At 62.2% G+C, this 55,478-nt stretch carries 56 protein-coding genes, 2 tRNA genes and 1 pseudogene (2 of these 59 only partly in view); 21 read left to right on the forward strand and 38 right to left on the reverse strand.

The features are described from left to right. The 4 genes from AC1Q7Q_RS33495 to AC1Q7Q_RS33510 all read left to right on the forward strand — a co-directional run. Positions 1-497: the 3' portion of a cyclase family protein gene (locus tag AC1Q7Q_RS33495; protein WP_492372320.1), read on the forward strand. It extends 307 nt beyond the left edge of the window; only the last 497 of its 804 coding nucleotides appear in the window; the start codon falls outside the window, past its left edge; its stop codon occupies positions 495-497. A 7-nt stretch (positions 498-504) separates the two neighbouring features. Next, a complete protein-coding gene (fahA, locus tag AC1Q7Q_RS33500) occupies positions 505-1,818 on the forward strand; it encodes a fumarylacetoacetase (protein ID WP_492372321.1) in 1,314 nt (437 codons plus the stop codon). Positions 1,819-2,127: 309 nt separating this feature from the next. Beyond that, positions 2,128-3,117, forward strand: a complete 990-nt coding sequence (locus AC1Q7Q_RS33505; RefSeq protein WP_492372322.1) for a porin — start codon at positions 2,128-2,130, stop codon at positions 3,115-3,117. A gap of 33 nt (positions 3,118-3,150) precedes the next feature. Continuing rightward, complete coding sequence (locus AC1Q7Q_RS33510) at positions 3,151-4,863, forward strand: CocE/NonD family hydrolase (RefSeq protein WP_492372323.1); 1,713 nt, start codon at positions 3,151-3,153, stop codon at positions 4,861-4,863. Positions 4,864-5,784: 921 nt separating this feature from the next. Here AC1Q7Q_RS33510 and AC1Q7Q_RS33515 read toward each other — a convergent pair. The 10 genes from AC1Q7Q_RS33515 to AC1Q7Q_RS33560 all read right to left on the reverse strand — a co-directional run bounded on the left by AC1Q7Q_RS33515 (position 5,785) and on the right by AC1Q7Q_RS33560 (position 11,065). Beyond that, positions 5,785-6,024: a protein L gene (locus tag AC1Q7Q_RS33515; protein ID WP_492372324.1), complete on the reverse strand. Its 240-nt coding sequence runs from the start codon at positions 6,022-6,024 to the stop codon at positions 5,785-5,787. 57 nt (positions 6,025-6,081) lie between these two features. Further along, complete coding sequence (locus AC1Q7Q_RS33520; RefSeq protein WP_492372325.1) at positions 6,082-6,261, reverse strand: hypothetical protein; 180 nt, start codon at positions 6,259-6,261, stop codon at positions 6,082-6,084. A gap of 178 nt (positions 6,262-6,439) precedes the next feature. After that, positions 6,440-6,850 (reverse strand): type II toxin-antitoxin system VapC family toxin, encoded by a 411-nt coding sequence (locus tag AC1Q7Q_RS33525; RefSeq protein WP_492372326.1) that lies wholly within the window; start codon positions 6,848-6,850, stop codon positions 6,440-6,442. Positions 6,851-6,859: 9 nt separating this feature from the next. Then, a complete protein-coding gene (locus tag AC1Q7Q_RS33530) occupies positions 6,860-7,117 on the reverse strand; it encodes a type II toxin-antitoxin system Phd/YefM family antitoxin (RefSeq protein WP_492372327.1) in 258 nt (85 codons plus the stop codon). A gap of 300 nt (positions 7,118-7,417) precedes the next feature. Beyond that, positions 7,418-7,582 carry a hypothetical protein gene (locus AC1Q7Q_RS33535; protein WP_492372328.1) on the reverse strand — a complete coding sequence of 55 codons (165 nt, stop codon included), beginning with the start codon at positions 7,580-7,582 and terminating at the stop codon, positions 7,418-7,420. 140 nt (positions 7,583-7,722) lie between these two features. After that, positions 7,723-7,890: a hypothetical protein gene (locus tag AC1Q7Q_RS33540; protein WP_492372329.1), complete on the reverse strand. Its 168-nt coding sequence runs from the start codon at positions 7,888-7,890 to the stop codon at positions 7,723-7,725. An 81-nt stretch (positions 7,891-7,971) separates the two neighbouring features. Further along, positions 7,972-8,211 (reverse strand): hypothetical protein, encoded by a 240-nt coding sequence (locus AC1Q7Q_RS33545; RefSeq protein ID WP_492372330.1) that lies wholly within the window; start codon positions 8,209-8,211, stop codon positions 7,972-7,974. A gap of 548 nt (positions 8,212-8,759) precedes the next feature. After that, positions 8,760-9,215 (reverse strand): PRC-barrel domain-containing protein, encoded by a 456-nt coding sequence (locus AC1Q7Q_RS33550; protein WP_492372331.1) that lies wholly within the window; start codon positions 9,213-9,215, stop codon positions 8,760-8,762. A gap of 129 nt (positions 9,216-9,344) precedes the next feature. Further along, a complete protein-coding gene (locus AC1Q7Q_RS33555; protein WP_492372332.1) occupies positions 9,345-9,668 on the reverse strand; it encodes a hypothetical protein in 324 nt (107 codons plus the stop codon). Positions 9,669-10,285: 617 nt separating this feature from the next. Then, positions 10,286-11,065: a DUF4397 domain-containing protein gene (locus AC1Q7Q_RS33560; protein WP_492372333.1), complete on the reverse strand. Its 780-nt coding sequence runs from the start codon at positions 11,063-11,065 to the stop codon at positions 10,286-10,288. A gap of 690 nt (positions 11,066-11,755) precedes the next feature. Between AC1Q7Q_RS33560 and AC1Q7Q_RS33565 the strand changes: the two genes are divergently transcribed. Next, the gene (locus tag AC1Q7Q_RS33565) at positions 11,756-12,640 is read left to right on the forward strand and encodes a MipA/OmpV family protein (RefSeq protein WP_492372334.1); all 885 of its coding nucleotides are present in this window, start codon (positions 11,756-11,758) and stop codon (positions 12,638-12,640) included. 32 nt (positions 12,641-12,672) lie between these two features. Here AC1Q7Q_RS33565 and AC1Q7Q_RS33570 read toward each other — a convergent pair whose 3' ends face one another. The 3 genes from AC1Q7Q_RS33570 to ku form a co-directional block, all read right to left on the reverse strand. Continuing rightward, positions 12,673-12,876, reverse strand: a complete 204-nt coding sequence (locus AC1Q7Q_RS33570) for a hypothetical protein (RefSeq protein WP_492372335.1) — start codon at positions 12,874-12,876, stop codon at positions 12,673-12,675. Between the two features lie 465 nt (positions 12,877-13,341). Then, on the reverse strand, positions 13,342-14,154 hold the full coding sequence (locus AC1Q7Q_RS33575; protein ID WP_492372336.1) for a tetratricopeptide repeat protein: 813 nt from the start codon (positions 14,152-14,154) through the stop codon (positions 13,342-13,344). A gap of 7 nt (positions 14,155-14,161) precedes the next feature. Further along, on the reverse strand, positions 14,162-15,070 hold the full coding sequence (gene ku / locus AC1Q7Q_RS33580) for a non-homologous end joining protein Ku (RefSeq protein WP_492372337.1): 909 nt from the start codon (positions 15,068-15,070) through the stop codon (positions 14,162-14,164). Between the two features lie 240 nt (positions 15,071-15,310). Here ku and AC1Q7Q_RS33585 point away from each other — a divergent pair, with 240 nt between their 5' ends. From AC1Q7Q_RS33585 to AC1Q7Q_RS33595, 3 genes are read left to right on the forward strand one after another with little or no spacing between them, the layout of a single operon-like run. Further along, positions 15,311-15,535 (forward strand): DUF2188 domain-containing protein, encoded by a 225-nt coding sequence (locus AC1Q7Q_RS33585; protein WP_492372338.1) that lies wholly within the window; start codon positions 15,311-15,313, stop codon positions 15,533-15,535. A gap of 32 nt (positions 15,536-15,567) precedes the next feature. Further along, positions 15,568-18,105 (forward strand): DNA ligase D, encoded by a 2,538-nt coding sequence (ligD, locus tag AC1Q7Q_RS33590; RefSeq protein WP_492372339.1) that lies wholly within the window; start codon positions 15,568-15,570, stop codon positions 18,103-18,105. Positions 18,106-18,123: 18 nt separating this feature from the next. Continuing rightward, positions 18,124-18,369 (forward strand): hypothetical protein, encoded by a 246-nt coding sequence (locus AC1Q7Q_RS33595; RefSeq protein WP_492372340.1) that lies wholly within the window; start codon positions 18,124-18,126, stop codon positions 18,367-18,369. Positions 18,370-18,559: 190 nt separating this feature from the next. Here the strand turns inward: AC1Q7Q_RS33595 and AC1Q7Q_RS33600 are convergent, their stop codons facing one another. The 4 genes from AC1Q7Q_RS33600 to AC1Q7Q_RS33615 form a co-directional block, all read right to left on the reverse strand. After that, on the reverse strand, positions 18,560-19,096 hold the full coding sequence (locus AC1Q7Q_RS33600) for a dihydrofolate reductase family protein (protein ID WP_492372341.1): 537 nt from the start codon (positions 19,094-19,096) through the stop codon (positions 18,560-18,562). 465 nt (positions 19,097-19,561) lie between these two features. Then, entirely contained in the window at positions 19,562-19,873 is a 312-nt protein-coding gene (locus AC1Q7Q_RS33605) for an H-NS family nucleoid-associated regulatory protein (protein WP_492372342.1), read from the reverse strand. Between the two features lie 238 nt (positions 19,874-20,111). Further along, on the reverse strand, positions 20,112-20,903 hold the full coding sequence (locus tag AC1Q7Q_RS33610; protein ID WP_492372343.1) for an AraC family transcriptional regulator: 792 nt from the start codon (positions 20,901-20,903) through the stop codon (positions 20,112-20,114). A 99-nt stretch (positions 20,904-21,002) separates the two neighbouring features. Continuing rightward, on the reverse strand, positions 21,003-22,175 hold the full coding sequence (locus AC1Q7Q_RS33615) for an MFS transporter (protein ID WP_492372344.1): 1,173 nt from the start codon (positions 22,173-22,175) through the stop codon (positions 21,003-21,005). A 680-nt stretch (positions 22,176-22,855) separates the two neighbouring features. Here AC1Q7Q_RS33615 and AC1Q7Q_RS33620 point away from each other — a divergent pair. From AC1Q7Q_RS33620 to AC1Q7Q_RS33630, 3 genes are read left to right on the forward strand one after another with little or no spacing between them, the layout of a single operon-like run. Further along, complete coding sequence (locus AC1Q7Q_RS33620) at positions 22,856-23,284, forward strand: conjugal transfer nickase/helicase domain-containing protein (protein ID WP_492372345.1); 429 nt, start codon at positions 22,856-22,858, stop codon at positions 23,282-23,284. Between the two features lie 30 nt (positions 23,285-23,314). After that, positions 23,315-25,069, forward strand: a complete 1,755-nt coding sequence (gene traD, locus AC1Q7Q_RS33625; RefSeq protein WP_492372346.1) for a conjugative transfer system coupling protein TraD — start codon at positions 23,315-23,317, stop codon at positions 25,067-25,069. Beyond that, on the forward strand, positions 25,063-25,287 hold the full coding sequence (locus AC1Q7Q_RS33630) for a hypothetical protein (protein WP_492372347.1): 225 nt from the start codon (positions 25,063-25,065) through the stop codon (positions 25,285-25,287). Before traD ends, AC1Q7Q_RS33630 begins: the two co-directional genes overlap by 7 nt. A gap of 169 nt (positions 25,288-25,456) precedes the next feature. Here AC1Q7Q_RS33630 and AC1Q7Q_RS33635 read toward each other — a convergent pair whose 3' ends face one another. Both AC1Q7Q_RS33635 and AC1Q7Q_RS33640 read right to left on the reverse strand, forming a co-directional pair. Continuing rightward, the gene (locus tag AC1Q7Q_RS33635) at positions 25,457-25,924 is read right to left on the reverse strand and encodes a cupin domain-containing protein (RefSeq protein ID WP_492372348.1); all 468 of its coding nucleotides are present in this window, start codon (positions 25,922-25,924) and stop codon (positions 25,457-25,459) included. 617 nt (positions 25,925-26,541) lie between these two features. After that, on the reverse strand, positions 26,542-26,868 hold the full coding sequence (locus tag AC1Q7Q_RS33640) for a hypothetical protein (protein ID WP_492372349.1): 327 nt from the start codon (positions 26,866-26,868) through the stop codon (positions 26,542-26,544). A gap of 47 nt (positions 26,869-26,915) precedes the next feature. Between AC1Q7Q_RS33640 and AC1Q7Q_RS33645 the strand changes: the two genes are divergently transcribed. The 5 genes from AC1Q7Q_RS33645 to AC1Q7Q_RS33665 all read left to right on the forward strand — a co-directional run bounded on the left by AC1Q7Q_RS33645 (position 26,916) and on the right by AC1Q7Q_RS33665 (position 32,686). After that, positions 26,916-27,533 (forward strand): TetR/AcrR family transcriptional regulator, encoded by a 618-nt coding sequence (locus tag AC1Q7Q_RS33645; protein WP_492372350.1) that lies wholly within the window; start codon positions 26,916-26,918, stop codon positions 27,531-27,533. Between the two features lie 395 nt (positions 27,534-27,928). Continuing rightward, a complete protein-coding gene (locus AC1Q7Q_RS33650) occupies positions 27,929-29,173 on the forward strand; it encodes an alpha/beta hydrolase family protein (RefSeq protein ID WP_492372351.1) in 1,245 nt (414 codons plus the stop codon). Positions 29,174-29,510: 337 nt separating this feature from the next. After that, positions 29,511-30,461, forward strand: coding sequence for a Bug family tripartite tricarboxylate transporter substrate binding protein (locus AC1Q7Q_RS33655; protein WP_492372352.1), 951 nt, complete (start codon positions 29,511-29,513; stop codon positions 30,459-30,461). Positions 30,462-30,526: 65 nt separating this feature from the next. Then, a complete protein-coding gene (locus tag AC1Q7Q_RS33660) occupies positions 30,527-30,952 on the forward strand; it encodes a YciI family protein (RefSeq protein WP_492372353.1) in 426 nt (141 codons plus the stop codon). A gap of 63 nt (positions 30,953-31,015) precedes the next feature. After that, positions 31,016-32,686 (forward strand): GMC family oxidoreductase, encoded by a 1,671-nt coding sequence (locus tag AC1Q7Q_RS33665; protein WP_492372354.1) that lies wholly within the window; start codon positions 31,016-31,018, stop codon positions 32,684-32,686. A 64-nt stretch (positions 32,687-32,750) separates the two neighbouring features. Here AC1Q7Q_RS33665 and AC1Q7Q_RS33670 read toward each other — a convergent pair whose 3' ends face one another. After that, positions 32,751-33,809, reverse strand: a complete 1,059-nt coding sequence (locus AC1Q7Q_RS33670; RefSeq protein WP_492372388.1) for a porin — start codon at positions 33,807-33,809, stop codon at positions 32,751-32,753. Positions 33,810-34,217: 408 nt separating this feature from the next. Between AC1Q7Q_RS33670 and AC1Q7Q_RS33675 the strand changes: the two are divergent. Both AC1Q7Q_RS33675 and AC1Q7Q_RS33680 read left to right on the forward strand, forming a co-directional pair. Next, a pseudogene (locus AC1Q7Q_RS33675) lies at positions 34,218-35,180 on the forward strand (alpha/beta hydrolase); the annotation flags it as partial. 40 nt (positions 35,181-35,220) lie between these two features. Next, positions 35,221-36,378 carry an alpha/beta hydrolase family protein gene (locus tag AC1Q7Q_RS33680; RefSeq protein WP_492372355.1) on the forward strand — a complete coding sequence of 386 codons (1,158 nt, stop codon included), beginning with the start codon at positions 35,221-35,223 and terminating at the stop codon, positions 36,376-36,378. Between the two features lie 133 nt (positions 36,379-36,511). On the opposite strand, the gene AC1Q7Q_RS33685 is transcribed toward AC1Q7Q_RS33680, so the two are convergent. Further along, complete coding sequence (locus tag AC1Q7Q_RS33685; protein WP_492372356.1) at positions 36,512-37,234, reverse strand: TetR/AcrR family transcriptional regulator; 723 nt, start codon at positions 37,232-37,234, stop codon at positions 36,512-36,514. 368 nt (positions 37,235-37,602) lie between these two features. Between AC1Q7Q_RS33685 and AC1Q7Q_RS33690 the strand changes: the two genes are divergently transcribed. Together AC1Q7Q_RS33690 and AC1Q7Q_RS33695 are read left to right on the forward strand one after the other, a co-directional pair. Then, a complete protein-coding gene (locus AC1Q7Q_RS33690; RefSeq protein WP_492372357.1) occupies positions 37,603-38,478 on the forward strand; it encodes a tyrosine-type recombinase/integrase in 876 nt (291 codons plus the stop codon). A gap of 23 nt (positions 38,479-38,501) precedes the next feature. Further along, a complete protein-coding gene (locus AC1Q7Q_RS33695) occupies positions 38,502-39,671 on the forward strand; it encodes an IS91 family transposase (RefSeq protein WP_492372358.1) in 1,170 nt (389 codons plus the stop codon). 435 nt (positions 39,672-40,106) lie between these two features. Here the strand turns inward: AC1Q7Q_RS33695 and AC1Q7Q_RS33700 are convergent, their stop codons facing one another. The 11 genes from AC1Q7Q_RS33700 to paaA form a co-directional block, all read right to left on the reverse strand. Then, positions 40,107-40,559 carry a helix-turn-helix transcriptional regulator gene (locus tag AC1Q7Q_RS33700; protein WP_492372359.1) on the reverse strand — a complete coding sequence of 151 codons (453 nt, stop codon included), beginning with the start codon at positions 40,557-40,559 and terminating at the stop codon, positions 40,107-40,109. Positions 40,560-40,672: 113 nt separating this feature from the next. Further along, positions 40,673-41,380: a hypothetical protein gene (locus AC1Q7Q_RS33705; protein ID WP_492372360.1), complete on the reverse strand. Its 708-nt coding sequence runs from the start codon at positions 41,378-41,380 to the stop codon at positions 40,673-40,675. A 299-nt stretch (positions 41,381-41,679) separates the two neighbouring features. Further along, positions 41,680-41,755 (reverse strand) — tRNA-Gly (locus tag AC1Q7Q_RS33710). Positions 41,756-41,759: 4 nt separating this feature from the next. Next, a tRNA-Asn gene (locus AC1Q7Q_RS33715) sits at positions 41,760-41,835 on the reverse strand. 140 nt (positions 41,836-41,975) lie between these two features. After that, entirely contained in the window at positions 41,976-43,301 is a 1,326-nt protein-coding gene (gene paaK, locus AC1Q7Q_RS33720) for a phenylacetate--CoA ligase PaaK (RefSeq protein ID WP_492372361.1), read from the reverse strand. A 191-nt stretch (positions 43,302-43,492) separates the two neighbouring features. Next, positions 43,493-45,175 carry a phenylacetic acid degradation protein PaaN gene (paaN, locus tag AC1Q7Q_RS33725; protein WP_492372362.1) on the reverse strand — a complete coding sequence of 561 codons (1,683 nt, stop codon included), beginning with the start codon at positions 45,173-45,175 and terminating at the stop codon, positions 43,493-43,495. A gap of 66 nt (positions 45,176-45,241) precedes the next feature. Further along, positions 45,242-46,330, reverse strand: coding sequence for a 1,2-phenylacetyl-CoA epoxidase subunit PaaE (gene paaE / locus AC1Q7Q_RS33730; protein WP_459375270.1), 1,089 nt, complete (start codon positions 46,328-46,330; stop codon positions 45,242-45,244). A gap of 27 nt (positions 46,331-46,357) precedes the next feature. Beyond that, positions 46,358-46,915, reverse strand: coding sequence for a 1,2-phenylacetyl-CoA epoxidase subunit PaaD (paaD, locus tag AC1Q7Q_RS33735; RefSeq protein WP_492372363.1), 558 nt, complete (start codon positions 46,913-46,915; stop codon positions 46,358-46,360). 6 nt (positions 46,916-46,921) lie between these two features. Next, a complete protein-coding gene (gene paaC / locus AC1Q7Q_RS33740) occupies positions 46,922-47,722 on the reverse strand; it encodes a 1,2-phenylacetyl-CoA epoxidase subunit PaaC (protein WP_492372364.1) in 801 nt (266 codons plus the stop codon). 15 nt (positions 47,723-47,737) lie between these two features. Then, the gene (gene paaB, locus AC1Q7Q_RS33745; RefSeq protein ID WP_006156041.1) at positions 47,738-48,022 is read right to left on the reverse strand and encodes a 1,2-phenylacetyl-CoA epoxidase subunit PaaB; all 285 of its coding nucleotides are present in this window, start codon (positions 48,020-48,022) and stop codon (positions 47,738-47,740) included. A 13-nt stretch (positions 48,023-48,035) separates the two neighbouring features. Continuing rightward, positions 48,036-49,052, reverse strand: a complete 1,017-nt coding sequence (gene paaA / locus AC1Q7Q_RS33750; RefSeq protein WP_183033350.1) for a 1,2-phenylacetyl-CoA epoxidase subunit PaaA — start codon at positions 49,050-49,052, stop codon at positions 48,036-48,038. Positions 49,053-49,344: 292 nt separating this feature from the next. Between paaA and AC1Q7Q_RS33755 the strand changes: the two genes are divergently transcribed. Next, positions 49,345-50,217: a hypothetical protein gene (locus AC1Q7Q_RS33755; RefSeq protein WP_492372365.1), complete on the forward strand. Its 873-nt coding sequence runs from the start codon at positions 49,345-49,347 to the stop codon at positions 50,215-50,217. Positions 50,218-50,332: 115 nt separating this feature from the next. Here the strand turns inward: AC1Q7Q_RS33755 and AC1Q7Q_RS33760 are convergent, their stop codons facing one another. The 6 genes from AC1Q7Q_RS33760 to badH form a co-directional block, all read right to left on the reverse strand. Then, entirely contained in the window at positions 50,333-50,647 is a 315-nt protein-coding gene (locus AC1Q7Q_RS33760; protein ID WP_492372366.1) for an amino acid ABC transporter permease, read from the reverse strand. A 219-nt stretch (positions 50,648-50,866) separates the two neighbouring features. Beyond that, positions 50,867-51,670 carry an enoyl-CoA hydratase gene (locus AC1Q7Q_RS33765; protein WP_492372367.1) on the reverse strand — a complete coding sequence of 268 codons (804 nt, stop codon included), beginning with the start codon at positions 51,668-51,670 and terminating at the stop codon, positions 50,867-50,869. Next, positions 51,657-53,309: a cyclohexanecarboxylate-CoA ligase gene (gene aliA / locus AC1Q7Q_RS33770; protein ID WP_492372368.1), complete on the reverse strand. Its 1,653-nt coding sequence runs from the start codon at positions 53,307-53,309 to the stop codon at positions 51,657-51,659. The genes AC1Q7Q_RS33765 and aliA overlap by 14 nt, the downstream gene beginning before the upstream one ends. A gap of 51 nt (positions 53,310-53,360) precedes the next feature. Further along, the gene (gene aliB, locus AC1Q7Q_RS33775; RefSeq protein WP_492372369.1) at positions 53,361-54,512 is read right to left on the reverse strand and encodes a cyclohexanecarboxyl-CoA dehydrogenase; all 1,152 of its coding nucleotides are present in this window, start codon (positions 54,510-54,512) and stop codon (positions 53,361-53,363) included. A 99-nt stretch (positions 54,513-54,611) separates the two neighbouring features. Further along, a complete protein-coding gene (gene badI, locus AC1Q7Q_RS33780) occupies positions 54,612-55,394 on the reverse strand; it encodes a 2-ketocyclohexanecarboxyl-CoA hydrolase (RefSeq protein ID WP_492372370.1) in 783 nt (260 codons plus the stop codon). 59 nt (positions 55,395-55,453) lie between these two features. Next, positions 55,454-55,478 carry the final stretch of a 2-hydroxycyclohexanecarboxyl-CoA dehydrogenase gene (gene badH / locus AC1Q7Q_RS33785; protein WP_492372371.1) on the reverse strand. Its footprint extends 743 nt past the window's final position, so only the last 25 of its 768 coding nucleotides appear in the window; the start codon falls outside the window, past its right edge; it ends in the stop codon at positions 55,454-55,456.

Consider the following 55,478-nt stretch of genomic DNA (forward strand, 5'->3'; position numbering starts at 1 on the left):
GCTTCCAGCCGGGCGTGAAGCTAGACTTCACCGGCCTGGATGACGGCTATGTGGTCACCGCCGGCGACGTCGAGGCGGAACTCGCCCGTATCGGGCACGCGCTCAAGCCGCTGGAGATCGTGGTGGTCAACACGCGAGCGGGCAAGCGCTACGGCCAGCCTGACTACGTCGCCTGCGGCTGCGGCATGGGACTCGACGCCACCATGTACTTGCTTGAGCGTGGCGTACGCCTGACCGGCACCGACGCGTGGAGCTGGGATGCGCCGTTCGTGCATACGGCCAGAAAGTATGCAGAGACACACGATGCCTCATTGATCTGGGAAGGCCACAAGGCGGGCCGCAACATCGGCTATTGCCACCTGGAGAAGCTGCACAACCTCGAGGCCCTGCCGCCGGATGGCTTCTACATCTCTTGCTTCCCGCACAAGATCCGAGGTGCCTCCGCTGGCTGGACGCGTGCTGTGGCCATCTTCGACGACGCGCTCAACGCCGCGTGACAACGCCATGGAACTGAACCACACACATGATGCCGCTCGCCGCAGTTGGCTGACACAGGCCAATGCGCCCGGTTCCGACTTCCCGTTGCAGAACCTCCCGCTCTGCATATTCCGTCGGCAAGGCAGCGCCGAGGCCTGGCGTGGCGGCGTAGCAATCGGCGACCAGATCGTCGACCTGGCCGCGTTGCATGGCAGGGCCTGCCTGCCAGACCCGGCCGCCGAGGCCATGCAGGCCGCCGTAGCGCCGACGCTAAATGCGCTGCTGGAATTGGGTCCGAGCGCCTGGCGCGCATTGCGCCACGGAATCTTTGCGCTGCTGGAGGCTGGCAGTGCGCATGAGAGCCGAGTACGGGAAACGCTGGTGCCGCAGGCGGCGGCCGAGTTTGCGATACCGGTACGCATCGGCGACTACACGGATTTCTATACTTCGCTCGATCACGCAGTGAACTGCTGTCGCCAGTTCGGGCTGGAGGTGAACCCCAACTTTGACTGGCTGCCGATCGCGTATCACGGCCGGGTGTCTTCCATCGGCGTCAGTGGCCAACAGGTCTACCGGCCGATGGGGCAGTACCGCGCCGATCCGGGCAGCGCACCTGTGTATGGACCTTGCCAGCGTCTGGACTACGAACTGGAAGTGGGCGCGGTGATTGGCATCGGAAATGCACGTGGTACGCCCATCCCTCTGGCAAAGGCGCAGCAGCACATCTTCGGCCTGTGCCTGCTCAACGATTGGTCCGCGCGCGACATTCAGACTTGGGAGATGCAACCGTTAGGGCCTTTTCTGGCCAAGAACTTCGCCACCACATTGTCGCCCTGGATCGTCACGCTGGAAGCCCTGCTGCCTTACCGCACAGGCTGGACGCGCGCCCCAGGGCGCCCGCAACCGCTCGACTACCTTCGCTCGGCGGACAATGCCGCGGCCGGCGCCTTCGACATCCAACTGGAGGTCTCGATACTCAGCGCGCACCAGCTAACACAGGGCCGGCAACCGCGCACGCTGACCCATACCAGCTTCCGACACCAGTACTGGACGCTGAGCCAGATGATTGCGCACCACACCATGGGCGGTTGCAACCTACAGAGCGGCGACCTGCTGGGCAGCGGCACGATCTCGGGCCCCGCCCCAGGCGAAGCGGGTGCGCTGATCGAACTCACAGTATCCGGGACGCAACCGGTAGATATCGGAGACGGCGAACAACGCGGCTTCCTTGAGGATGGCGATACCGTCGTGTTTCGTGGCTGGTGCGAGCGCGACGACTATGCGCGGATCGGTTTCGGCGTCAACTATGGGACCGTGCTGCCAGCCCCTGCGTCCGCCTGACCGTCTCCAACCCACTACTGCCGCGCGCGCCACTCCCCGCCGATTATGGGCTGCGATGCTGTGGTGAGTGGGGCCTCGCGCTCAGCTCCCTCGGGCGAATATCGGCATTCGCAATGCCGCAGAAAAAGACGACCGCCCCCGTCAGTGAGGCTGTTCATGCGCCAAGACCACGCTGTTCTTTTGAGGTGATCGAAGTCAATAAAACGGAGGAGATCAATTTTGTACAAGGAACGACAAGCAAGCTGTGCCGTCTATGGTAAGGCTGGTAGCGAGCCGGGTGGCTCACGGAGGGCGCAACCGATAGTAAGGTTGTATGCGCTGGCACTCTTTGCGCTGCCTTGCGCGTCCTACGCGACCAACGCACAGCTATATGGACTCGCGGACGCATATGTCGGCGTTACCCATCTCAGTGGACAACGTTCTGCAACTGGCGTGGAAAGTGGAGGTCTGCAGACGTCCTTCTGGGGCATGACAGGAAGCGAAGATTTGGGAGCCGGTCTTAAGGCGAACTACCGCCTCGAGGGATTCTTCCAAATGGACACGGGTGCCAATGGGCGTGCTCCCACGGATGGCCTCTTTTCCCGAAATGCCTACGTTGGCCTGGAGGGCGGTTTTGGCGAAGTGCGTCTCGGGCGACTAGCAAATCCGACGTTTCTGGCGACCGCGCTCTTCGATGCGTTTTCCGGCTCGACGAAGTTTTCGCCGCTCCAGAACGTCCTGTGGACGCCCCAGCAGGGCCGATACATTGCCGGCGATACCGCGTGGAATAACGCGATTGGCTACTACTCACCGGAATTCGCGGGAATTTCGTTCCGGGGCTTGTATAGCCTTGGCGAGCAGCCGGGCACGAGTTCGCAGAACAATGCTGTCGGTATGCTGCTCTATGATCGCGGGCCATTATCGGCGAGTTTTGCCATCCAGAGAACCCGGCTTGGTCCCGGACTTCCTGCGGGAAGCTGGGCGCAGACAGCGATGGCCGGGGGATTGTCCTATGACTTCAAGGTCATCAAGCTGCTGACCGAGTATGTCCACACAAGTACCAGCGGTGCATCAACGACGACCGACGCGCTGCAGGTGGGTGCCCAGATTCCGGTCGGCAGCGGGAAGATCCTGGCCTCTGCAGTGTCTTCACGCGTACGTAGCGATGTCATGGCGGACTATCGGCGTCACGGACTTGCCGGTGGTTATGACTATGCTCTGTCGAAACGCACGGACGTATACGCTGTGACGATGTTCGACAAGGTTACCGAAAAAGGCAGTGGCACCAGCTTTGCGCTGGGCATGCGCCACAAGTTTTAGCCGCTTACAAGATAAACCGATCAGGAGCCAGACATGCAAATCGATTGGGACGTTGAAATCCCCATGGACGATGGTTTGGTGGTTCGGGCCGACGTCTTTCGCCCGAAAGAGGAAGGACGCTACCCCGTGTTGATGTCCTACGGACCATACGCCAAAGGCCTGCCATTCCAGGTGGGATTCCCCGCACAATGGCAATCGCTCACTACTAAGCACCCGGAAATTCTGAAGGGCAGCAGCGGCAAGTACGCGAACTGGGAAACCGCGGATCCGGAAAGATGGGTGCCGTTGGGTTACATCTGCATTCGCGTGGACTCGCGCGGCGCTGGCCGATCGCCGGGCGTCATCGATTGCTTCTCCCCGCGCGAGGCGCAGGACTTCTACGATTGCATTGAATGGGCAGCGAAACAACCGTGGAGCAACGGGAAGATCGGCCTGGCCGGCGTTTCCTACTACGGCGCCACCCAATGGCTGGCGGCGGCGAAACGTCCTCCGCATCTGGCCGCGATCTGCCCGTTCGAAGGGTTCTCCGACTACTATCGCGACGCCTGCCGGCACGGCGGCATCCTCAACACGTTCATGGTGGCCTGGTATCCGAAGCAGGTGGAAAACGTGCAGCACGGCCTGGGGCGGCGCGGGCGTGTGAACCCTAACAACGGGTTGCCGATCTCCGGGCCGGCAGAACTCAGCGACGGAGAACTGCTCGCCAATCGCGTCGACATCAACGCGACGCAGTTGAGCGCCGAGCTTATCACTGATAGCTACTTTGACGGCCGCCGTGCGGACCTGGGTGCGATCGAGGTACCGGTGCTTTCCTGCGGCAACTGGGGTGGCCATGGCCTGCACCTGCGCGGCAATGTCCAAGGCTACTTGGGTGCCGGCTCGAAGCATAAGTGGCTCGAATTGCACGGGCTCGAGCATTGGACGGAGTTCTATACGGACTACGGCGTGGCGCTCCAGAAGCGGTTTTTTGACTGCTTCCTCAAGGGCGAGGACAACGGCTGGGATCGGCAGCCGCCGATCAAGATGCAGGTGCGCCACGTGGATCGTTTTGTGGAGCGCGACGAGCATGAATGGCCCTTGGCGCGCACCGCATGGACGCCCATGTATCTGGACGCCGGCGCACCGAGCCTGCGATCGGAGCCGAGCGTGACAGCTTCGCGCGTCTCGTTTGACGGCATGGCAGGCAAGGTAAGCTTCAGCACTGCACCCTTCGAGCGCGAAACCGAGGTGACCGGCCCGCTGTCTGCCACGCTCTGGATCTCCACGACGGCCCGCGATGCGGATCTGTTCCTGACGCTGCGGGCTTTCGCTCCGGACGGCAAGGAGCACCTGATCTTGGGGGCAGTCGAACCCAATGCCCCCCTCGCGCAAGGCTGGCTTAGAGCGTCGCACCGAAAGCTGGATCCTCAAGCCTCCAGGCCGTATCAGCCCGTGCACACGCACCAGGAGATCCAACTTCTCGAACCGAACGAGATCTACGAGCTGCAGGTCGAGATCTGGCCCATGTGCTTCGTCTTCCCGAAGGGCTACCGGCTGGTGCTGACTGTGGGCAGCTCGGACTTCGAGCACGACCTGCCCGGACCCTATCCGCAGATTTATGGCAAGTCGATGCGCGGCTCGTCGGTGCTGCTGCACGATCACCCCGACGACCGCAGGTCTGACCGCTTCGCCGGTCAGACCACCGTTCACACGGGCGAGAAGTACGCGTCGTTCCTGCTTCTCCCCGTCATTCCCGCAACATGCTGAACGGAGGCGCCATGAGCACGACGGGTCGGAAATTCCTCGCGCGCACCGCTGGTGCATTTGCGGCCGCCGGCCTCCTGCTGCGGCACGCCGCCAACGCACAACAGGCATGGCCGGCCAGAGCGGAGATTCCACCAAGATGACACTGAAAGAGCGGCTTGCCCCGCCGCTGCGTTTCAGGCCTGATATGGCGTCGCTCAACAGGGCTCGATGAACTTCTCGATCCATCCAGAGGCCCGGGCGATGCTTCTTCGGGCGGGAATTTGCAGCAGCTTGCGTTGCATGCCCCCCATTCGGACGGGCGCGTCTCACAGGGAAAGGGACGCGCTGACGATAGCAGCTCTACGCGTTGACCGTAGTTCGGCCCGAAGCGGCCATCTGTCGGCGTGATTGCGAATGGCAGAGAAGGGTCGATTAGAGCCATCTGGCTTGACAGCGATCTCGCCTGCTAAATGCCCACGTGGCCGCTGCAGATCCCACGCAGCATCCCCGGTATTCGGTACCGAGTCAAGTAAGACCGACCGATGAGCACATCGTCCTCCATCTTTCCAACCGGTGGGACAGGGTTTCGGAGCTATGAGCCGCGCCCGATAGGGGATTCCGATCTATCTATCGTTCCGAACCTCTCCGTATCGGAACCTTGGCCATCTTCCCGCATCACGCCGTGCAACGACTCTCCGAACTTTCTGCTGGCCCGTTAAGAGGCGATCAGGCAGTACCGGCAATGACCACGCAACCCGGCTGGCGGCGCTACGCTACGGCTGGCCAACCGAACCTAGCCTTAACGCAAGCCGTTTATTTCGCTGGAATTCGGTCTGACCCGATCCTGAACCGCCCAGTTTTTCTCTCGGATTCCTCATGCTGGTAAGAATGGTTATCGGCATGATGGCGAATGACAAAAAAGCCGCCCGGAGGCGGCTATCCTTACTCGGTTTCTGCATAGACACGCAGCTTCCAGCAGATCTCGCCTTGGTTCGTACTGTGCTGCTTGTGGTTCTGCGTCGTGAACGGGTCGCCCGCATTCAATGCGCGCTCTTGGCCGCATCCCGTGCAGACATGGATGCCCGAATGCGACACTGTCTTTCCGGGCGCGTGCTCCGTTTCAAAAACTTGGTTCGGCTTGGCTTTTTTCACTGCCTTTTCATCAAGGTACAACGCCATCATTTTCTCCTCTAGCCCTCCATGGGCCTGCCGGCGCACTTGAGGGCAGACATATGTGATTCAAGAGGCGTTTTCCCACTCATCCTCGGACGGCCGGATCGCGTCGACCAAGGCTTGAAGCCGCGCCGCGTCGCCGGGGGCCTGGTCGCTATACGTCAGCCGGCCCCACACCACGACGGCGCCGTGCGCGAACTGCTGGAACTGCCCTTTCGCAGTGAAATCGGTCTCTCTGTCGGCCATTTCCTTCCAGAGCCCAATCGACGCCCCGACCACGGCTGTCAAGTCAGCGTAGGAATAGCGCGGCTCGCGCCGGGCCGCGTCGGCGCGCTCGGCGTCGATTTCGCCTGCGCGCGCATGGCGCTGCGCACTTCGCGACGAAAACCACTCATGCGTTCTCCCTTGCCCCCGCGGGCGTTCCCTACCGATGCGGCTCGAACGGATTCAACAGGTCGACCCCAAAGTCCGCGAAATCACTGACATTGCGCGTCACGACGGTTAGATGGTGCTGCTTGGCCGTTGCCGCGATCATGGCATCCTCGTACAGCGTCTCGGAACGCCGGTGCATCAACCGCGCCCACAGGCGGAAGGTGCCTGCATCCATAGGCAGCACGTTGTAGACGGCGGAAACCAGATCCACCCATCGCTCGATTTCGCCAGCCTTGGCGACGTCCTGGTCGCGCGTGAGTTCGATGCCGGCCTGAATCTCCCCCAGGGTCACGGCCGACAGGAAGAGCTTGTCGTCGGTCACCGATTGGAGCCACTCAACGACCGCACCATGAGGGCGAGGCCGCCGGAGTTCAGAGATGACGTTGGTGTCGAGCAGGTACATGCGATGCATTCAGTGAGCTGGGACGACACGTCGGCGACGTGCGGCGCCACGCGGCGGCACGAGACATTCCGTGCGGGCCGTGTCGGAGAGCAAGAGGTCCTTAAGGGACGGCTTGGCTGCCGCATGCAATCGCCGCCATTCTGCCACCGGCACCAGGACGGCCGCTTCGGTGCCGCGCTTGGTCACCATCTGTGGGCCGCTGGAGAGGCAGGCGTCGAGAAATTCACTGAAACGCGCTTTGGCGTCCTGAACAGGCCATGCTTTCATGATTGCCCCATATAACTAGTTACCTGACTAGTCTATCACTTCCTTTGGCCTCTTGCAGAGGGTTGTCCGCTATTCGCAAATATACGAGAGGATTACGGCCAACCCTTCATCTGCCTTGCTCGCAACTCCAGTGATCGGCAAGGAGACGAGTGACAAAAAAGCCGCCCCGGGGCGGTGCCACTGCGCTCAATCCTCGCTCCATCGGTGACATCTCCAACACCATGCATATCGAAGGCGAGGGAAATCGTCACCCTGGGCAGGGAAGCGATTTCCCCGCTGGGATCAACAGAAAGACGACGCTCAGCAGTCGTCGAGCGTACTCACCAACTTCGCCAGCTTGCGAATGTCATCGGCGGCCAGTTCCACGGTGAACGTGTCGGAGACCATGCCTTGCCAGAACGGTACGTGACCGTTTTGGGTGGGCGGGCGATGGAAGCCGGCGGATAGATTGCGCAAGAATTGCATTTCAAGACTCCTTGAAAATGCGGGTTCCGGCACGACCCCGATCGGGGATGCGGTCCCCGCGGGATGGTTGAAACGATCACACTCCAGATCCCGAAGGATCCACAGCCATTACAGGAGCCAAGCTGTGTTTGATACCTGCTTCAGCAGCGGATCCACAGGCGCACCAGGTTGTCCCCGGAGACACTCGTGTTTCCCTTGCGTTTTGCGGCAAGCCGCAGATAGCGCTCCAGCACTTCCAGTTCATGATCGGAAGCCTGCGAGAGCCAGTCGTTCCAGTGCTGCCAGAACGATTTGCGATTTCCCTCCATATCGATTCTCCTAACAGCGGGAATCGATCCCAGGGGACGGATTCCCCAGGCGGGTGGAAACATCACGGCGTCAGCAACACCTCACTGATCGCCCTCTTCCTCGAGTTCGCCGAACAAATCCCAGACAAAGCGAGCTGGTCGAAACGCAATGCCGTCGACCTTGAACCCTTCCCCGTAATGGCGGAAGTTCGCTTCGATGAATGTCGTGACTTCCAACATCGTCTTGAAATATGTCACGTCGCATTTGCTGTGCTTATGAAACTCCACACAGTATTCGGCGTTGACCCAGATCTTCTTTCCCTCAGCCGGGACGGCTGCCACTGTCACCAGCAGCGGGTCGCGCCGTCGAAGGCATAACCAAGCTCAATGAGCCGGCCTTGTTGCGCGTAGCGCTGGAACCGTGACAGACCTTCTTCCAGCACAACACACAAGCCAGCTTCGAGGCGTTCGTAAAAAATACTGTGCGGGCGCGCTGTCGATCCGATGCAGTGTGAATGCTGGCTTGCTCATCTTCCGCCCCTGGCTGTTGGCTGCTGCCGCCGGCAACGCGCTGCATTCATTCTATGGAGCGCGTTGCCAATGGTTCAGCGGGCGCTGTCCTACAACGCAGGTTGCACTTGCAGAGTGTCCTCTGGAGTACGCGTCTCTACACCGGCCGTACAATCCGCGCGCGGTGCGCCGCGCATGTTGCGCCCCCGCAGGCACCAACCTCAGGGGCGAACCAGCGGCCCCTCAAAAGGGCCCTCCCCGCAATCCGGCGAACACCCTCTCCTTCATGTAGCAGAACCACGAGCGCAAGAAAGTCGGCGGACACTCCACCGACTTTCACCCTCACTCTCCCCTGTTCACTGCTTCTCGCTCCCCGGGTGTCAGCCCCTCGGGTCGTAATGCTCGGATTCCCAGTACGGCGATATGCCGTAGTACTCATGGATGCTGGTGGCCCACCGCGAGTCCGCCATGCTCGGCCAATGGTCCTTGTCAAAGCCAGGTGCGGCCTTTACGCGGTCTTTCTCGACCCCGAGCACGAAGCACTTGCGCCGAGTGTCCAGCGTGAGAGCGGACCACGGCAGCGCGAACAGCTTTTCGCCGATGCCGAGAAAGCCGCTCACGGCCATCACGGCATAGGCTACGCGCCCGGCTGGCACGTCGATCATGATATGGTCGATGGTGCCGATGTTTTCACCAGCGGGGTCCACCACCTTGTTGCCTTCCAGCGTGTCGGCCGCCATCACGAACGGGCCCGGGCCCGGAGAATTCTGGTCAACGCCGCCAACAATGGAGGCGCCTGGCTCGCGGCCAGGACTGCGTGGTTCGACTGACGTCATGGATAACTCCTTGCTTGTAGAAAGTCCTGGACCAGATGGTTGATATGCAGCGATGCTGCTCACGTGCGTCGACTCCGATCGCGATCTGCCCGCTCCACGTCCTCCGTCCTTTCAGGTTAGCGGTGGCGGTCACTTGCGATCGGTGGTGCCCTTACAGTGGCCGGCGGGCTTTGCGCCGACAGGCTGGTGTTCGCTACCGCGCTTGAGCTTCCAGTCCACATTGTCGCGCGCGGTCTGCGTCCTCTTCTCAGCATGCATGGCTGCACTAGGCGAGATCGGATCGCTGGCCGGGAAGCTCATTTCCAGCGCGTCGTCGACGGCGGCCTGGTAGGTCTTCGCGCAATTCTCCTCGCCGGCGGCAGGGCGCGTGGCGGGCGTTGCGTGTGACTTGTCGGCCTGCGCCGGCTTGTGAGCCGCCGGCGCGGCCTTGGATGATTTGCGGGCGTCTTGCATGGCGGGGTCCTCCCGGATGGGCTTGCCACAACCTGTGCAATTGGCGGGCCAGTCCGCATGTGTGAGCCGTGCAGCGGTGCGGACCGCACAATCACGGCTGCGCGGGCGCCGCGACGTCCGCAAAGCTTGCCCGCTGCGCCGGGAGCGGCGCGCACTTCGTACGCGAATCGGTAAAAACTACAGGACGGCGTAACGGAAATGCGGGGGAATGCTGCTGGCGGACACGAACCGGCCGCGACACGCTTATGCCGGGACGGCGTGGCGGGGGAAACCTCACGGAGATGCAGACGATGACTTTGTCGCTCTCGCCGGCAGGGCTTTCGGCGCTGGGGATCGCGCCAAGCAGTTCCAACATGCGGCGCGTCAGCAACAGCGCGGAACTCTGCCGTGACGTCTGCGAACCCTGCCCCGGCACACGCGCCCGAAGAAATCGGACAAGGTGGTCTGCCACGTGGCGCTGCGGTCGCGATCGAGCGGCGGGCTCTCGATAATACGCAGCTTGACGTAATCCGGCTCGTTGCCCAGATGCACCCCCACCGAGCCGCCGGACTGCGCACACCGGATGCAGTGCATTAGGAGATGGCACAGCAGGGGCATCAGGCCAAGAATGAAGCCTCTTACTGAGTCACCAACTCAAGCCCAGCTTGCGACTCGTCATCGCCGCGGGCGACCAGCACCTTGATCTTGTTCGGTATTGTTGCACCGATGCCGTCGACCGGGATTGTGGTGATCAGCCAGTCTGCGTTGTTGGCCAGCGTCAGCGTGCCCGAGTCGAAGATCACTGTCTTCGTGCCGGCCGTGGTGATGCGCAGGCGATAGGTGCCGCCATTCACGTCGATCGAATCGCTGCCCGATGCCGGTACCGCCGACTTGTAGGCGATTGCTGCAAACGTAGGCGTTGCTGCTGCCAGGTCAGCTGCCGGGACGGTCAGGTAAATGTCGACATTCTGTGCATTGAACGATGCGTTCAGGCTGCGGATGCGAGCCTTGTCGGAGAACAGGCCCTTCTCAAATGGGTCGTCGATCTGCAGCACGTCCGCCGCGGTAGCGCCGGGTAGGGCTACCACCGTGTATTTGTGGCCAGTGTGCGTGCTCACTGTGGTCCGCCCGAGTTCAGTTGCCGTGTTGGCAACATTGAACGAGAACGTCTGGTTGCCCTCGTCCACGTTGAAGTACTTCGAAACAAACTTGTAGGGCTCATTCAGCAGGTTGGTCTTGGTGCCGTTCTGCAGCACATCCAGGTTAGGGCCACCGGTAAGAGCATGGATCACCCGGACAGTCGGCTCGCTGACGCCGATGCGGGCGCCGATGCTGTCATCCCCGCCGCCGCACGCCGAGAGGACTGCCGTTGCGGCTAGTGCTAGGCCAAGGATAAGACGGGTCTTGGATCTGAACATGTGTCACCTCCATTCGTTGGAACTTGGGCGCGCTGCCGCGCACGGTGCGGCATGCTAAAGGTCAGAGTGCAAATGTGGCGGCGCATGCTTGCAAGTGCGGTAAATGTGTATCGCCCTGAAGCAACGATAGATAGTGACCACGGGCGCAAGCAGGTCCCCGGCTCCGAATTCAATGTCGGACGATTCCGACAGAACGCACGAGTGGGAAGCAGGTCTACGCGCCGCCACCAGCACCGAGTGGGTGAGCGAGGCGTGAGCGCGAGCCGGTAAGAGTCCGCTCAGAGAGATTGGTCGGATCTTGCCGGATCCACATTCGGGCGCAGTCTCGAAAGCGCCATCCGTGTCAAACCTCAGTCTCCTTATTGAGTACACGCCATAGTCGAGTCCCAATGGCGTTGGTGTGGGCGCACGTGCTGAGCTTCGTATTCATCGCGCGCCCTTTAGGTCGGCCGCCTCGGGGTGGTCGCGTCGCGAAACGCCCGTGGGGCAGACGAGGCAGTCCATTCGCTCCGGCAATCCAGTCAGTGTATTTACCGTCGTTCCGGGCGCACCACCGCAGCGTAGCGGCGCTTTGAAAAAGCCGAAGGGATTTTGTAGTCTTAACACAAGGTAAGCGTGGCATCCTGAAGCAGGAAGACTATCCGAATGCCCTTTTCTCCGGGCACCGAGGCTCGATGGAGCTAGTGACGAATGGCGGATAACAGCAATCCATCTCCAACAGCAGAGCCGACGGGTACTGCGGCTTGGTGGCCGGCCGCCCTGTTGGTAGGCCTGGCGGCTGCCACTTGGAGCGCTCGCGCGCAGACACCGTCGCCGCTAGCCGAGTGGCAATATTCGGCGGGAGTCCCGTTGATGAAACTATACGAGGCCAAGGTGCCCGACTGGCAGGTCCAGGTTGGGGCCGCTGCCAGCCTGCGACCGTATTACGAAGGTACCCAGCGCTATCACGTGCTCGCGGGCCCCAGCTTCGATATCCGCTACCGCGACCTGTTCTTTGTTTCCACCGGTGAGGGCATCGGCGTGAACCTGCTGCGGGCGGACCATTGGCGCGCGGGGGTGGCGATAGGCTACAACCTGGGCCGGCGGATGGCTGACGATCCTGGCCGTCTCAACGGACTCGGCAACATCAATTTCGCGGTGGAAACCAAGCTTTTTGGCGAGTACGTGGTGTCGGCGTCACTCCCCTTGGTGGTGCGCATCGATGTGCGGCGCAGCCTGGGCGGCACCGACGGCTGGATCGGCGATATCGGCGCCTACCTGCCGCTGCCCGGTAGCTCGGAGCGCTTCTTCTGGTTTGCCGGCCCTACCGTCACCTTCGGTGATGCGCGCTACATGAGCCGTTGGTTCGGCGTCACCTCGGCTCAAGCGGCGCGCTCGGGCTATCCGCAGTACAAGGCCGATGCGGGCCTCAAGTCATACGGCGCAGGCATCTCCGCGATCTGGCTCTTTCGCGAGCATTGGTTTGTCACCGGCGACGTTGCGGTTGGCCAACTCGTGGGCTCGGCGGCGCACAGTCCGATCACGCAAAGGGCGACCAATACGGTCGTCGATCTTTCGCTGCACTACCAATACTGAAGTGCCATGGGCACCCTCGCTGCACCACTACACTACCGCGGCGAGCTGCCAGCCAGCATCGTGAGCCACGCCGGCACCGACGCGAGGGAGCGTCCCCAGGCCATCAACCCGACTTCCGGGGCCGCCGGCGCGTTCCGCTGGCCAACAAATTCGCGCACTTCGTCAGGCACCTGCGCCAACGGCTTGCGGATCTTGGCCAGCGCCCGAACATCTTCCACCAGCTCCTCCAGCGTCATCGGCTTGAGCAGGACGCATCGAAGCCTGCCCCCGCGCCCCGCCGGCAGGCTCGCCGGCCTGTGACTGGCCCTTGCAAGCGCGACGTAGCTCGCAGAGTTCTCCGCAATAACAGTGGCTTTATGCCGAGTACCTCACGAAGTTTAGTGCTTTGCGTGGGCGTTCGTTGAGTCTTCTGGCTATGGCGTTGAGCTTGGCTTGCGAGTAGCCCGAGAGATCGTTGCTCCTGGAGGGTGGGGCGCCCAGCAGCAATCAATCTTGCATTGGCCCGATCCCATGGTCTCGCGCATCTGTCGGGCCAAAATCGGTCTGCCGACGGTACTACGGCAGGCCGCAGCGCTTAGCGGCCTGCTCACACCGTTCCCCCGCGCGCTACTGAGGGGCTGAACGGTATAGGTGAGCGACTCCTCGTCCACGCAGGTCTTTGCCTCTATTGAGGCGCGCGGGGTTGTGGCATGAAGGCCGCGCTAACGCTGCAGCTTCCGATACTCATTGAAATGTCGGATCGCCCGCATCCCATTGCCGAGCGTCTCGTAGATACGAGCCGCGTTGAAGTGCGCGTCGGCAAAGTCCGGCGCTAACTGTATGCAGCGCTCATAGCTGGTGAGTGCCTCCCGGGGGCGTTCCTGATCCTCCAACGCTACGGCCAAGTTGAAGTGGAGCAACGGCTCGCTCGGCAGCTGTGAGATGCCAGAGCGGTACAGTTCGGCCGCGTCGCCAAACCGGCGCGCGTCGCACATCATGCAGCCCAGGTTGAGATACGGATCCAGAAACGTTGGTTCTGCCGCCAAGGCTCGCCGGTATGCGGCCTCGGCTTCGATAGGCTTCTCCGTTTCCAGTTCGGAACCGATGAGAAACCAATCCTGCGCATCGGCAGCTGGTGGCCGCGCGTCGTGTAGTGATTGCACAATCGCGGCGCCCAGGTCGCCGGGCTCAAAATCCATCAGCATCTGGCCAGACACGGCCTGCCATCCTTCTCTGCTCTCATCCCTTGTCGCCACCTCGTTGCCCATCGCACGAATCCGCACACCGGTCAGCGGCTGGCCAGTGCCACGAGAGGCCTTCACCCTCGCCAGCGCGCGGATAATCAGCCGCGTTGGGATCTTGGCGCCATGCAGTGAATTGGCTGTCCGGAGAAGCACCATGTCCTGAAACGTGAACAGAAATTGGCGGCGCGGCCCGCGTGTGGGCGTGATGATTCCCTCGGAGACCAACCTAGTGGCCACCGAGCGCGGGATGCCCAGCATCGTTTCGGCGTCCTTCAGGGTGTACGTCGGCATCGGCCTGTCACTTTTTCGCCGATGAGGCTCGCTTGGCCGGAGTTGGCGCCGGTGCCGCAGTGGCACGCTTCCCAGTCTTTTTGCTCTTGCCCTGCGCTGCAGCCGCTGTGGTCGCGGCCTTCGTTCCGCCCTGTTTCCCCCGGGCCATGCTTGCGCGCAGGGCCTCCATCAGGTCGATCACTTCGGCGCCCTCCCGTGGTTCCCGCCGCTCTTCGCTCACGGTGATCTTTTTGCCCGCGATCTTCTTGTCGATCGCTGCCAAGATGCGGTCTTTCTCCTCATCCTTGTAGGCCGTGGGGTCGTACCCGTCCACCGAGTTCTGTTCGATCAGCTGTTTAGCCAAAGCCAGCTCGGCTGGCTGAATCTCGGCTTTCTCCACGTGCAGATCCAGCATCGATCGGACCTCGTCAGCGTAGAGCAGTTGCTGGAGCACCAAGCCCTCGTCGACCGCCCGCACCTGCACCATGTACTGCTTGCCTTTCCAGACCCACTGCGCGAGCGCGCAGGTCCCCGTCTTTCGCATGGCTTCGGCCAGCAAGTTGTATGGCTTACCACCGCGCTTGTCCGGCCCCAGGTAGTAGGCTTTGTCGAAATAGATGGGGTCCACGGCTCCGGCCGGCATGAACGACACGATATCGATCGTGTGCTTCGCCTCGTCTTCTAGCGCCTTCAGTTCGTCCGGCTCAAACACAGCGTAGTGGTCAGCTTCGAACTCATAGCCTTTGACCATCTCGGACCGCTCAACCACCACATCTTCGCGGATGCACACATACTGCTGCTTGAGCCTGGAACCGCATCCCTTGTGCAGCAGATTGAAGCCGACCCCCGAGTTGCTTTCCGTGGCACTGAAGACCTTCACGGGGATCGACACGAGGCCGAAGCTGAGAGAGAGGGAAGCAATGGAACGGGCAGCCATGGCGATCTCCGTGCAGGTCGGGAGTACATCGATCTAGCTTAGATCGTGCCCGCCGAATCGGCGGTGTTCCACTGTCACTTTGCGGATAGGCGAGCACTTCCTGGAAAAACATGTGCATGTAATTTCTGTCGGACCTGCATGGCGACCAGTGCCATACCACGTGTCGGACAGCGGCCTATTGCCGCTTCCATGGGACGGGGAAATACTGCGATTACAGAAGACGAGGAAACGGAGACGATCATGGCGAACAAGAATGTGCACGTCGTTCCACACGGCGATCAATGGCATGTCCTGCGCGGGGGCGCCCACGAGCCCTCTTCTGCGCATGACGACCTAGAGGACGCCATCGCGGCCGGCACGGCGGAGCCAAAGCAGGACAAGGTGGAGTTGCTGGTCCATGGGCGAGATGGGCAGATCCGCATGCGCAACAGCTACGGGGAGGATCCCCGCGGCGTGAAAGCGTAAAGCCCGCGCCGCCCGGTCTGTGAACTCAGTCCATGGCTAAGTCAGCCTCTACCAACGCGCGCAGCCTGGAGCGGTACCGCCAAAAGCGTGACTTCGTAGCGACGACGGAGCCGAGCGGCCAGGTGTCCGCCGCGGGCGCCGCCAGCGGCGCACTGAGCTTTGTCGTGCAGAAGCATGCGGCTCGCCGGCTCCACTACGACTTTCGTCTCGAGCTGGAGGGTACCCTCAAGAGTTGGGCGGTCCCCAAGGGACCCAGCCTGGATCCCGCAGAGAAGCGAATGGCCGTGCACGTCGAGGATCACCCGCTGGATTATGCGAGCTTCGAAGGCGTGATCCCGCCCAAGGAATACGGGGCCGGCACGGTCATCGTTTGGGATCGAGGGACGTGGATGCCGGTCGGTGATCCGGTGGCTGGCTACCAGAGCGGCAAGCTGAAGTTCGAGTTGCAAGGTGAGAAGCTACATGGCCATTGGACCTTGGTCAGGATGCGCGGCCGCGGCGACGAGCGTCAGGATCCGTGGCTCTTGATCAAGGAGCGGGACGCGTTCGCGCGCTCTGCCGCAGAGTACGACGTCACCGAAGCCCTGCCGGACAGCGTACTGGCCCAGGGCAATAGCAAATCGGCTGCCGGCGGTAACGCAAAGACTGCCGTGCCAAAGCAGCGTCGCTCGCGCCCGGGCCAGGGCCGACAGGTACTGCCCGCTGCAGCACGCCCGGCCCCCCTTCCGCTTGCGTTAGCCCCGCAACTGGCAACGCTCGCTTCAACGGTGCCGCGCAACGCCAAACAATGGGCCTATGAGATCAAGTTCGACGGCTATCGGTTGTTGGCAAGGGTCGACGCCGATGACGTCCGTCTCTTCACAAGAAATGGCCATGACTGGACATCGCGCCTCAAATCGCTTGCGGTGGAGATTCGCGCTCTTGGCCTTGGCTCCGCCTGGCTGGATGGGGAGATCGCGATACTCAGCGACAAGGGCACCATGGACGTCCAAGCGCTGCAGAATGCCGTTGATAGATCGAAGGTGGAGGACATCCAGTACTTCGTCTTTGACCTCCCCTTCTTCCAAGGCCACGACCTACGACTGGTTCCGTTGACCGAGCGCAGGGCGCTGCTCAAGGAGGTGATAGCCGTGCCAGCTGCGACACGAGTCAGGTACAGCGAGGCCTTTGAGGGCACGCCTGACGACCTTCTTGCCGCAGCGTGCCAGATGGGCTTGGAAGGTCTGATTGGCAAGCGTGTCGACGCGCCCTATGTCTCCACCCGAGCGCCCAGCTGGATCAAGCTCAGATGCAAACAGCGGCAAGAATTCGTTATCTGCGGATTCACGGCCCCGAAGGGTAGCCGACAAGGCCTCGGCGCGCTCCTGCTTGGCCTACACGATGAAACCGGGAAACTGCACTACGCCGGCAGCGTTGGCAGCGGTCTGGATTCGCGCATGCTGACCAAGTTGCTCGCGATGTTGACCGGACTGGAAGTGCCAGTCTGCCCGTTTGGAAAGCGACCACCGCGCGTAGTCGCCCGATGGGTCAAGCCGAAGCTGGTGGCCGAGATCTCGTTCACCGAGTGGACCAAAGAAGGCCGAATCCGGCATCCCGTCTTCCATGCCTTGCGTGCTGACAAGGCCGCGGCCAACGTGACAAGGGAGCGGCCGGTCGATGTGGAACAGCCCCGGCCTCGGCCAGCGCGCTCGGTCAAGGTATCCAACGCGGAGCGCGTGATTGATCCAGCGACCGGGCTGACGAAAGGCGACCTGGTCGGATTCTACGAAGCCATCGCGCCGCACCTGCTGCCTCATCTCCGCGGGCGCCCTGTGTCCTTGGTGCGCGGGCCAACGGGCATCGACGGCGAGCTATTCTTTCAGAAGCACGCCGAGACTATCAAGATTCCGGGGATCAACGTCCTCGATGCCAGCCTATGGGCCGGGCACCCGTCACTCCTGGAGATCGCCAGCCAGACTGCCATTGTCGCCGCAGCGCAACTGAACGTGATCGAGTTCCACACCTGGAATGCGACCAAGCGTGCCATCGACAAGCCGGATCGCGTCATTTTCGATCTGGACCCCGGTGATGGCGTGCCGTGGCGGCACATGCGTGACGCCGCCATGCTGACGAAGACGTTGCTGGATGAGCTTGGCCTGGTGAGCTTTCTCAAGACCAGTGGCGGCAAAGGCCTGCATGTCGTGGTGCCCATTGCGCCCAAACTGCCGTGGACCACGGTGAAGAAGTTCGCACAAGATGTCGTTCGTCATATCGCCCAGACCATTCCGCAGCGCTTCGTTTCTAAGAGCGGGTCGCGCAATCGCGTGGGTAAGATCTACATCGACTACCTGCGCAACGGCCAAGGTGCGACGACGGTATCCGCATTCTCTGCGCGCGCACGGCCAGGTCTCGGGGTTTCGATGCCGGTATCCTGGCAGGAACTGGAAGAACTGACAGCGGGCGACCATTGGACGGTCCAGACCGCCCTGCAGCGCGTGGAAACTGCCGGCTACGTCGATCCGTGGGCGGAGTACGCCGATACTAGAAAGGTGCAACAAATTGGTGCGGCCATCCGCACGCTGGCTGGCTAGTCGATTGGAGGATTTGTCATGGCAACCCTTGAGACGTTTCCTACCGCGGAGCGCGAAGCTTTTACCAATGCCTGTCGTCGACACGGGTTCATCGCCGCCGACTTTAGCGTCTGCGACATGACCGGGGAACAGGATCGCCTGGTCAGCGTGCTGAGGCCTGAGACAGGCGTATTGATGCATTATGCGGCAGAGTCTCGTGATTCTTGGCCAACCAAATTCGAGCACGACCTGGCCATCCGGGTCTTCGGAGACGCCCCCGAGTAAAACCTTGACGGTGCCCGCTCTATAAGAGGTGTGAGGAACTGGAAAACGTCAGACTGCGTTTTCCGAAAAATCGATGACTTAACAGAGACCTGCTTTAGAATGGGTTGAAGCCACGCACAAGGCCTCGTCTACTGAGATAGTGCCGATTGCGGCGCCAGATGTACAAGCCTCATCATCGCATCTTCACAAATTAGTACAGCACGCGATAGGTCGACTGCACTAGGCCGGACGGAAAGTGCCGGCTTGATTCGAGCGCCAGACTGACGTCGCGCGGCAGGGCGCCGAACAATGGTCTGCCTGCCCCGATCAACACTGGCACGGTGGTGACCACCAAATCAGCGATCAATCCGTCGCGCAGAAACGACTGAACCAACTGACCGCCATCGACGTACACGCGACGCGCGCCTGCAGCTTCCAGTTGCTTCATCGCATCCGTGGGCGTGCTATCCGAGAACCGCACCTTTCCCTGCAGCCTCTCCGGCACGGGCTTGCCAGCCAATTGCCGGGACAGCACCAGAACGGGCTTGTCGTAAGCCCATTCTCCCAGCGTGAGGACTTTTTCGTAGCAGCCTCGGCCCATAATGATCGCGTCCTTGTCGGCGATGAAGGTCGGATAGCCATGGTCTTCTGTCGGCTCATCCCGGTTCAGAAGCCAGTCGATGTCCCCATCGGGTCGGGCGATAAAGCCATCAAGGCTGGTAGCAATAAAGACGTGTCCTGTGATCATTGTCAATCTATTGTTCTGTCGGATCGCGCTCAAGCTTTAGCCGGCGCCTCGGCCCGTGGCGCAGACTCTTCGGTCCCGCCAGACACAATCCATGAGGTTTGCGACGCTCGAATGGCCATTATCGTTGAAGGCAGGCGTTCGCAGTGCATTGCCAGATGGCACCTATTGGGCGCCGAAGGGCGTCTGAGTGAAACTGCGACCGTCTCAGGCCGGCCGACAGCGGTCGTGCCTTGTCCCGGCGCTGAACCCGAACCCTGGAGCAGCCGTACCCCCATCGGGCCGCACGGCAATCAAGCTAATTCCGATTCCCTACAGTGACCCAGTTGTGAACGTGGCGTTCCGCTCCGGTCATGATGATGCCTGTATGGATATACAAGTGTCGCGCGTGAGCACAACCGATACAACTTGCGGTAAGGGCGAGCAGCGGTTCGACAAGTGTGCCCCGCCGGCGCTCACTAGTGCAGGTCAGACACCAACCCGGAAATGCTCCACCGTCTGCCCGGCGTTGACCGCCCGCCGCAGCCAGTCCGGCATGGCGCCCTCCCCGTCCCAGCTCTGCCCATCGGCGCTACGGTAGCGCACCACCGTTGGCGCCGATCGTTCGGTTGCGGCAAAACAGCCGGCCGCCAGCAGCTGCTCGGGGGTCACCCCGTGCCTTGCCATTTGGGTGCGGATCCAGAGGATTGCCTCGGCCCGTTCGCGCAGCGCCGCGGCAGGGCTGGCGCCCGAAAGCAGACGGGAGGCGGCGGACTGGCGGGAAGGAATGGCAGTGGGCATGGACGCAGATGATACCTGCGACCTGCGCCAGCGGCCGCGCGATCCTCCTGCCTGTCCGGGGCACCTTCTATATCGAGGGTGGCACAGCGCCAGCCGGTGATTCGCCACCTCACTAGAACAAAGCAATGCCCTTGTGGGGAGGGCCACTGTCATGTGTGCCGCTGGCTGCCGGATTGTGGCACAGCGAAGGGCCGCCGCCCCGGGTCGTCACTTCCGCCCGGCACACCAGGGCGCCATGTCAGTCCGGTGCTTCGGCCTTGCGGAAGTACGCGCTCGGGCTGACGCCGAAGGTCTTGCGAAAAACCGCCGCGAACGCGCTGGGGCTGTCGTAGCCGTGATCCAGCGCCACCTCCAGGATGGCGTCGCCCTGCGCCAGCCTGGGCAGGCTGAGCAGCAGTCGCGTGTGGCGGCACCAAGCGCCGAAGGTCAATCCGGTCTCGCGCTTGAACAAGCGCGCGAAGGTGCGCTCGTTCATATGCAGCTCCGCCGCCCAGCCAGTCAGGGTGGCCGCCTGGGCGGGGCTCTGGATCAGGCGTGCGCACAGCTGCGCGGCGCGGGCATGCTGCGGCATCGGCAGGTGCAGGGAGAGCACGGGTGCCGCCCGGATTTCGTCCAGGATCAATGCCATGATTCGCTGGTCGCGCCCTTCCGGCGCATAGCTGGCCGGGATTCGTACCGCATGCAGGATGAGCTCGCGCAGCAGCAGGCTGACTTCGATGGCGCGGCAGTCCTGCGGCATGGCCGCGCAGGCGCCGCCGGCCACGAAGACCGTGCGCATGCGCACATCGCCGACGGCGCCGATGCGGTGCCTGAGCTGCGGCGGCACCCACACCGCGCGCCCGATCGGGACCACCCATTCGCCGCGCGCGGTGCGCACAATCATCACACCGGAGATGGCATGGATCAATTGTCCGTGCTGGTGCCAGTGCTCGGCCAGCTCGGAGCCGTCCGGTTGGTCGTTGGCCACCACCACGATCGGCCGGGGCGTCTGCAGCGATTGCTGGAGGGCGGCGTCGGACAGGGTCTTCATGAGGCGGATCTGTGGTTCGGTGAAAGCGTCATCGTGCGCGCCAGTGTAGCCCGCCCGCCGCCCATTGGCTGGCAGCAGGGGACGCCACCCTACCGCAGGCTAGGCGACGGCAAGGCCCTGCTCGTCGATGCGCGGGGCGCGGTCGCGCAGGCGCAGGGCAAGCGCGCTGGCCACGCACAGCACGCCGAGCACGGTGGCCAGCGTGAAGGCAAGGCCGCGCGCGTCGGACAGCAGGCCGAACAGCGGCGATGCCATGCCGCCCACAGACAGCGCCAGGCCCAGCGTGATGCCGCTGGCCATGGCAGGGTTGCGCGGCAGGTAGTCCTGTGCCAGCGTGACCTGTGCCGTGAACGGCAGGAACATGGCAACGCCCAGCAATACCGTGAACACCAGCGCCAGGGGCGCGCTGTGCACGAGCACCAGCCCGGCCAGCATGGGCAGCATCAGTACATAGCCGGCACGGATCGCGGTCATGCGGCCGCGGCGGTCGCCAAGCCAGCCGCCCAGCAGCGTGCCCACCGCGCCGGACGCCGTGAACGCGGTCAGCACCGCGCCGCCGAGAAAGGCGCTGCCGCCGAGATCGCGTGTCATATGGAGCGATAGCATCGACAGCACCGTGACATAGGGAATCGACCAGCAGATGATGGTGGCTACCAGCAGGCCGAAGGCGCGCCATTGATTGGGCACCGGCGCCGCCTGTGAACGTCTGGCCGCGGCTGCGCCGGGCACGGCCGCCGGACGCGCCGACGCGACCAACCACAGCACGGCCATCAGCACGGCCGGGATGCCCAGCAGGTAGCTGCGCGCCAGCGCGCCACCCCCAACCGCGAGCGCGGCCAGCAAAGGCGCGAACGACGCACCGACGGTGCCTCCCACGGAGAACACGCTCATTGCCTTTTGCGAGGTGCCGCCGGCAGCGCGGGCGGCCACCGTGGCCGGCGGATGGTAGGCGGCGATGCCGAGGCCGCTCAGCGCGATGGCCACCCAGGTGGCGAGATAGGTGGACGCCATGCCTGCCAGCACTACGCCGAGCGCGGCCACCAGGAAGCCGGTGGGCACCAGCCAGCCGCGGTGCGCGCGGTCGGCATAGGCGCCGAACAGGGGCTGCACCACGCTGGAAAGGCCGGTGGCTGCCAGCATCAGGCCGCTCACGGCCGCGTAGCTGTAGCCGCGCTCCAGCACCATGAAGGGCAGCAGGGCCGGCACCAGCCCCTGATAGAGATCGTTAACTGCGTGCGTGCCGGTGAGCAGTCCGAGCCGCTTCTTGTTCATGCGGCGTCTCCCGTGCGACAGGCGGGGCGTGGCGAGGGGGCGAATAATGGCATGTCTGGATCCTCCTTGACGTTTGAATGGAAGATCGTAGACAGCAGCCGGAAATTGATCTCGCGCGGAAACCACAAGATTCGTCGCGAAATAGACAAAATGGCTTTGTAGATGCGCTAACGGATGGGCTTCGTTCCGTCGTCACCCGACTCGGCCGCGAGCCAGGTCAGAATGCGCCATTGGCGAGTGTACCCTCGCTCGCCGAGCCCTTCTGGCCGGCGGTTCAGAGTGGAATGACCAAAGTTCAGAGTTTTGCGATTCTCGACAGCCGCGCCCAGGAGCACAGGCCAACTCGGAATGCCGGTGCGGGAGCCGGTTGATGTGTTCGCGCCGGTAAGGCGACAGCGCCTTGAGCACCTCGGCGTCGAGGGGATCGATCGGATATGGCCGGTAACCCTGCTTGATGCGGCAGTAGCGCAGAGGACTTCCTCGATGAGATCGAATCGGCTTCCGCCCTGCAGGCCGAGGTCCGGCAACAGAGAGCGGCAGACACCGGCGGAAGCCGTGCCGCCCCCACGCCAAGAATGCCTCCAGCGGAGATTCTGCCACCCGTGGTTCCCGCCACTCCCGCGCTACCGCCCCTGACGCCACGTGACGAAGCGCTCCCGCCACCATTGGCGCTGCAATTCATGCGGTGGCTGCAGGAGGGCATTGCGCAAGGCAGCCTGCTGGTCAATACCTCCCAGGCACAGGTCCATTCGGTCAAGGAGGGCCTACTGCTGGTGACTCCCCGGATCTTCCGCCAGTTCACGCATGACACCGATCCACGCGCCGAGAGCGGGGAAGCCCTGGAGTACACGGCGGTGCAGAAGGCGGTCTTCAAGGCGCATTGGCACTACATCGCCACCAAGCCGGCCCCGAAGGGCCGCAAGGCTACCCGAATCAATATCCTGCGCTACACCACGTCCGGTGGCGGCCCGGGTGGTGCTACCACCGCCAAGCCGCTCTCCGGCGTCGTCATCCTGCAGCCCGAGCGCTTCGTTAATCCCGTCCCACCAGTGAACTGCCACCTCACTTACCGCGAGGACATCACCCTCAACCTGGGCCCCTCCTCCTGAGCTACCCCTGTCTGACGTTGGAGACTGGATATGGCGTATCCCATCGAGAATCTATTCCGACCCCCTGTTGAGCTACTCTCGGCCGCCACGGCCACCATGGCTGGCACGGCGCTACTCACCGCCCCGCAGTGGTTCATGACGCCACCTCCGGTTGCCTGGACAGGCATGTTGGGCTTCTACACGCTTGCCGCCTGGCGCCTGCATCAGGGCTACCGGATCGTGCGTTTTCACCGCAACTTGAAGCGGCTGCCGAAGTACGTCATCGCCGCAGCGGACGTACCGGTCTCCGATACCTTCCTCTTCCTCGGCCGGGGCTTTGCGTGGGACCAGCGCCACTCGCAGCGCCTGCTGCAGGCCCGGGATCCCGCCAACCAGAAATACGTGGCACGTGGACGCGGCGAATGGGGCGGCGTGGGAGGCGATCCCACCCTCCACGGTGTCGAACCTGACGAAGACATCGTCGTGATGGATCTGGCCGAGCGCAATGGCCATACGCTTGTGCTCGGCACCACCCGCGTCGGCAAGACCCGGCTGGCCGAAGTTCTGATCTGCCAGGATATCCGCCGCGGCGACGTCGTCATCGTCTTTGACCCCAAGGGCGATGCCGACCTGTTACGGCGCATGTACGCCGAAGCGCGCCGCGCCGGGCGAGAGAGAGATTTCCATTTCTTCCACCTGGGCTACCCTGACATTTCGGCGCGCTACAACCCAGTCGGCAGCTTCAGCCGCATCACCGAGGTGGCCACCCGAACAGCAGGGCCACTGCCCAGCGAAGGACAATCCGCCGCCTTTCGCCAATTTGTCTGGCTCTTCGTCAATGTCATCGCACGCGCACTCAATGGCCTGGGCCACAGGCCCAGCTATGCGCTGATCTATCAGCACGCCACCAATATCGATGCGCTGGCACAGGCGTATATCGATCACTGGCTGGACACGACACAGCCCAACTGGAGAAGTGCATTCGAAGAGTATGCGAGCGATGAGGACCGCCGCAAGACCAAGACCAAGGAAGCGCAAAAGACCCAGCATGCGCTGGACCTGCTGCTGCTCATCGATTTCATCAATGCGCAGGCATGGTTCGACCCGGTGGCCAACGCCTTGGCCGGGCTGGTGGCCAAAGAGCGCGGCTACTTTGAAAAGCTGGTGGCCTCCCTGTATCCGTTCCTGGAGAAGCTCACTACCGGAAAGATTGCCGAGCTCATCTCCCCCGACTACGAAGCAACCGGTGATGCGCGCCCGATTTTCGACTGGATGTCGGTCATCAACCGCGGTGGCATCGTCTACGTCGGCCTGGACTCCCTCTCAGACTTTGAAGTCGGCTCGGCTATTGGCAACGCCATGTTTGCCGATCTCACCTCCATCGCCGGCCAACTCTACAAGAGTGGCGCCGGCTTTGGCCAAAGTACCGCAGAAGGCAAACGCCGCATCGTGGTTCACGCAGACGAGTTCAACGAACTGATCGGCGACGAGTTCATCCCGCTGCTCAACAAGGCCGGCGGCGCCGGCTTCCAGGTCACGGTCTACACCCAGACCTGGTCGGACGTCGAAGCCAAGATCGGCAACCGCGCCAAGGCTGGGCAAATCGGCGGCAACCTGAACACACTCATCATGCTCCGGGTCAAGAACAACGAAACGGCCGAGATTCTGACCAACCAACTGCCTGAAGTGTCCGTCGCTTCGACTATGCTGGCCAGCGCCGCCTCGGACACCAACGACCCCCGAGATTTTGAAGAATTCGGCTCCCGCAGCGAGACCGCATTTCCACCCAGCTCGTGCCAATGCTGACCCCGGCCGATCTGGTCAAGCTCCCCAAGGGCCAGGCCTTTGCGCTGATCGAAGGTGGCAGGCTCTACAAGCTGCGCCTGCCGCTGTTCGACCCCAAGGCGGACGCCACCGATCTGGCCTTGCCAGCATCGCTCGAGGTGATCGCCGCCGACATGAAGGCCCGCTATGACAGCGCGGCCGCGGCCGAGACCCTCACCGTGCCAGGAGGCTGGCTATGAGCTCCCGCTACGAATTCCACGATCAAGGTCATCCACGTCTTCGTCTGGCCGCTCAAGCTGCTTTGGAAAAGCAACTGGCCGCCAGGACACGGTTGGAGGGAACAGGGGGGGCGATAACAGGCTGGCCTCTTGGGGGAGCCAGAGTTTCTGCCTTCAGTCCGTTGATGTTTCAGGGAAGCATATGGGTATCCCCGGCAGCCTGCGGCGGCAACTTGATTGCCAGCGCCTTGAAATCGCCGCTGGTTGCGATCGAACCCGCGTGCGCGACACCCTTTGGAATGATAATCAGGTCACCCGGGCCGACCTCGCGCTGTTCACTGCCCAGCCAGAATGTGCCCTTTCCTGAAATGACATACTGGATCTCGTCGGCGCTGGTGTGGTAGTGCTTCGGAACGTTGCCCGATTGCACTGCAACGGTCCCTTGTGGCGTCGCCACCAGCCCTTTCGTACGTAGCGTGCCCATATTGGGAACCTGCGGTCCGATGTCTTCATTGCTCATGGCGACCAAGTTGATGATCTGCGGCGCCAATGTGGGGGGCGGGATTTGCGCGTGGGCCGGCGGCAGTCCCGTATGGGCTGTAAGGTAGCCACAGGCAAAAGCGATTGGGACAGCGGAAAGAGCGACAAAGCGATGCATATTCATCTCCCTTCGGTTGGTCTGCGAGCATTGGATCGCTACGATGCATAATTCGCGCGATACGGCTGGATTGTCTCACCGCGATCCGCGCCCAGAATTAAGGGGAAACCCGCAAGCACTGAATCAATCTCTTGCCGAAAGGGGGCCACCCGAAGGAAATTCAGCGGCTCTGGCTGGCGGTTCCCGACCCATCGCGGTCGTTTGCCGGTCCGTCAGTGCGCGGCTGCTTTCTTACCGATTTCAGCCGTTCGAAATTTCGACGAAGTGATGGTGCCCACGGCACCTTAAGCGCCGCTATGGAGCAGGGGGCCAATACTTTGCCTTATATGAGGGCTGCATCGATCCAATTGCCAAATTCACTTGCCAGGTGCCATTGATGGCCCGAAACGCCTTGCGGTGGCGTACGCCTCCTAACGCGATGCCTTTGGCGCTTCGGGCCACTCCTGCAACCTGGAGCAGGTACGCTCGATCTCGAGGAGACGGCAGGCTCGATAGGTCGGAGTAGTTGATAAAGAAGCACGTGGAAAATGTCGCGCCTCCAGTAGATTCGACCACTTCTTGAATGCCATCGGCGTTCGTGCGAATTATGTAGTGGTCAGGCGCGGCTGAGAGCATTGTCAGTACGTCGTTGTTCCGTCGAACCAGTCTACGAAATGTTCTGCTGTACCTCCGGATACAATCAGCTCTGTTAGGGAGAAGCGGCGGGCGCCGCGAGACATGGCAGCCATCAGATCGGCGGGCGACGAGGAGATCGCTCGCTCAAGACGTAGCGCCTTCAGCGGGCCCTGCGCGCCGAGTTCCAGCTTGTGATCTATCAATTGGCGACGAAGGGTCGCCAAATCCTGGTTGGCAGGTTTGACGCCCGGCTTTCTCAGAACGGTCTGTGCACGGCGCTGCTCCCACTCAAGGACCGCTTGTCGTGGAATTTCGCGACCGTTGATCATCGTTCGGCTCATATAATCTTCACTCGCGACTGAGAAGGGACAGGTAGATGCCTCGAAACAACGACGAAGCAGGCACGGAGCTAAAGAAGGGTAGCCGGCCAGGTGGTCGCGCAGCACTGGTCGTGGCGGCGATCCATCAAGCAACGTTGGAACTGCTGGATGAAATGGGCTACGACAGGATGGAGATTCCCAGCATCGCCGACAGAGCGCAAGTTAACAAGACCTCAATCTACCGACGATGGCCGAACAAGGCTGAGCTGGTTTTGGACGTTTTGCTTGAGCAGACGAAGGTAAACGTTCCATTGCCTGATACAGGCAGTGTCAGGGGGGATCTCCAGTTTCTGCTGCATGGCATTGCCACCCAACTCGCCACTCCTTTTGCCCGTGGTCTGCTTCTGGCCTTTATCGGATCAGGCGATGATGACCTCACGATCCAGTCAACGCGTAGCCGATTCTGGGCCGAGCGGTTCCAGGTAAGCGGCAAGCTGGTTGAGCGCGCGGTGGCCCGCGGGGAGCTGAGACCCGAAACGAATCCTCGAGTGTTTCTTGAGTTGGCTTGCTCTCCACTTTTTTTTCGTAGCCTTGTTGCTCATGAGGCAATCAATGATGGTTACATCGACACGCTTGTAGAGCTTGCCGTAGGTGCCTCTCGTTCGCTCCGTTAGAACTTTGAGCCTATTTGAAGCCGGCTTTTGATGCGTTTTCTCAGCACCGGTTCGCGTAGCTAAAGCCGCAAGCTCAGGCGGCCTCGTCGCGCCATTCTGCACACTCTCCGTAACTTCGGTCTCTCCGGCTGCGCCAGAAGTGTACGCATGGCCGCCCCTTGACTTGGTGGCGCTCGCACGTTCCCTGCCCTTACATGGGTTTTCCCTGTTGATAACACCCTCTATAGCAACTATAGTTGCTATAGAGGGTGTTGCGGGCGCACGAACACTGTCGCAGCCAGTGACATTTCCCCTTGAAAACCTTCGTGAGGCGCTTGCCTTGCAGCAAGGGCCTCACGGGTCCGGCGGCAGCGGCAGGCGCTTGGCGCCTTCATAAACCCCAACGGAGACAAAACTTGCTGGAGCTGATCCCCTTTTCCACTGCAACCTATTGGATGAACTTTGCTGCTCATATGGCAGCCAGCGCAGGCGCTACCATGGGCGACATTGAGCGTGCAATGAGGCCCTACCTCACATATGTCGAGGAGAATCGGGAAACCTTTGAGCGAGCGAAGGCCTTGGCACCCCTTAAGTTCGATGGCAATCCGGCGACGGTCCCCTTGAAACTTGCAGAAGCCATGTTTGCTGCGACGCCGATCTGGTGCGAAGGCTGGATTGATGAAGGTGAACGTCTGGCAGCGGTCGCCGAATCGTTTCGTGCGGCGGGGCAGACGCTAACTGCGGGTGAGATATTCAAACGTGCATCGATTCTTGTTGGGTACGCCGAATGGTCGATGCTTCTTGGGCCCGGCAAGCGGGAGGCGTTTGATCGCGGTCGAAACCTGTGCATGACAGCCATCGATCTGCTGGGGGAGAAATATGAAGAGGTCAAAATTCCCTACGCAGATACAGAACTCGACGGGATGTTCTGGCCGGCCGCCGGAGAGGGCCGGCGGCCAACTGCAGTCTGCTTTAATGGGTTGCACTCTTCCATGGAGTGGTTCTGGCAGATCGGGCTCATTCGCGAACTGAATCGCCGAGGCATCTCCGTTCTTGTCTTTGACTGTCCAGGCTCGGGTACGGCGCGTTTTCACAAAGGCCTTCACATCGAGCCCGAAACTGAACGTTATGCAAAGCCCGCACTCGACTACGTCTTGTCGCGAGACGATGTTGACCCGCATCGCGTCGCCGCAGTGGGCTGCAGCTTCGGGGGTTATCGTACAGTTCGCGCTGCGTCCACCGACTCTCGCTTCCGCATGTGTCTTGCATGGGGCGCGCTTTACGGAATCCCTGAACCTCAAAAGCCTGCGGATGCTGAAGGGGATGCGCCTTCTGGAATGAACGGCCTGGATCCTCGCACCATTCTATGGTTCATGGGGGTCTCAAGTGCGGAGGAATGGGAGGCCAAGCGTCCGAAATTTACGCTTCGGGACGTCATTGGCGAGCTTCGATGCGATTTGGTTGTCTTCCACGGAAAGGCTGACATGCAGGTGCCGGTCTCGCAAGCTCATCGCGTAGTCGGCGATGCGGTGAATGCAACGTCCAGGGAACTTCACATCTACACGGCCGCGGACGGTGGTGAGCAACATTGCCATCTGGACGACCTGAATACGCCGCTAGGCCATATGACGGATCGGGTTGCAGCAATCCTCCAGGCGTGATTCGGCGCAAGAAAGCCGAGCCTCCCTTGCGCCGTGCCTGCGTAAGGGAGGTTCGGCACCATTGCAGTACATTTGACCAAATTTTACGGCATCTCCAGGCGAATGATCCCACTGCAGGGATACGATCGGTTCGCCAAGAGCCTTTTGACAATCCAGGTGAACATGGTGGGCTGATTTTCGCCGAAAATCATGAGATTCAATCGTATGGCGCAGGAACTCGCAACGGAGCAAGTACTGTTGCTTTCGATCCGACAACTGAAACATACACAGTAAAAACCCTCCTTGAAGTTGGTCAGTTGTACAGTATAAAATTCGACCTGACTAAAAGGAGACATCGATGTTACGCAAGCTCATACTTCTGGCGACGTGCTTCTGCCTGTTTGCAGCCAATGCGGCTCTGGCGCAGGGGCAAGTCGTTCGAATCGTCGTGCCTATTGGCGTTGGAAACAGTTTCGATACGTCCGCACGGGTGCTTGCCGAGGCACTGCGCAAGGCGACCGGGCAGAGCTTCATCGTTGATAACCGGCCGGGCGGCGGCGGGATAGTCGGTACCGCGGAGGTCGCTCGTGCCAAGCCCGATGGGCTGACCCTGCTGTACACGACCGCGGGGCACGCGACCAACGCTGCGCTGCACCCCAAGCTCCAGTACGACAGTATCAAGAGCTTCACGCCCATTAGCATGATCACGCAGAGCAGCGGCTTCGTCCTGCTGGTCCGTGCTGACTCGCCATTTCGCACTGCACGCGATCTCATTGCAGCCGCGAAGGCAAAGCCAGGCTTAGTTTCGTATGGCTCCTTTGGTATTGGGAACACCACGCACGTGGTAGGTGCGCTGTTCGCGAAAGGTGCAGGAGTCCAGATGCTGCATGTCCCTTACCGATCACCCGTTAGTGATTTCCTTGGGGGGCAGGTGGACTCGATCTTCATTGGGGAGTCGACCGCAATACCTCTTCTTAAGGACGGAAAAGTCCGCGCCCTCGCAATCTCGGCCTCGAAGCGCTCCACGACCTTACCGGACGTGCCGACCTTTGAAGAACTGGGGGTCAAAGGTGCCGATGTGCCCGCGTGGTCGGGATTGCTGGGCCCCGCAGGTATGACGCCGGAAAGTGTGAAGAAGCTCTATGCTGCTCTGCAGCAGGCTGTAAAGACGCCCGAGTTTCAGGCAAGTCTCAAAATCAACGCAGCGAACGTCGTGCTGATAAAGCCGGATCAGTTCGCGAAGCAGCTGGAGTCCGAGGTTTTGAGGTTCAAGACTCAACTGCCGCCCCTGGGTATCCAGTTGGAGTGAACGCGACATTCAGTCGTGTCCCACGCGCCCCTGCGCAAGAAGTTCCACCAGGAACTCGATAGTCTGTGGCCGGTGTCGCGCGCAAGCGCAAAGGCCGCCAGCTCGTCGACGGCCTGCCGGCGGCACTCGATGCGCTACGCGCTTCCGATGACTTGCGAATCGCCCGATATCAGGTTGACTACATCGCCAACCAAGGAGAAGAAACTATGTTCTACGTCATTCATGCCCTAGACAAGCCAGGTGCGCTATCCGTGCGCCTGGCGAACTACGATGCGCACAAGGCCTACCTTGCGCAGGCATCCATCAAGACGCTGATTTCGGGTCCGCTTGTTGCTGACGACGGTGAGACCATGATCGGCTCTCTCTTCCTCGTGGAGGCTGAGAAGAAGGAGGATGCGGTTGCTTTCAATGCCAATGACCCGTTTGCGCACGCAGGGCTCTGGCAACAGGTCAGCATCCATGCATTCAACAAGCGCGTCGACAATCGATAAGCACCGTAACGATGGCTTTGCGCGGCCCGACGCGTCGCGCAGCCTGATCCTGGCTGGAACTCAGTGAAAGTAACCTACCTGATCATTGGCGGCGGGACGGCAGGCGCGGTTCTCGCGGCGAGATTGTCGGAAGATCCCTCCGCTACGGTGTGCCTGCTCGAAGCGGGTCCCGATATCCGGCCCGAAGCCGTGCCTTCGGACATTGATGACGCCTTTCCTAGCGCGTCGCTGAATCCGGCATATTTCTGGAAGGACTTGCGCGCGCGTCGGCGATCCGGCGGCGAAGAATACCCTTATCCGCAGGCCAGAGTTCTTGGCGGCGGATCCAGTATCAACGGCATGTGGACGCTGCGCGGACTGCCCGCCAACTACGAAAGTTGGGTCGAAGCCGGTGCGACGGGTTGGGGCTGGGACGATGTTCTACCTTACTTCCGGCGCGCCGAGGGGGATGTCGGCAGGGCACCTGACTTCGGTCAGTCGGGCCCGTTCGTGATCCGCCGTCCGCCGCGCTCGGAGTGGCCGGGATTTGCTGTCGCCGCTGAGAAGGTACTCAACGCGCGCGGATTCTCGACGATCGACGACATCAACGAGCAGCCGGGGTGTGGATTCTTCGCCATGCCCTACGCCGCCAATGGTGGCAAGAGATCCTCGGGTGTGTCGTGCTATCTGACCCGGGATGTTCGTGCCAGGCCGAACCTGACCATCCTGGCCGACGCAACCGCCCACCACCTCGAGATTGACCGTGGCAGGGTCACCGGCGCCGTCTACGCGAGCGGAAGGGAGAGGGCCCATGTGACTGCTGAGGAAACCATACTGTGCGCGGGTGGCGTTCATTCACCTGCGATCCTGCTACGCTCCGGTATTGGCGATGCCGAAGCCCTGAGGGCTCTGGGCATGACTCCCCGACATCACCTTAGGGGTGTAGGGCGCCATCTGCAGAACCATCCTTATCTGCAGTTCGCGATGACATTACCGCGCCATGCGCGTCAGTCCGCCTCGCTGCGCACCTTTGCATGCGCCGGGCTGCGGCACTCGTCGGGCCAGGAAGGGAGTCCTGATGGCGACCTGTTCCTTTCCCTGCTGGGACGGGTCGGACCGCGCGGTTTCGGGACCGACCTCGCAATGCTCAGTGCCGCCCTGTATGCGCCATTCTCCCGCGGTAGCGTCAGCCTGATCTCGCCGGACCCGGATGTCACCCCTTCGATCGACTTTCGGTTCTTCGACGATCCGCGCGATGCGCCGCGGATGCTTAAGGCGGCTCGGCTGGTCGAAACGCTGCTGGGCGCGCCTGAGTTCGCAGACTGCTATCACGATGCGTTTATTCTGCCGCCGGTGATGGCGGCGAATCAGTTCAATCGAGGCGGTGTGCGCGGGCACCTGCTTGCCTTGGGAGCGAAGGTTGCCTTGAATTCGCCGAGCTACTTCTCGCGTGAGTTGCTTGGCCGTGCGTTGAAGCCGGGTAAGTGGATAGCGAATCGGGCAGGGCAACGGCGCCTTTCGGATGATGAGATTCTCGGCGCAGTGGCACCAATGGGCCATGTAGCGGCAACTTGCCGCATAGGCCAGTCCAATGACCCGGACGCAGTGGTCGATACGCATTGCCGAGTCCATGGCCTTGAGCGCTTGCGTGTCGTGGACGCTTCAATCATGCCGTCAGTGCCAAGCGCCAATACCAACCTCCCGACAATTATGGTGGCAGAGAAGGCTGCTGACCTCATCAAGGCCCGCATTTGATCCATCGCCCAACCTCGGCTTGAGGAGGGCGAGCGGCTCGGCACGCTCGCCCTCCTTAAGGCCGTTAGAACGAGTGCCTCATCCCAATGACGGTGCCAAACTGGTTTTGGCCGGGATTGGTATTGCCAAACGACTTGCCGCCGTCAAAGAATCCGAGATTCGCGCTCCCCTTGTTGATCGCATAGCCGACAGCGGCGTATGCCCGCGTACGCTTCGAGAGGCTGTATTCGGCTCTGAGCGAAAGGAGCCAAGGGTCGTTGCCAGTATTCCGGAAGTCCTGGAAATAGGCCGCTCCTGCAACATTGATGGACGGCGTGACATCGTAGTTCATACCGATCCAGTAGAGATTCGACCCCTGATTGCCTGCTCCGGGAATTGCTCCCTGGAGAGTCGCACCGTCATAGGCTCTGGCCCAACGATATCCCGCGAACAGATTGGCCTTACCAAACGAAAGCGTTCCGGCAGCCAGCACTCGCCGCGTCTTGGCATCAGGATTCAGCGCCGTAGTCCCGGAGTTGATCTCGTCGTAAGCGGCGGTCACGCTTACCCGGTCGGACGAGTAGGCCAGGTAGCCACCGAAATCGCGCCCAAGTCTTGGCTCACCAGGAACCTCACTGCCGTTTGCAACACTGCTGTCGGCGCCAAAACTATAGAAGGCCGATGCCGTGACCGGGCCGAGCCGGCCAGTGTACTTGATCGAATTGTCTGCGCGTCCGACGAAGGCAATGTCCTGCGAATAGACCGAGTATTTCGTTGCGAGGCCCATCGGCTCGAAGTATGGAAACGTCTCATACAGCCCATTGATTTGTCGTCCCAAGGTCAGCGTGCCCCACTGAGCGTGCTTGAGACCGACATACGCATTGCGGCCGAACAAGCGTCCGCCTTGCGTTGACTTTCCGGTGTCAAGATCGAAGCCGCCTTCCAGCACGAAAAGCGCGGTCAGGCCGTTGCCTAGGTCTTCCACGCCGCGCATCCCGAATCGGTTTGCCGCAATGTTGCCAGTAGACAGGCGCACAGAACTCGAGCCATTGCCGGGAAGGTGATTCACGTATTCGATACCGGCGTCTGCCACACCATATAGCGTGACGGATCCTTGAGACCAACAGGTCGTCGCGGCAGCCATTGTGGCCAGTGATCCGATGGTTCGGACAACGGTGTTCGGTGTCAATCTCACATCTCCTCCTTTTGCTTATCTCTGATGAACGTCTTGGCCATGCGGGGAATTTCTGAGTGATTCCGAGGGACGAGTGCCTCGGACGCGTGGCCTCTCTCCGAATGGCTCGGCCGGATAGTAAACAGTACGATTGACCAATTAAAGGTGGGGTTTCTACCAAGACTGGATTTGCGTTCAAGGGGCGATGCAGTCACGGGGCTACGGACGCGAGCGAAGGCCGCGTATCCGGAGTAGAAGACTGTACGCGACAATCTCGACCGCGACGACCTGGCTTTGCATTGCCTTGCCGCCGCGGGTAATCCCTAGGTATACCAAATTGGTCAAACGTACAGATAATTAGCCTCAGCCAGTGCGAATGCGATGGCTTCAAACGGCTTTGCAGAGGAGACAATGATGGTGATTTTTCGGCAGCAAGAAGTGGAGTTCCTGAGTCGAGGGGAAAAGGTCCGGGGGGACCTGGTGCTGCCTGATGGGAATGGACCGTTCCCGCTGCTCGTCATGGGTGGGGGTTGGTGCTACGTCAAAGAGATCGTCATGCCTCACTACGCCGAGGCGATCGTCGCGAAAGGCGTGGCTGTGCTCATGTTCGACTACCGTTGCATGGGGGCGAGCGAAGGACAGCCCCGGCAACATATCGATCCAGCGGCTCAGATCGAAGACTATAAAAGTGCCGTAACGTATGGAGAGTCGCTGCCCGAGATCGATGCGCATAGAATTGGTGTCTGGGGCATTTCATACGCCGGTGGTCACGTGCTGGCGGTCGGAGCGACCGATGAGCGGGTCAAATGCGTGATCTCCAACATTCCGGTTGTGGACGGCTACGAAAATATGCGCCGCGTCCACGGCTCCCAACGCTTTCATGAGCTAAACGAGCTAATCCTGGCAGATCGGCGCAAGCGGACGCAAGAGGGATCAGCGGGGGGGCGCTTGCCGATGTCGTCGAGGCAGCCGTTTGAAGAGCTGTGCACCTGGCCGTTCCCTTCGATTCACACAATCTTCCACGACATCAAGGCACGTGAGGCTCCTCGGCACGAGCACTGGAGTACGGTCGAATCGACGGAGTTGCTTCTGTCGTACGACGTGGCACCGTTCGCAAAGCGCCTCTACGACAAGCCTATCCTCATGGTGGTCGCCGAAGACGATGACATCACGCTTTGGGATCTCGAGGTTGCCGTCTTCAACAGCATTCCTTCGGTTCGCAAGAAGCTCTCAGTGTTGCCAAAGGTCTCGCACATGAGTCTGTACTCGAATCAGAACGATCTCGCAATCGCAGGTCAGCTCGCCGCAGATTTCGCTGCGCAGCACCTGCGTGCAAACTAACTGATTGATAACCCATTGTCGGAAATAGTAGAGGTAAAACATGCTTGAATACTTTTCGGATTACCCCTGGAACCTGTCGCTCTCCATGGCCCTGGACATGGGGGCGAACATGGACGAGATCGACCGGGCATCGCGTTCGCTGCGTGATGGGAAGGTTCCGGAAGCAATGGATCCGGCCCAGGCGTTCTTTCACGCGTGGGATGACGCAGGTCAGAAGCTGGCTGCAAGCGCAGCGGGCGACGAAGATGCCGGGCATGGCCTGACGGCGTCGGAGAAGTACCGACGAGCGGCAATCATGCTCATCACTGCAGAGCGGATGCCACACCACAACTATCCGCCTCGTTTGGACGCGTATGACCGCATGCTCCATTACTTTGCCAAGTATGTGGCGCTCGGCCACGTGAATTGTGAGCGCGTCATGGTTCCCTACAAGGACACTGTGTTGCCAGCGTTGCTTGTCAAGGCAGAGGGCAATAGACCGGCGCCCTGCATGGTGCATTTCAATGGCCTGGATGGCGTCAAAGAGTTTTTGTTTCTATCAGGCTTCCCAGCCGCTTTGGCAAAGCGCGGAGTCTCCACGCTGATCGTCGACAATCCCGGAGTAGGCGAAGCGTTGCGCAAGCACGGCCTGCACAATTCCCCGGAAGCCGAGGTTCCCGCTGCGGCGTGTATCGATTACCTTGAGCGTCGCCCAGAGGTGGATCGCGACCGGATCGGCATGATTGCGCTGAGTATGGGCGGCTATCATGCGCCGCGCGCAACAGCGTTCGAACCGCGCTTCAAATGCTGCGTCGCTTGGGGGGCGAACTACGACTTCGGCAAGCGGTTCCGCATGCGGCTGGAAGGCCACGGCACTCAAAAGTCGGTTCCACATTTTGTTGAACACGTGCAATGGGTGCTTGGCGCGCAATCAGTCGAGGAGTGTCTCGATACTGCCAGCGGCTTTACTCTGAAGGGGATTCTCGACCGTGTCCGTGTGCCAATTCTTGTGAACCATGGCGAGCTTGATCGTCAGGTTCCGGTGGAGTCGGCATATCTGACATATGAGGATTGCGTAAACAGCCCGCGTCGCGAGCTGCGAATCTTCACGGCCGATGAAGGTGGCGAGCAACACTGCAGCATCGGGAACATGAGTCTTGCAACGGATTACATGGCTGACTGGATCGCGGATGTACTCACCGCAGAACTGCGTCGCTAAGTCAGGACGTATAGGCTCTGATGCATCGCGTTGAAATGCATCAGGAGCAAGCTGACGCAGAACCCTCACCAGGGCCTGGCGAAGTTCCGCAACGGGCTCGGTGAGGGTGGTGGGAACGAGACGACGAGACGCGTTATGACCTATCGGTAAGCGCCCGAAAGCCTCCGGTCAGGAATGGGAGCATGCACTCGAAAGCCTGTTCCAGATTGGTGGATTTGAACTTGCGAAGCGAAAGACTCTCCACTCTTCCGGGCTCCGACACCAAGGCAACCATCGCGCCGACCATAAAGCTGAATGCGTGGTAGATGTCCTCTTCAGGGACTGTTGGCAAGCTTCGGCGGAACTCAACGACAAACTGACGCGCAATGGGGTCGTAGTGGTCGCTGATGAACTTCGCCCAATCGGGAGAATTGGAGACGCGAGAGATCAGTAGTGAATAGTTCTTCCAGCCCTGTCCGCCGTGGGCGCTTCGTTCAACAAACGGGTAAACGTAACCGGAAATCAGGTCTTCGAGCGGTATCGGATTCTCGCCTGCGCGAGTTCGTGCTGCATCGAGGGCGAGAATACGCTGATGCGCCATATAGGAAGCGCGACGTTCGATAACCTTGTTGAAGAGAACGTCCTTGGTGCCAAAGTGATACGTAACCAGAGCGATCCGGGTTTCAGTTGCCTCTGCCACGTCTCGCATCGACGTTCCGTGGTATCCGCTCTTTGCAAACAACGCCTCTGCGGCATCGAGCATCCGGTCGCGGGTCGCGTCGCCAGCCTTCCTCGTCTTGGTCCGAACGACGCCAGGAACGCTACCTGCGGCTGGCCTTGTCCGCTCGCTTGCGGCAGTACTCGGTGAATTTTTCATCGGTGTCTAAGCTGACGATGTCTCCGGTTCCCTTGTGGCCGGTTTTTGAAAGGATTTAGGTCAATTGTACAGCTAACGAACTTCGATATCGATTGCAGCCGGTAGATTCGATAGGTTCTCTTCTGCGCTTGAAGTGAGGGGTAGCCGCTCACTCGAACACGGCGCCACCAGCGAGCTTCGGCGTTTGACCGGTTTGAGGCCCAATGCGGTCATCTGTGGCGGATGTGACAAATGACGGAAATTGGCCGATGGACTAAACCGCTCGCGCGGTAACCCTCCGGCCCAGCGCAAAGTGACTCAACCGCCAGCGCTGTTTCCTATGTTGAGGACCGAGGCAATTCGCCTCGAGCCTCGACAGGAGCACAGCCATGTCAGTCGCGACGCCTACCATCAGCCCGCTACGCCAGCGCATGATCGAAGACATGCGGATGCGCAAGCTCTCGGACAAGACCCAGACCCACTACATCCGCGCCGTGCGGCAGTTCGCCATCTTTCTCGGGCGCTCGCCCGACACGGCCAGCACCGAGGACCTACGGCGCTATCAACTCCATCTGGTCGATCGCGGCATCTCCCCGGTTTCGCTCAATGCCGCGATCACTGGATTAAAGTTCTTCTTTGAAGTGACTCTCGGCGATGCCCAACGCATGGCCAAGATGCGTCCGGTGCGAGTGCCACGCATCCTGCCAGTGGTACTCAGCCCCGACGAAGTCGCCCGAGTGCTGGCTGCCGCCGGTAACCTGAAGCACCAGACCGCGCTCGCGGTCGCCTACGGCGCCGGCCTACGCGCCAGCGAAGTGGTGGCGTTAAAGGTGACCGATGTCGACAGTGAACGCATGACCCTGCGCATCGAACAGGGCAAGGGCCGCAAGGACCGCTACGCCATGCTCTCGCCAGTGCTGCTCGAACGACTGCGCGTCTGGTGGCGTGTCGCCCACGCGCAGGGCAAGATGCTCGACGGCGGCTGGCTGTTCCCGGGCCTCAATCCGATCGAGTCGCTCAGTGTCCGGCAACTCAATCGCGCCATCCATGCCGCCGCCCAGGATGCACAGATTGATAAGCGCGTGTCCATGCATACGCTGCGACACAGCTTCGCCACCCACCTGCTCGAACAGAAGGTCGATATTCGCGTCATTCAGGTACTGCTTGGGCATAAAAAGCTGGAGACCACAGCGCTTTACGCCCAGGTCGCCACTGATCTGCTGCGCGAGGTCGTCAGCCCGCTGGAGAACCTCCGCTCCACCTAGGCTTTGGTCCACCGAGCACTCTCATGCTCGAGATCGCGGATATCTTCCGCCTCCATGGGCCGGCCTGGCGACAGACTGCACACCTGAGCCTGGGGCAGTTGCAGGTCATGTCGGCCATCGAACAGTGCCGAACCGCGGCACTGGGAGGGCATGTGCTGCGCTGTTCCGGCTGCGCCAAGCTTGAGGTGTCCTATAACTCCTGCCGCAACCGACATTGCCCAAAGTGTCAAGCCAGCGCTGCGCGTCGCTGGCTGGAAGCGCGCAGCGAAGATCTGCTGCCCGTCGAGTACTACCACGTCGTGTTTACGCTGCCTGCGCCCATCAGCGCCATCGCCTGGTACAACAAGGCGGTGATCTATGGCCTGTTGTTCGATGTCGCCGCCGACACCCTGCGGACCATCGCCGCCGACCCGAAGCACCTCGGCGCGCAGATTGGCGCCACCCTGGTGCTGCACACCTGGGGATCGGCACTCACGCATCATCCGCACGTGCATGGCATCGTCCCCGGCGGCGGCCTGTCACCAGATGGCGAACGATGGGTGGCTTGCCGCCCCGGCTTCTTCCTGCCGGTCCGCGTGCTCTCCCGCCTGTTTCGACGCCGCTTTCTTGAGGCCCTCCAGGCTGCGCATGGTCGGGGCCAGTTGCAGTTCTTCGGCGACTACGCCGCGCTCGCCGATCCGGCTGCCTTCGCGCAGTGGATCGCACCGCTACGCACCTCCGAATGGGTCGTGTATGCCAAGCGACCGTTCGCCGGGCCAGAGGCGGTACTGGCCTACCTGTCACGCTACACCCACCGCGTGGCGATCTCCAACCAGCGCCTGCTCGCCCTGGACGAGCGTGGCGTGACCTTTCGCTGGAAGGATTACCGAGCCAAAGGCCGCACTCGCTACAAGACCATGACGCTGGATGCCGGCGAGTTCATGCGGCGCTTCCTGTTGCACGTGCTACCTCGCGGCTTCCATCGCATCCGGCACTATGGTCTGCTTGCCAACCCGGTGCGCCGCGCGAATCTGGCCAGAGCGCGTGAGCTGTTGGATGCCGCGCCCAACGTCACCGCTGCACCTGACGACACCGATCTCGCTGCGCCGACGCCCTTCGTCTGCCGGCACTGTGGCGCGCCGATGCTCGTCATCGAGATCATCCCGCGTAGTGTCTGCATCCGCGGACCGCCGCCGCAGCGAGCCCTCGCATGAGCCCACATATCTTACGCATCCAAGTCAACCGTCGGCTCTCCGGACACCGGAGCCGCAAGCGGACAGTCGTGCTCGCTGTCTCAGGCCGCCTCATTGCACGCTCGCAGCGTCCTAACGCTCCTGATCTGCCGCGACCTCCCGCCATGCCGGGGTCCCCCTCACGCCACGCTTCCTCCGACATCCACTGGCTCTGCTGATCAAGCAAACGCTTCAATCGCCATAGCCCAGTACGCCGCATCGCTGCATCCCGCGGTTTCCCCCCTCGAGGATTGTTCGACGCCTGCCCACACGCGCCGCTCCCTCTCACAGTCCTGCAGACGAGGGCAGACATCAAACAATCCTTAACAAACTCAGCCGTCAGACCGATCCCTGAACTACACAGTCACCCCGATCACCTCGGCTCCCCTATCCCGAAACTCGGCGTAACACCTTTTACTAGCGGCACCAAGGTTCCACACGAAACAATCCCGATCGCATCGCCAGGAACACGGCTTCGGCGCGGCTCTGAGCACCGAGCTTTCGGCGAGCCTCATCGATGTAGTGATCGGCGGTCCGCGCCGAAATTCCCAACTTTTCGCCGATCTCCCGACTGGACTTTCCGTTCGCAGTCAAAGACAAAGCCTGCGCCTCTCGCTCCGTCAGTCGCTGGTTCCCGAAATAGGCGGACGCCGCTGCCATGTACCGCGTATCAAGCAAGACGTGCAACTTCGCATGCCCGATCAGCACGGCCTCCAGGTCAGCCCGCTCTTCGTGCTCAACCAGCAACCACGACGCCAAGCCAAAAGGACCGAAATACGCACTCGCTACCACGCCCGGCCGTACAACCGTGGGCAACGCGGCGTATGGCGGACTGAATTGCGATTCCGCCGATCGAGCGCTTCGGGTCATCGAGCCACACTCGTGACTGATGAAGCGTGAGCAGACGGGTGACGCATAACTAAGGCGAAGTCCCGACGCCTTCAGGCGTCCGCGCGTCGACTCCAACTCCGGAAATGCCTCTGTCAAACCGGGAAGCATCTTGGAAGTTCCGCGACCTTGAACCCTGCGATGTCGGCGGCGATGACTTTGTGCAAGCCCTCTGACCAGTCCAAGCCATGTTCGTAGTATCCCCCAGCATTCCGCGCACCGAGGAAGAATGGCAAATGTGTTCCGCGTTGGATTGCCTTCATGAAAGGCTCGGGTACACCCGCCTCCCGGGCCACCTCCAGTTGGGACACTCTAGCCTCGTCATCCATGACGAGCCAGCGCTTCGTGCGCCCTGCCTTATCGATCGCGGCAATCCCTGGCGGCGTCAGACTGACGGTGACCCAGACGGCCTCGGCGTCGCGCGTCACATCGTCGAGCAGCGCTAGCAACGCCGGATTCCCGAGGAAAGGAAGCGATTGCCGCTGCAAGATGCTCAACGCCGCATCACCGACGGATGCCATCACCTTGCGCTCAAGCTCGCGAACATAGTCCACGACGTGCCGAATTGCCTCGCGATCGTCTTTCCGTATGAACCGGTCGATGACGCCCGCGTTGAAGCCCTCTATCGCGTGACGTGGTGACGCCTGCCCCGTCAGCAAGACCTTCCCAAGTCCGCGGCAAATCTGCCAGTCCGCTACCTCGAAGCCAGTCAACTCAGGCATGGCGTAGTCCAGTATGACGACACCGATTTGCTCCGAACATATGCGGTGCAAATCGAAGCCGCTCAACAGACCGTCATTCACGCGTAGGGATTGTTTGTCAGGCACTAACCCGACCTCTTCGACCAACCGTCGCGAGAGCGCACGAAGAACCCGAAGCTTATTCAGCTTCAGCTAGGACATAGGAGCTCAATACGACGATGAAGTGAGAACGAGCGCTCGGGACGTGGACCCTGGCGCCTTTGCCATTGGCGTATGGACGAAAGCCATCGCCTTGGCCCTGGAAACATAGTGCCGTAGCGGCAGATGGAATGCAAAAAGGGGCCGAAGCCCCTTTTTGCAAAGACCAGCGGACTTCGATGGAAGTCCGTGGACATCATGTCTGGAGCGGGAGACGAGGCTCGAACTCGCGACCTCAACCTTGGCAAGGTTGCGCTCTACCAACTGAGCTACTCCCGCTTTTTGGCTCCCCGACCTGGGCTCGAACCAGGGACCTACGGATTAACAGTCCGGCGCTCTACCAACTGAGCTATCGGGGAACAAGTTCCGTCTCAATCGAAACGGAGGCCGGATTGTACAACAGCCTTTTGCGTTTTTGAATAGTTTTTTTCGCTCAGCGTGGATCGGCTGCGATCGGCTTGCTTCTCGCTCGCTTCTCACGCCTCCCGCAGTTACCGCCTCAAGCGCCGAGGTGCCGCAGGTCGAGCACGCGCTGCGCCTTGCCCGTGGCGGTGGTCTTGATCTCGCCGGTATTCAGGACGCGCACGGCCGTGGAAACGCCGATCATCGTCTTCACCCGGTGCTGCAGCTCACGTGCCAGCTGCTCGCGCTCGCTTTCGGCCAGCGAGGCGCAGATCTCCGCGCGCGCCTCCACCGACACGGACAGCGAATCCATATGCCCGTCGCGCGTGATGCACAGCTGGTAGTTGCCGCTAAGCCGGGCAATGCCGAGAATCAGCTCCTCGACCTGGCTCGGAAACACGTTGACCCCGCGAATGATCAGCATGTCGTCGGAGCGCCCCGTGATCTTCGCCAGCCTGCGCATCGAGCGCGATGTCGGCGCCAGCAGCGCGGTCAGGTCACGCGTGCGGTAACGGATCATCGGCATGGCTTCCTTGGAGAGCGAGGTAAATACCAGCTCGCCCTGGCTGCCGTCGGGCAGCACTTCGCCGGTGACCGGATCGATGATCTCGGGATAAAAGTGGTCCTCCCAGACCACCGGGCCGTCCTTGCTTTCAATGCACTCGGACGCCACGCCCGGGCCCATGATCTCCGAGAGGCCGTAGATGTCGACGGCCTGGATGCCCGCCCGGGTCTCGATTTCGCTGCGCATGCCCTGGGTCCACGGCTCGGCGCCGAAGATACCGATCTTCAGCGATGACTTCGCCGGGTTCATGCCTTGGCGTGCCATCTCGTCGATCAGGTTGAGCATGTAGGACGGCGTGACGAGAATGATCGACGGCTCGAAATCGCGGATGAGCTGTACCTGTTTCTCGGTCTGTCCGCCGGACATGGGCACGACCATGCAGCCGAGCCGCTCGGCGCCGTAATGAATGCCGAGGCCGCCGGTGAACAGGCCGTAGCCAAACGCGTTGTGCAGCGTGTCGCCACGCCGGCCGCCCGCCGCACGGATCGAGCGCGCCGTCACGTTGGCCCATGTGTCGATGTCCTTCGCGGTATAGCCCACCACGGTCGGCTTGCCGGTCGTGCCGCTCGATGCGTGCACGCGCACCACCTCATCCTTTGGCACGGCAAACAGCCCGAACGGATAGTTGTCGCGCAGGTCCTGCTTGGTCGTGGTGGGGAATTTCGCCAGGTCGGATAGCTGGCGCAGGTCGTCCGGATGCACCCCGGCAGCGTCGAAGGCGCGGCGGTAGTGTGCCACATTGTCATAGGCATGGCGCAGCGACCATTTGAGGCGCGCCAGTTGCAGTGCCTGGAGTTCGTCGCGGCTGGCTAGTTCGATGGCTTCGAGCTCACCCGGTTGAGGAATTGGCTGGACCACGGTTGTCTCCTGAGAATGACGCGGCAAAATAGGAACGGACGGTGGCGGGAACGGGGGCGCCACGCGGCAGCCTGCCAACCTGGTCATGCGCGTCAACGGTCTTTGCCGTCGTGCCGCCCAGGTTGGCAACGTGCCTGCTTACTGATTACTGATTACTGATTACTGATTGGTAGTGCTGGATATGCAGTCGCTCAGGTGCGCTGCGGCACATGCCGCCGGCTTTGCACGACGCGGAAGCGGTTGGCAACAAAGGCCGTGTCGGCAAGGCTCGCGTTGGCCGCGGGATTCGCGCCGGTGGCGTGGAAGTCCGAGAACGCCGCCGACTGGTTCACGAAGACGCCGCCCGTCAGGTTGACCGACAGCGCAACGCCGCCGGATACGGCAGCCTCGTCAGCGGCATCGAGCACCTGTTCGTCCGTGCTGTAGACCGACAGCGTCAGCGCGCCGCGCGTGCGAGCGATGCGCGCGGCGAGTTCCAGCGAATGCCGGGTGGAATCGGTGGCAATCACAAACGCAATCGGGCCGAACCATTCCTGCGTAAACGTACCCTCGTCGCGCCGGGCGTCGAGCTTCAGCAGGACCGGCGTGCTGACGCTGGCTTCCGGGTAGGCCGGATGCACCAGGCGCTGGCTGGCAAGGAGCGGAACGCCCAGCTTGGTCACCTGCTCGATCCGGTCAAGCACGCCCTTGTTCTGGATCGCACCGATCAGCTCCACGGCCTTGGCCGGATCGCTGGTCAGCTTTTCCACGGCATCGGCGATGGACTGGGCCACCTCCTCGAACGGGACCGTGCCTTGCGCCGTCTTGATGCCATCGCGCGGCACGTAGATATTCTGCGGCGCGGTGCACATCTGGCCCGAGTACAGCGCGAGCGAAAACGCGATATTGCGCGACACCGCCTTCAGTTCGTCCGCCGAGTCGATCACGATCTGGTTGACGCCCGCCTTCTCGGTGTACACCTGCGCCTGCAGCGCGTGTGTCTCCAGCCAGTCGCCGTTGGCGGTGCTGCCGGTGAAGTCGATCAGCCGGATTTCATCGCGCGTGGCCAGCGACTGCACCAGCGCACCGTCATTGGGTGCGGTGGCCAGCAAGGTCACGACGTTCGGATCGAAGCCGGCCTCCTCCAGCACTTGCCGCGCGATACGCACGGTAATGGCCAGCGGCAGGATCGCGGCGGGATGCGGCTTGACGATGACGGCATTGCCAGTGGCCAGGTCCGCGAACAGGCCGGGATAGCTGTTCCAGGTGGGAAACGTGCAGCAGCCGATCACCAGCCCGATTCCGCGCGGGACGATGGTGAAGCGCTTTTCCATGGCGAGCGGCGGATTCTTGCCTTGCGGCTTTTCCCAGTACGCCGTCTGCGGAATGTCACGCATGGCATCCCACGCATAAGTGATCGCCTCTAGCGCGCGGTCCTGCGCATGCGGGCCGCCGGCCTGGAATGCCATCATGAACGCCTGCCCGGTGGTATGCATGACGCTGTGCGCGATCTCGAAGCTCGCCTGGTTCAACCGCGCCAGGATCTCCAGGCTCACGCCGACCCAGGCCTTCGGGCCTGCCTTGCGGAATTGCAGCTGCGCCGCTTGCGCCGCCGCGATCAGCGCGTCCGGCTCGGCGTTGGGATAGCCGATGTTCAGCGCGAAGCCGAATGGCGAATGTTCCGCGCCGACGGTGCCGCCGCTGCCGGCTTGCTCGAGCACGAAGGGTTGTCCGAGTTGCGCCTTGAATGCCGCCTCGCCGTCGTCGGCGGCGGTTTCGCCGTAGGTGCGCGGGCTGGGCATCTCATTGAAGGGGCTCCAGTAGCCTCGGGTCCGGATGGCGTCCAGGGCTTGGGCAAGTGTCTTCTCGTGTTTTTCAAACAGGGCGTGATTCATTGCGGGGGCCGTATTTCTTTAAAGGATTGCGGTACTGCACTTGCTGTGCGTCGATTTACCGTTCATTTACCGTTCGTCGTAGCTGACGACAACCCGGTCGGAGACCGGATGGCATTGGCAGGTGAGCACGAAGCCGTCGTCGATCTCGTGCTGCTCCAGCGTGTAGTTCTTTTCCATCTTGACTTCGCCTTCCAGGACCTTGGCCCGGCACGTGCAGCACACCCCGCCCTTGCAGGCATAGGGCAATGCAAGGCCCGCTTTCAGGCCGACGTCCAGCACGCTGACGCCCACGTACGGCAGCCGCAGCTTGCGCTTCTTGCCGTCGATGATCAGCTCCAGATCCGCGGCCGGCGTGTCGTCGGTGATCTCGATCGGCGGCACGCCCGCTTGCGGCAGCGGCGTGCCGAAGCGCTCCACGTGCACCTTCGCGGGCGCCACGCCGGCGGCCTTGAGCGCGGCCTCGGCGGCGTCCATCATCGGGCCGGGGCCACAGATGAAGGCTTCGTCGATCTCGGCGGCGGGCACGAGCGTGGCCAGGAAGGCCTCGCATTTCGCCTGATCCAGCACGCCGTTGAACAGCTCGACCTCCTGCAGATCATCGGACAGCACGTGATACAGCGAGAACCGGCTCATGAAGCGGTTCTTGAGGTCTTCGAGCTCCTCGGCAAACATGATCGCGTCAACGCTGCGGTTGCCATATACCAGCGTGAAGCGGCTGGTCGGCTCTGTCTCCAGCGTGGTCTTGATGATCGCGAGTACTGGCGTGATGCCCGAGCCGCCCGCGAACGCCACGTAGGACCTCGACAGCTCGGCGTTCAGGTGGGTGAAGAAGCGCCCGTCGGGTGTCATCACCTCGATCTCGTGGCCGGGCTGCAGCGTGTCGAAGGCGAAATTGGAGAACCTGCCGCCGCGTACCCGCTTGATGCCGATGCGCAGCTCGCCATCGCGGTCATAGTCGGTGACGCCCACGCAGATCGAATACGAACGGCGGGTTTCCTCGCCATCAAGATGCGCCTTGAGCGTGACGAATTGCCCTTGCGTGAAACGGTACGCGTCGCGCAGGGCCTCCGGCACCTCGAACGAGACGGTCACCGCGTCGGCGGTCTCGGGCCGTACCTCGCGGATACGCAGCGGATGAAATTGCGGTGTCGCCATGTTGTCGGTCCAGGTCGGTACGGTTTGTCAGTACGGTTTGAAGTAGTCGAACGGCTCGCGGCAATCGATGCAGCGGTACAGTGCCTTGCAGGCCGTCGAGCTGAACTGCGCCAGGCGTTCGGTGTGCACGGAGCCGCATTGCGGGCATGCGGGCCGGTCGTGGGTAGCGTGCGATGCTGTGCGCGGCACGAAGCGGATGGTCTTCTCTTGCGGCGCGTGGCCGCTGCCGCAGTTGCCCATCGGCGGCGCGATGCCGTATTGCCGCAGCTTGTCGCGCGCTTCGCTGGTCATCCAGTCGGTGGTCCAGGCCGGGGCGAGCACAGTGACAACGCGATGGGAAAGGATCCCGGCGGCGTTCAGCGCCTGCCCGATGTCCTCGGCAATCTGCGACATGGCAGGGCAGCCCGAATAGGTTGGCGTGATGACGGCTTCGAGCACGCCGTCAGCGCCGCGGCGCACGTCCCGCAGGATGCCCAGTTCGCGAATCGACACCACCGGGATTTCCGGGTCGGGTACGGCTTCGAGCACGGTCCAGGCGCGCTCCAGCGTGGCGTCGGACTCCATCAGCGTGTCAGCAGCGTTCATCTTGATCTACCAGGTGGCGCCGGGATGCTGGCGTGCAAGGCTCTGCATTTCGGAAAGCAGGTAGCCCATGTGCTCCGAGTGCTCGCCGTGCTTGCCGGTGGTGATGTGTTTCGCCTCGGACGGCAACGTGAGCGTGGCCTGCGCCACCGTGGCGGCGACGTCTGCCTGCCAGGCGGGCTGAAGGTCCGCCATCAGGGGACCGATGCCGGCCGCTGCCACCGCGGTTTCCACTGCATCGGTCGCGAAGAATTCACGGGTGTACGGCATCAGGTAATCCAGCGCCGCCTGCGCGCGCCGGTGCGACTCCTCGGTGCCGTCGCCAAAGCGGATCAGCCAGTCGGCGGCGTGGGTCAGGTGATAGCGGGTTTCCTTCAGCGACTTGGCGGCGATGGCCGCCAGATGCGTGTCGGTGGACGATTGCAACGCCGTCCACAGGTGGCCCATCAGCGCGGAATACAGGAAGTTGCGCGTGATCGTGACCGCATAGTCGCGCTCGGCACGTGCCGTGCCGGCGAGCGGCCCGAAGTGGGGCAACTCCACCAAGGTGTAGTTGGCGAACTCGCGCTCGGCGCGGAAGTAGGCGTAGCTGTCTTCGGTTTTCCGTGTGCCGTTCAGTGCTTCGTCAAGGGTAGCCGCGTGCGAATACAGCAGGCGTGCCTGGCCGATCAGGTCCAGGCTGATGTTCGCCAGCGCAATATCTTCCTCGAGCGCAGGGCCTTGGCTGCACCACTCGCTGTTGCGCTGGCCGAGGATAAGCGCGTTATCGGCGAGGCGCAGCACGTACGACAAATGTTGGGGCGTGGTCATGTTCTGGGTCCCGCCTTACATGTGGTCGACTTCGGGGGGGAGCACGAAAAACGTCGGGTGGCGATAGATCTTGTCGCCAGCCGGCTCGAAGAACGACTCCTTGTCCGCCGGGTCCGACGCCGTGATCATGGCCGAGGGCACCACCCAGATGCTCACGCCTTCCTGACGGCGCGTGTAGACGTCGCGGGCCATGCGCAGCGCGCCGCTGGCGTCGGGCGCGTGCAGGCTGCCGCAATGCTTGTGGTCAAGGCCCTGCTTGCTGCGCACGAACACTTCCCAGATTGGCCATTCCTTGTTCATCTTTGTCTCCAGTTCAAGCAGCTTGTTTGCGGTCGCGGGCGGCCTGTCTATCGGCCTGCTTCTGGGCATGCGCCAGCGCGGCTTCGCGCACCCAGGCGCCATCGTTATGCGCCTTCACCCGGGTGGCGAGGCGCTCCTTGTTGCAAGGCCCGTCGCCATTGACCACGCGCCAGAATTCTTCCCAGTCGATTGCGCCGTAGTCGTGCGCGCCACGCGCCTCGTTCCACTTCAGGTCCGGATCGGGCAGCGTCACGCCAAGGATCTTGGCTTGCTCGACCGTTGCGTCGACAAACTTCTGGCGCAGGTCGTCGTTGGAGATGCGCTTGATGCCCCACTTGAACGACTGGCCGCTATGGATGGAGTCCTTGTCGCTGGGACCAAACATCATCAGCACCGGCCACCACCAGCGGTTCACCGACTCCTGCACCATGTCCTTCTGGGCCTGCGTGCCCTTCATCATCGACAGCAGCGCATCGAAGCCCTGGCGCTGATGGAAGGACTCCTCCTTGCAGATGCGGATCATGGCGCGCGCGTATGGGCCGTAGGTGCAGCGGCACAGCGGGATCTGGTTCATGATCGCCGCACCATCCACCAGCCAGCCGATCACGCCCACGTCCGCCCAGGTGGGCGTGGGGTAGTTGAAGATGCTCGAATACTTGGCCTTGCCGGCGTGCAAGGCATCGACAAGCTGGTCGCGCGACACACCCATCGTTTCGGCCGCGCTGTACAGGTACAGGCCATGGCCGCCCTCGTCCTGCACCTTGGCGAGCAGGATGGCCTTGCGCTTGAGGCTCGGCGCCCGGCTGATCCAGTTGCCCTCGGGCTGCATGCCGATGATCTCGGAGTGCGCGTGCTGCGAGATCTGCCGGATCAAGGTCTTGCGGTAGGCGTCTGGCATCCAGTCCTGCGCCTCGATCTTGCCGTCAGCGTCCATGACCGCGTCGAAATGCGCCTGCTCCGGCGAGACGTCGGCTTGCACCGTTTCGAGCGGCTGGGCGTTGCCTGGGATATCCAGTGATTGGGTGTACATGGCGTTTTCCTGTGGACCGATGCCGCAGTATATTTATAAACCGACCGTCCGGTTGATTTATTATTTAGATCGACAAATAAAAACGATAGTTAAAAATCCTGGCTAGTTAGGAACTTGCTGGCTGAGGGAAAAGGGGGTGGCGAGCGAGGCATATTCACTCCGGGATAGCCTCTCCGTCATGCAACATCGGGCAGGCCCGCCTCGCTGCCGGGAATCCAGCGCACGGCCGGCTCCCCTTGATGCCGCACCCCGGCAGTAGAATGGAAATTTGCCACCGGGGAAGAAAGTGTGCGTGAAGCGCGAGCTTGCTGCGATTGGCATCGCTGCTGTACTGACAGGCACCCAGGTGGTGTGGGCCGCGACCGACGCGTCAATTACATCCGAATCGTCCGAAAGGCCGCTGCCGGCCGCGGCGCCGCCATCGGCGGGCAAGGCAAACTGCTGGGAAACGCTCTGGTCTCGCCCGAATGCGAAAGTGCAGATGGAGGCAGACGGCACCATGCCGATGTCCATGATGACGGTGCAGGAACTGCTGGAAAGTACGCCGGCGGGATGCCAGGCGATCATCAATATTCACTCGAAGAGCGCGCTGGCAGCGCTGATGGGGCCGCCGGTCATTGCGGATCAGCGCGACCTGGTCAGCATCTCGCCGCTCGCTGCGCCATCGGCGGTTCGCGTCGAAATCCACTCAGAGATCAATGCGAGAGCGCGCTATGCCCGGCTCTATGGCACATCGACAAGCGTAGGCGAAGGTGTGGTCAACTATGCGGGTGTGGATCTGCGCGAGGGCACGATACTTGGCGGCGAGACGGTCAACTCCAGCGTGACGCTCAAGATCTATGCGCGCGGAACGGATGAGGAGGTGGGCGAGCTGCGCGCTGCGCACGCCACGATCACCATCAGCTCGCGCCACGTCGGGCGGCGCCGCATGATTGAAACCGCGCTGGGCCGCAAGGATTGCGTACCGATCACTTATGAGAAGCGCTCCTCGCTTGGGCCAACGCAGCTCGTCGATACGCTGATCCTGACGACGCCTTCGGTCATGCAGATCACGGATTGGTATTGCCCAAGCGAGCGCTTCGTGCTCCGTACGGAAGTACGAGAGCAGGGCAAGGTCCAGCGCATCGATACGACGGCAATCATGCCGGTCGGCGAGGTCCCCTGAATTCCGTTCGGGGACCAGGCTGGAGGCGAATCCGGTGCGTCGGAGGCAAAAAAAACCCGCCGGCTTGGCGGGTTTTTCCAGGCGCACGGCATCGACCGCCGCGCGGCGAGACGGCTCAGGCCCCGGCAGCGGCTGCCGGCACCGCCTTCTTGGTTTGCTTCTTATGCGACTTCTTCGCCTTCGAATCCGTCAGGTTGGCACGCGAGCTCTTGTTTGCGCCCTGGGTATACGGGTCAAACTTGTCGCCGGCCTTGGCCCCGTCGGTATAGGGGTCGGCCTTGCCAGCCTTGGCGCCATCGGTGTACGGGTCTGCTTTGCCAGCCTTGGCGCCCTGGGTGTAGGGGTCAACCTTGCCGGTGCCTTGCGCCTGAGCGGCGATGGATGCTGCGCCAAGGCACAGCGCGAAAGCGGTAGCGACAATCTTCTTCATGACATTTCCTTGGAAGGCCACCGTCCGGGCGGCCGTGAACACGCGAACATTGAGCCAACCTGACCGGCCAGCTCTCCACTAAACGTATCGTATTAAGCGTCCGTTGACTTGGCATTCAAACTTCTTTTCCCAAAAAATGGAGCCATTGCCGGGTGGACGTGGAACACTTTTTTGCGGCTTTGGCAGATCGAAGTTTCGGCATCGATGCCCACATGCCGTCTAGCGGTGCCGGAACACCGCCGCCCTTCTCTCCAAAAACGCATTCATCCCTTCCTTCAGATCCTCCGTGGCAAACAGCGCATGCAACTGCCGCCGCTCGAACAGCATGCCTTCGGACAGCGATGATTCGCAGGCGCGGTTGATCGCCTCCTTGACCGCCATCATCGACGGCAGCGAGAAACCGGCAATTGTCTGCGCCACCGCCATCGCTTCATCCATCAACCGCCCGGCGGCCACCACCCGCGATACCAGCCCGCTGCGCTCCGCTTCACCCGCATCCATGTTGCGCGCCGTCATGCACATGTCCATGGCTTTCGCCTTGGAGATGGCGCGCGGCAGGCGCTGCGTGCCGCCCGCGCCGGGAATGACCGCAAGCTTCAGTTCCGGCAGGCCGAACACCGCGTTGTCCGCCGCGATGAGAATGTCGCAGGCCATGGCCAGCTCGCAGCCGCCGCCAAGCGCGTAGCCCGCGACCGCGGCGATCACTGGCTTGCGCACATTGCGCAGCGTCTCCCAGTTGCGCGTGATGTAGTTGGACTTGAACACGTCCATATAGTCCCAGCCGCGCATGGCCGCGATGTCCGCGCCGGCGGCGAAGGCCTTGTCGTTGCCGGTGATCACGATGGCGCCAACGCCGTCGTCCTGATCACACGCCAGCAACGCCAGGCCGAGCGCATCCATCAGCGCATCGCTGAGCGCGTTCATCTGCCGGGGACGATTGAGGCGGATCACGGCGACGCGGCCGCCCATCTCCAGCAGGACCAGGTTCTTGTCGCTCGCAGGCGTGGCTTCATGCGCGGTCACTGGATGCGCCCTCCCCTTGCCCGCTCTGGCGAAGTTGCTCCCGCAGCCTGAATTTCTGAATCTTGCCCGCTGGCGTCGAGGGCAGCGCACCCTGCACGACCAGCCGCTCGGGGATGTACTGCGCGGCCATCTTCTGCGCCTTGAGGAAGTCCACCATCGCCGCCATGTCGAATGGCTGGCCGTCGTGGGTCACGATGAAGGCGCAGGCGCGCTCGCCGAGGCGCTCGTCGGGATAGGCGACGATGGCCACCTGCGCGACGGCCGGATGGCGGTACAGCAGGGTTTCGATTTCGACCACCGGGATGTTCTCGCCGCCGCGGATGATGACGTCCTTGCTGCGGCCGTCGATGCGGATGTAGCCGCGCGCGTCGATGCGGGCCAGGTCGCCGGTATCGAACCAGCCGTCCGCGTCGGTGTCGTTCAGGTGCGCACGGCGCAGGTAGCCGCCGAAATTGGAGCAGGAGCGCACCAGCAGGCGGCCGCTGGCGCCCACCGGCAACGCCGCGCCCGCTACGTCGACCACGCGCACTTCCACGCCGGGCAACGGGCATCCGTCGGTGCTGGAGGCGCGCTCATCGTCATCCTCGAGCCGCGTGGTGGTCACCGCGCCCATTTCCGACATGCCCCAGGCGGAGATCACCTTGGCGCCCAGCGCGCCGCGCGCCAGCTCCACCAGTGCGCCGGGGATCGGTGCGCCGGCGCACAGGAAGGCGCGCAGCGTGGGCACGGCGCCGCCAGTCTCGGTGACCGTGCGGGCCAGGTCGGTGAGGAACGGCGTGGAGGCCATGGTGAACGTAACGCCCTCCTGCCGGATCAACGCTACGGCTTGGCGCGGCTCCCAGATGTCCTGCAACACCACGCTCGCGCCCAGCATGATCGGCATCATCAGGCCATACATGAAGCCGGTCTGGTGCGCCATGGGCGAGGCCATCAGGATTACGTCGTCCGCACCCAGGCGCAGGCGTTCGGCGTACGTGACGATGTTGGCCATGAGCGTGTTGGACGAATGCAGCACGCCCTTCGGCTCGCCGGTGGTGCCGGAGGTGTAGATGAGCTGGGTGATGTCGTCCGGGCCGGGGCGATGGCCAGCCGCCAGGTCCGGCGCGCCGGCGCCGGCCAGCAAGGTCTCGAACGAATTGGGCCCGGCGCCGCCGATCACGGCCACGTGCCGCAGGTCAGGTAGCGCCTGGCGCAGGCCATCGAACATGGATTCGTAGTCAAACCCGCGAAAGCGCTTTGGGATCACCACAACCTTGCTGCACGCGTGCCGGAGCATGAACGACAACTCGCGCTCGCGCAGGATCGGCATCAGCGGATTGAGCACCGCGCCAAGGCGCGCGCAGGCAAGATAGAGCGCGGTGAACTGCCACCAGTTGGGCAACTGGCAGGACACGACATCGTTGGCGCCAACGCCCAGCCTGGCGAGGCCCGCCGCGATGCGCCCGGCCTGCCCGGCCAGTTCCCGGTACGTCAGGTGCGTGGTCTCGCCGCTTTCCACCTGCAATGCACTTAGCGCGACCTTGTCGGGGCAAGCGGCCACGCAGTCGTCCAGCGCATCGTTGATGGTGCGCTCTGGCCAGAGGCCTTGCGCGACGCTGGACGCGCGGCGCGGGGGCAACAGGATGGCGTCGAATTCCATGGCATGTCTCCTCGTTGTTATCGTTTTGGTCAGGCTTGCTCGCTGGCGAGATCAGGCTGGTACCGCTTCCCGGCCCGCGCGGGTACGGGCGATGATGGTCTTCATGATCTGGGCCGTGCCGTCGCCGATCTGGAAGCCGAGCACATCACGCAGGCGCTGCTCCATCGGGCCGCGGTCGTAGCCGCCGTGGCCAAACGACAGCAGGCACTGGTGCACCACGTCGTAGGCCAGCTTGGGCGCCCACCATTTGCACATCGCGGCTTCGGCCGTGTGCGGCAGGTTGCGGTCTTTCAGCCAGAGCGTCTGCAAGCACAGCAGGCGCGCGGCAGTGACCTGCGTCTCGAAATCCGCCAACGGATGGGACACGCCCTGGAAGGCGGCCAGCGGCTTGCCGAAAGCCTCGCGCTCGGCCACGTATTCCCAGGTTTCTTCCAGGCTCGCCCTGGCCACCGCCAGTACCTGCAGGCCGATCAGCGCGCGGGAGAAATCGAAGCCCTGCATCACCTGCACGAAGCCCTCGCCTTCCTTGCCAAGCAGATGGCTGACGGGCACGCGCACGTTCTCGAAGAAGATCGAGCCGCGCCCGATGGCGCGCTGACCGTGGCAGTCGAAGCGGTTGGTGGTGATGCCGGGCAGGTCCATCGGCACCAGCAGCGCCGAGACGCCGCGCGCGCCCGCCTCGACGGAGCCGCTGCGCGCGAACACCACCGCGGCGTCGGCCTGGTCGGCGGCGGAGATGGAAGTCTTCTCGCCGTTGAGCACGTAGTGGTCGCCGTCGCGCTCCATGCGCAGGCGCAGGTTGGCCGCGTCCGAGCCGCCGCGCGGCTCGGTCAGCGCGATGGCGAACAGGGCTTCGCCTTGCGTCAGGCGCTGCAGCCACGGCCGCGCGATCTCCGGGGCGGCGTGATGCGCCAGGATCTGCCCGTTCAGCGAGGCCAGCAGGTTGATGTAGGAAAGGCTCAGGTCCGCGCGCGCCACTTCTTCGTGGATCACGCCGGCCGCCAGGCAGCCCAGGCCCTGGCCGCCGTATTGCTCGGGCAACTCGGGGGCGATAAAGCCCATCTGGCCCATTTCGCGCATCAGCGCGCGGTCAAGCTCGCGGGTGCGGTCGCGCTCCAGGAAGCCGGGCGCGATACGTTCGGTGGCGAAGCGGCGGGCATGGTCGCCGAGCGCGGCCAGGTCTTCGTCGAGATAGGGGTTCATGGTGTCTCCAGGAGGTCTTGCCGCATGGCGCGCCGATGCGATGCACCGTGCGGCCGCGTTGCTTGTGAGCGCAACGTCGGCTATGGCGGCTATGGCGGCTTACTTGGCGTGCTTGCGGAAATCGGGCTTGCGCTTTTCCTGGAAGGCGGTGACGCCCTCGCGCGATTCCTCGGTGTCGTAATAGAGCTTGAGCGCGTACATGCCCATGCCGGCGATGCCGCTCTGGTGGGCCGTGTCCATGTTGAACGAGCGCTTGGCGATGGCCAGCGCGGTGGGGCTCTTCTCCATGATCTCGTCGCACCACTTCTGCACTTCGGCGTCGAGCTGTTCATGGGGGACGACAGCGTTGACCAGGCCCATGGCGAGGGCTTCGGCAGCCGGATAGCGGCGGCACATATACCAGATCTCGCGCGCTTTTTTCTCGCCCACCACGCGGGCCAGGAAGGCCGTGCCATAGCCGGGATCGACCGAGCCGACCTTGGGGCCGACCTGCCCGAACACGGCCTTCTCGGACGCGATGGTGAAGTCGCAGATGGTGCAGATGACATTGCCGCCGCCAATGGCGTAGCCCTGCACGCGGGCGATGACAGGCTTGGGCACATCGCGGATGGCGTTGTGCAGCTCTTCCATCGGCAGTCCGATGGTGCCGCGGCCGTCGTACTGGCCTTCATGCGCGGACTGGTCGCCGCCGGTGCAGAAGGCTTTTTCGCCGGCGCCGGCGAGCACAATGGCGCCGATCTCCCGGTCATAGCCGGCGCGGTTGATGGCGTGGATCAGTTCGTCGCAGGTGCGCCCGCGGAAGGCGTTCATCTTCTCCGGGCGGTTGATGGTGATCCAGGCCGCGCCGTTGCGCACGTCGTAGAGAATGTCTTCGTAGTTCATGGTCGTTGTCTTCGTTGTCTTCGTTGTCTTGGAAGCCGCTGCAACCGCTGCAGCCGGGTTCAGCCGTTCATGGTCAGGCCGCCC

It is taken from the genome of Cupriavidus sp. GW823-FHT07A04, from assembly GCF_058794615.1.

Coding starts and splice junctions, on each gene's coding strand:
- fahA (WP_492372321.1), top strand. CDS start 505: ATGGAACTGAACCACACACATGATGCCGCTCGCCGCAGTTGGCTGACA.
- AC1Q7Q_RS33510 (WP_492372323.1), top strand. CDS start 3,151: ATGCAAATCGATTGGGACGTTGAAATCCCCATGGACGATGGTTTGGTG.
- AC1Q7Q_RS33515 (WP_492372324.1), bottom strand. CDS start 6,024: ATGATGGCGTTGTACCTTGATGAAAAGGCAGTGAAAAAAGCCAAGCCG.
- AC1Q7Q_RS33520 (WP_492372325.1), bottom strand. CDS start 6,261: ATGGCCGACAGAGAGACCGATTTCACTGCGAAAGGGCAGTTCCAGCAG.
- AC1Q7Q_RS33525 (WP_492372326.1), bottom strand. CDS start 6,850: ATGTACCTGCTCGACACCAACGTCATCTCTGAACTCCGGCGGCCTCGC.
- AC1Q7Q_RS33530 (WP_492372327.1), bottom strand. CDS start 7,117: ATGAAAGCATGGCCTGTTCAGGACGCCAAAGCGCGTTTCAGTGAATTT.
- AC1Q7Q_RS33535 (WP_492372328.1), bottom strand. CDS start 7,582: ATGCAATTCTTGCGCAATCTATCCGCCGGCTTCCATCGCCCGCCCACC.
- AC1Q7Q_RS33540 (WP_492372329.1), bottom strand. CDS start 7,890: ATGGAGGGAAATCGCAAATCGTTCTGGCAGCACTGGAACGACTGGCTC.
- AC1Q7Q_RS33550 (WP_492372331.1), bottom strand. CDS start 9,215: ATGACGTCAGTCGAACCACGCAGTCCTGGCCGCGAGCCAGGCGCCTCC.
- AC1Q7Q_RS33555 (WP_492372332.1), bottom strand. CDS start 9,668: ATGCAAGACGCCCGCAAATCATCCAAGGCCGCGCCGGCGGCTCACAAG.
- AC1Q7Q_RS33560 (WP_492372333.1), bottom strand. CDS start 11,065: ATGTTCAGATCCAAGACCCGTCTTATCCTTGGCCTAGCACTAGCCGCA.
- AC1Q7Q_RS33565 (WP_492372334.1), top strand. CDS start 11,756: ATGGCGGATAACAGCAATCCATCTCCAACAGCAGAGCCGACGGGTACT.
- AC1Q7Q_RS33570 (WP_492372335.1), bottom strand. CDS start 12,876: ATGACGCTGGAGGAGCTGGTGGAAGATGTTCGGGCGCTGGCCAAGATC.
- AC1Q7Q_RS33575 (WP_492372336.1), bottom strand. CDS start 14,154: ATGCCGACGTACACCCTGAAGGACGCCGAAACGATGCTGGGCATCCCG.
- ku (WP_492372337.1), bottom strand. CDS start 15,070: ATGGCTGCCCGTTCCATTGCTTCCCTCTCTCTCAGCTTCGGCCTCGTG.
- AC1Q7Q_RS33585 (WP_492372338.1), top strand. CDS start 15,311: ATGGCGAACAAGAATGTGCACGTCGTTCCACACGGCGATCAATGGCAT.
- ligD (WP_492372339.1), top strand. CDS start 15,568: ATGGCTAAGTCAGCCTCTACCAACGCGCGCAGCCTGGAGCGGTACCGC.
- AC1Q7Q_RS33595 (WP_492372340.1), top strand. CDS start 18,124: ATGGCAACCCTTGAGACGTTTCCTACCGCGGAGCGCGAAGCTTTTACC.
- AC1Q7Q_RS33600 (WP_492372341.1), bottom strand. CDS start 19,096: ATGATCACAGGACACGTCTTTATTGCTACCAGCCTTGATGGCTTTATC.
- AC1Q7Q_RS33605 (WP_492372342.1), bottom strand. CDS start 19,873: ATGCCCACTGCCATTCCTTCCCGCCAGTCCGCCGCCTCCCGTCTGCTT.
- AC1Q7Q_RS33610 (WP_492372343.1), bottom strand. CDS start 20,903: ATGAAGACCCTGTCCGACGCCGCCCTCCAGCAATCGCTGCAGACGCCC.
- AC1Q7Q_RS33615 (WP_492372344.1), bottom strand. CDS start 22,175: ATGAACAAGAAGCGGCTCGGACTGCTCACCGGCACGCACGCAGTTAAC.
- AC1Q7Q_RS33620 (WP_492372345.1), top strand. CDS start 22,856: ATGCGGTGGCTGCAGGAGGGCATTGCGCAAGGCAGCCTGCTGGTCAAT.
- traD (WP_492372346.1), top strand. CDS start 23,315: ATGGCGTATCCCATCGAGAATCTATTCCGACCCCCTGTTGAGCTACTC.
- AC1Q7Q_RS33630 (WP_492372347.1), top strand. CDS start 25,063: ATGCTGACCCCGGCCGATCTGGTCAAGCTCCCCAAGGGCCAGGCCTTT.
- AC1Q7Q_RS33635 (WP_492372348.1), bottom strand. CDS start 25,924: ATGCATCGCTTTGTCGCTCTTTCCGCTGTCCCAATCGCTTTTGCCTGT.
- AC1Q7Q_RS33640 (WP_492372349.1), bottom strand. CDS start 26,868: ATGATCAACGGTCGCGAAATTCCACGACAAGCGGTCCTTGAGTGGGAG.
- AC1Q7Q_RS33645 (WP_492372350.1), top strand. CDS start 26,916: ATGCCTCGAAACAACGACGAAGCAGGCACGGAGCTAAAGAAGGGTAGC.
- AC1Q7Q_RS33655 (WP_492372352.1), top strand. CDS start 29,511: ATGTTACGCAAGCTCATACTTCTGGCGACGTGCTTCTGCCTGTTTGCA.
- AC1Q7Q_RS33670 (WP_492372388.1), bottom strand. CDS start 33,809: ATGGCTGCCGCGACGACCTGTTGGTCTCAAGGATCCGTCACGCTATAT.
- AC1Q7Q_RS33680 (WP_492372355.1), top strand. CDS start 35,221: ATGCTTGAATACTTTTCGGATTACCCCTGGAACCTGTCGCTCTCCATG.
- AC1Q7Q_RS33685 (WP_492372356.1), bottom strand. CDS start 37,234: ATGAAAAATTCACCGAGTACTGCCGCAAGCGAGCGGACAAGGCCAGCC.
- AC1Q7Q_RS33690 (WP_492372357.1), top strand. CDS start 37,603: ATGTCAGTCGCGACGCCTACCATCAGCCCGCTACGCCAGCGCATGATC.
- AC1Q7Q_RS33695 (WP_492372358.1), top strand. CDS start 38,502: ATGCTCGAGATCGCGGATATCTTCCGCCTCCATGGGCCGGCCTGGCGA.
- AC1Q7Q_RS33700 (WP_492372359.1), bottom strand. CDS start 40,559: ATGACCCGAAGCGCTCGATCGGCGGAATCGCAATTCAGTCCGCCATAC.
- paaN (WP_492372362.1), bottom strand. CDS start 45,175: ATGAATCACGCCCTGTTTGAAAAACACGAGAAGACACTTGCCCAAGCC.
- paaE (WP_459375270.1), bottom strand. CDS start 46,330: ATGGCGACACCGCAATTTCATCCGCTGCGTATCCGCGAGGTACGGCCC.
- paaD (WP_492372363.1), bottom strand. CDS start 46,915: ATGAACGCTGCTGACACGCTGATGGAGTCCGACGCCACGCTGGAGCGC.
- paaC (WP_492372364.1), bottom strand. CDS start 47,722: ATGACCACGCCCCAACATTTGTCGTACGTGCTGCGCCTCGCCGATAAC.
- paaB (WP_006156041.1), bottom strand. CDS start 48,022: ATGAACAAGGAATGGCCAATCTGGGAAGTGTTCGTGCGCAGCAAGCAG.
- paaA (WP_183033350.1), bottom strand. CDS start 49,052: ATGTACACCCAATCACTGGATATCCCAGGCAACGCCCAGCCGCTCGAA.
- AC1Q7Q_RS33760 (WP_492372366.1), bottom strand. CDS start 50,647: ATGAAGAAGATTGTCGCTACCGCTTTCGCGCTGTGCCTTGGCGCAGCA.
- aliA (WP_492372368.1), bottom strand. CDS start 53,309: ATGGAATTCGACGCCATCCTGTTGCCCCCGCGCCGCGCGTCCAGCGTC.
- aliB (WP_492372369.1), bottom strand. CDS start 54,512: ATGAACCCCTATCTCGACGAAGACCTGGCCGCGCTCGGCGACCATGCC.
- badI (WP_492372370.1), bottom strand. CDS start 55,394: ATGAACTACGAAGACATTCTCTACGACGTGCGCAACGGCGCGGCCTGG.